This is a genomic window from Paenibacillus sp. FSL F4-0125 (genome assembly GCF_038008565.1).
Classification (GTDB): domain Bacteria; phylum Bacillota; class Bacilli; order Paenibacillales; family Paenibacillaceae; genus Paenibacillus_AQ.
On the sequence record NZ_JBBOZJ010000001.1, the window covers coordinates 5,651,807 to 5,709,477 of the forward strand.

The 57,671-nt window shown below is 43.4% G+C and carries 43 protein-coding genes and 1 riboswitch (2 of these 44 running past the window's edge); of the genes, 7 read left to right on the top strand and 36 right to left on the bottom strand.

Annotated features, from left to right (window positions below):
• Nucleotides 1–4,133, bottom strand: the 5' portion of a protein-coding gene (locus NST74_RS25080) for a carbohydrate binding domain-containing protein (RefSeq protein WP_341115040.1). It extends 757 nt beyond the left edge of the window; only the first 4,133 of its 4,890 coding nucleotides appear in the window; the start codon lies at nucleotides 4,131–4,133; its stop codon lies beyond the left edge, outside the window.
• A 306-nt stretch (nucleotides 4,134–4,439) separates the two neighbouring features.
• Between NST74_RS25080 and NST74_RS25085 the strand changes: the two genes are divergently transcribed.
• A complete protein-coding gene (locus NST74_RS25085; protein ID WP_341115041.1) occupies nucleotides 4,440–5,456 on the top strand; it encodes a LacI family DNA-binding transcriptional regulator in 1,017 nt (338 codons plus the stop codon).
• Between the two features lie 137 nt (nucleotides 5,457–5,593).
• Here the strand turns inward: NST74_RS25085 and NST74_RS30045 are convergent, their stop codons facing one another.
• The 5 genes from NST74_RS30045 to NST74_RS25105 form a co-directional block, all read right to left on the bottom strand.
• Nucleotides 5,594–5,851 (bottom strand): S-layer homology domain-containing protein, encoded by a 258-nt coding sequence (locus NST74_RS30045; protein WP_445668213.1) that lies wholly within the window; start codon nucleotides 5,849–5,851, stop codon nucleotides 5,594–5,596.
• Entirely contained in the window at nucleotides 5,788–6,027 is a 240-nt protein-coding gene (locus NST74_RS25090) for an S-layer homology domain-containing protein (protein WP_341115043.1), read from the bottom strand. Before NST74_RS25090 ends, NST74_RS30045 begins: the two co-directional genes overlap by 64 nt.
• A 183-nt stretch (nucleotides 6,028–6,210) precedes the next feature.
• Nucleotides 6,211–7,221 carry a ketoacyl-ACP synthase III gene (locus tag NST74_RS25095; RefSeq protein ID WP_341115044.1) on the bottom strand — a complete coding sequence of 337 codons (1,011 nt, stop codon included), beginning with the start codon at nucleotides 7,219–7,221 and terminating at the stop codon, nucleotides 6,211–6,213.
• A 132-nt stretch (nucleotides 7,222–7,353) separates the two neighbouring features.
• Nucleotides 7,354–8,067, bottom strand: coding sequence for a hypothetical protein (locus tag NST74_RS25100; RefSeq protein ID WP_341115045.1), 714 nt, complete (start codon nucleotides 8,065–8,067; stop codon nucleotides 7,354–7,356).
• A gap of 214 nt (nucleotides 8,068–8,281) precedes the next feature.
• A complete protein-coding gene (locus NST74_RS25105) occupies nucleotides 8,282–9,679 on the bottom strand; it encodes an MATE family efflux transporter (protein WP_341115048.1) in 1,398 nt (465 codons plus the stop codon).
• A gap of 160 nt (nucleotides 9,680–9,839) precedes the next feature.
• On the opposite strand from NST74_RS25105, the gene NST74_RS25110 reads away from it, so the two are divergent.
• Complete coding sequence (locus tag NST74_RS25110) at nucleotides 9,840–10,721, top strand: helix-turn-helix transcriptional regulator (RefSeq protein WP_341115049.1); 882 nt, start codon at nucleotides 9,840–9,842, stop codon at nucleotides 10,719–10,721.
• Between the two features lie 70 nt (nucleotides 10,722–10,791).
• Here the strand turns inward: NST74_RS25110 and NST74_RS25115 are convergent, their stop codons facing one another.
• The 3 genes from NST74_RS25115 to NST74_RS25125 form a co-directional block, all read right to left on the bottom strand.
• Nucleotides 10,792–12,399, bottom strand: coding sequence for an extracellular solute-binding protein (locus NST74_RS25115; RefSeq protein WP_445668214.1), 1,608 nt, complete (start codon nucleotides 12,397–12,399; stop codon nucleotides 10,792–10,794).
• Between the two features lie 69 nt (nucleotides 12,400–12,468).
• Nucleotides 12,469–13,362: a carbohydrate ABC transporter permease gene (locus NST74_RS25120; protein WP_076121232.1), complete on the bottom strand. Its 894-nt coding sequence runs from the start codon at nucleotides 13,360–13,362 to the stop codon at nucleotides 12,469–12,471.
• Between the two features lie 11 nt (nucleotides 13,363–13,373).
• A complete protein-coding gene (locus tag NST74_RS25125) occupies nucleotides 13,374–14,249 on the bottom strand; it encodes an ABC transporter permease (protein WP_139328631.1) in 876 nt (291 codons plus the stop codon).
• Between the two features lie 504 nt (nucleotides 14,250–14,753).
• On the opposite strand from NST74_RS25125, the gene NST74_RS25130 reads away from it, so the two are divergent.
• Together NST74_RS25130 and NST74_RS25135 are read left to right on the top strand one after the other, a co-directional pair.
• Nucleotides 14,754–16,988 carry an AraC family transcriptional regulator gene (locus tag NST74_RS25130; RefSeq protein ID WP_341115054.1) on the top strand — a complete coding sequence of 745 codons (2,235 nt, stop codon included), beginning with the start codon at nucleotides 14,754–14,756 and terminating at the stop codon, nucleotides 16,986–16,988.
• A 217-nt stretch (nucleotides 16,989–17,205) separates the two neighbouring features.
• Nucleotides 17,206–19,242, top strand: coding sequence for an exosporium glycoprotein BclB-related protein (locus NST74_RS25135; protein WP_341115055.1), 2,037 nt, complete (start codon nucleotides 17,206–17,208; stop codon nucleotides 19,240–19,242).
• Between the two features lie 239 nt (nucleotides 19,243–19,481).
• On the opposite strand, the gene NST74_RS25140 is transcribed toward NST74_RS25135, so the two are convergent.
• The 27 genes from NST74_RS25140 to NST74_RS25270 form a co-directional block, all read right to left on the bottom strand.
• Entirely contained in the window at nucleotides 19,482–20,594 is a 1,113-nt protein-coding gene (locus tag NST74_RS25140) for a cysteine desulfurase family protein (RefSeq protein WP_341115057.1), read from the bottom strand.
• Nucleotides 20,595–20,643: 49 nt separating this feature from the next.
• Nucleotides 20,644–21,681 (bottom strand): tRNA 2-selenouridine(34) synthase MnmH, encoded by a 1,038-nt coding sequence (gene mnmH, locus NST74_RS25145; RefSeq protein ID WP_341115058.1) that lies wholly within the window; start codon nucleotides 21,679–21,681, stop codon nucleotides 20,644–20,646.
• A 56-nt stretch (nucleotides 21,682–21,737) separates the two neighbouring features.
• Nucleotides 21,738–22,799: a selenide, water dikinase SelD gene (selD, locus tag NST74_RS25150; RefSeq protein ID WP_445668156.1), complete on the bottom strand. Its 1,062-nt coding sequence runs from the start codon at nucleotides 22,797–22,799 to the stop codon at nucleotides 21,738–21,740.
• Nucleotides 22,800–23,167: 368 nt separating this feature from the next.
• Entirely contained in the window at nucleotides 23,168–23,977 is an 810-nt protein-coding gene (locus tag NST74_RS25155; protein WP_341115059.1) for an alpha/beta fold hydrolase, read from the bottom strand.
• Between the two features lie 106 nt (nucleotides 23,978–24,083).
• Nucleotides 24,084–24,270: riboswitch (cyclic di-AMP (ydaO/yuaA leader) on the bottom strand.
• Nucleotides 24,271–24,491: 221 nt separating this feature from the next.
• Nucleotides 24,492–24,665: a hypothetical protein gene (locus NST74_RS25160; protein ID WP_170880375.1), complete on the bottom strand. Its 174-nt coding sequence runs from the start codon at nucleotides 24,663–24,665 to the stop codon at nucleotides 24,492–24,494.
• Between the two features lie 84 nt (nucleotides 24,666–24,749).
• Nucleotides 24,750–25,544 carry a Nif3-like dinuclear metal center hexameric protein gene (locus NST74_RS25165; protein WP_445668215.1) on the bottom strand — a complete coding sequence of 265 codons (795 nt, stop codon included), beginning with the start codon at nucleotides 25,542–25,544 and terminating at the stop codon, nucleotides 24,750–24,752.
• A gap of 104 nt (nucleotides 25,545–25,648) precedes the next feature.
• Nucleotides 25,649–26,668, bottom strand: coding sequence for an endo-1,4-beta-xylanase (locus NST74_RS25170; RefSeq protein ID WP_341115062.1), 1,020 nt, complete (start codon nucleotides 26,666–26,668; stop codon nucleotides 25,649–25,651).
• 42 nt (nucleotides 26,669–26,710) lie between these two features.
• Nucleotides 26,711–28,246, bottom strand: a complete 1,536-nt coding sequence (locus NST74_RS25175; protein WP_341115063.1) for a glycoside hydrolase family 43 protein — start codon at nucleotides 28,244–28,246, stop codon at nucleotides 26,711–26,713.
• A gap of 47 nt (nucleotides 28,247–28,293) precedes the next feature.
• Nucleotides 28,294–29,196 carry a carbohydrate ABC transporter permease gene (locus NST74_RS25180; protein ID WP_076120963.1) on the bottom strand — a complete coding sequence of 301 codons (903 nt, stop codon included), beginning with the start codon at nucleotides 29,194–29,196 and terminating at the stop codon, nucleotides 28,294–28,296.
• Nucleotides 29,197–29,255: 59 nt separating this feature from the next.
• Complete coding sequence (locus NST74_RS25185; protein ID WP_076120957.1) at nucleotides 29,256–30,227, bottom strand: ABC transporter permease; 972 nt, start codon at nucleotides 30,225–30,227, stop codon at nucleotides 29,256–29,258.
• A gap of 84 nt (nucleotides 30,228–30,311) precedes the next feature.
• Nucleotides 30,312–32,015, bottom strand: coding sequence for a sugar ABC transporter substrate-binding protein (locus tag NST74_RS25190; protein WP_341115970.1), 1,704 nt, complete (start codon nucleotides 32,013–32,015; stop codon nucleotides 30,312–30,314).
• Nucleotides 32,016–32,130: 115 nt separating this feature from the next.
• On the bottom strand, nucleotides 32,131–33,669 hold the full coding sequence (locus tag NST74_RS25195; protein WP_341115064.1) for a response regulator transcription factor: 1,539 nt from the start codon (nucleotides 33,667–33,669) through the stop codon (nucleotides 32,131–32,133).
• 15 nt (nucleotides 33,670–33,684) lie between these two features.
• Entirely contained in the window at nucleotides 33,685–35,490 is a 1,806-nt protein-coding gene (locus NST74_RS25200; protein ID WP_341115065.1) for a sensor histidine kinase, read from the bottom strand.
• 25 nt (nucleotides 35,491–35,515) lie between these two features.
• Nucleotides 35,516–37,048 (bottom strand): response regulator transcription factor, encoded by a 1,533-nt coding sequence (locus tag NST74_RS25205; protein ID WP_341115066.1) that lies wholly within the window; start codon nucleotides 37,046–37,048, stop codon nucleotides 35,516–35,518.
• 206 nt (nucleotides 37,049–37,254) lie between these two features.
• On the bottom strand, nucleotides 37,255–38,307 hold the full coding sequence (locus NST74_RS25210) for a bifunctional transcriptional activator/DNA repair enzyme AdaA (RefSeq protein WP_341115067.1): 1,053 nt from the start codon (nucleotides 38,305–38,307) through the stop codon (nucleotides 37,255–37,257).
• A 7-nt stretch (nucleotides 38,308–38,314) separates the two neighbouring features.
• Entirely contained in the window at nucleotides 38,315–39,103 is a 789-nt protein-coding gene (locus NST74_RS25215) for an isocitrate lyase/PEP mutase family protein (protein ID WP_341115068.1), read from the bottom strand.
• 195 nt (nucleotides 39,104–39,298) lie between these two features.
• Nucleotides 39,299–40,225 (bottom strand): EamA family transporter, encoded by a 927-nt coding sequence (locus NST74_RS25220; protein WP_042132474.1) that lies wholly within the window; start codon nucleotides 40,223–40,225, stop codon nucleotides 39,299–39,301.
• Between the two features lie 223 nt (nucleotides 40,226–40,448).
• A complete protein-coding gene (locus NST74_RS25225; RefSeq protein ID WP_341115069.1) occupies nucleotides 40,449–40,562 on the bottom strand; it encodes an S-layer homology domain-containing protein in 114 nt (37 codons plus the stop codon).
• A 14-nt stretch (nucleotides 40,563–40,576) separates the two neighbouring features.
• Nucleotides 40,577–40,927, bottom strand: coding sequence for an S-layer homology domain-containing protein (locus NST74_RS25230; RefSeq protein ID WP_341115971.1), 351 nt, complete (start codon nucleotides 40,925–40,927; stop codon nucleotides 40,577–40,579).
• A 67-nt stretch (nucleotides 40,928–40,994) separates the two neighbouring features.
• Nucleotides 40,995–42,812 (bottom strand): FAD-dependent oxidoreductase, encoded by a 1,818-nt coding sequence (locus tag NST74_RS25235; RefSeq protein WP_341115070.1) that lies wholly within the window; start codon nucleotides 42,810–42,812, stop codon nucleotides 40,995–40,997.
• Between the two features lie 145 nt (nucleotides 42,813–42,957).
• Nucleotides 42,958–44,232, bottom strand: coding sequence for a MerR family transcriptional regulator (locus NST74_RS25240; RefSeq protein ID WP_042130969.1), 1,275 nt, complete (start codon nucleotides 44,230–44,232; stop codon nucleotides 42,958–42,960).
• Between the two features lie 198 nt (nucleotides 44,233–44,430).
• Nucleotides 44,431–47,118, bottom strand: a complete 2,688-nt coding sequence (locus NST74_RS25245; protein WP_341115072.1) for a copper amine oxidase N-terminal domain-containing protein — start codon at nucleotides 47,116–47,118, stop codon at nucleotides 44,431–44,433.
• A gap of 212 nt (nucleotides 47,119–47,330) precedes the next feature.
• Entirely contained in the window at nucleotides 47,331–49,388 is a 2,058-nt protein-coding gene (locus tag NST74_RS25250) for an iron ABC transporter permease (protein ID WP_341115073.1), read from the bottom strand.
• A gap of 8 nt (nucleotides 49,389–49,396) precedes the next feature.
• Nucleotides 49,397–50,419: an ABC transporter substrate-binding protein gene (locus tag NST74_RS25255; protein ID WP_341115075.1), complete on the bottom strand. Its 1,023-nt coding sequence runs from the start codon at nucleotides 50,417–50,419 to the stop codon at nucleotides 49,397–49,399.
• A 206-nt stretch (nucleotides 50,420–50,625) separates the two neighbouring features.
• Nucleotides 50,626–51,465 (bottom strand): BglG family transcription antiterminator LicT, encoded by an 840-nt coding sequence (gene licT / locus NST74_RS25260; RefSeq protein ID WP_339288078.1) that lies wholly within the window; start codon nucleotides 51,463–51,465, stop codon nucleotides 50,626–50,628.
• 280 nt (nucleotides 51,466–51,745) lie between these two features.
• Nucleotides 51,746–53,590 carry a beta-glucoside-specific PTS transporter subunit IIABC gene (locus NST74_RS25265; protein ID WP_341115077.1) on the bottom strand — a complete coding sequence of 615 codons (1,845 nt, stop codon included), beginning with the start codon at nucleotides 53,588–53,590 and terminating at the stop codon, nucleotides 51,746–51,748.
• 208 nt (nucleotides 53,591–53,798) lie between these two features.
• Nucleotides 53,799–55,211, bottom strand: a complete 1,413-nt coding sequence (locus NST74_RS25270; protein ID WP_341115078.1) for a glycoside hydrolase family 1 protein — start codon at nucleotides 55,209–55,211, stop codon at nucleotides 53,799–53,801.
• 113 nt (nucleotides 55,212–55,324) lie between these two features.
• On the opposite strand from NST74_RS25270, the gene NST74_RS25275 reads away from it, so the two are divergent.
• The 3 genes from NST74_RS25275 to NST74_RS25285 form a co-directional block, all read left to right on the top strand.
• Nucleotides 55,325–56,293, top strand: a complete 969-nt coding sequence (locus tag NST74_RS25275; RefSeq protein ID WP_341115972.1) for a LacI family DNA-binding transcriptional regulator — start codon at nucleotides 55,325–55,327, stop codon at nucleotides 56,291–56,293.
• Between the two features lie 98 nt (nucleotides 56,294–56,391).
• The gene (locus tag NST74_RS25280) at nucleotides 56,392–57,063 is read left to right on the top strand and encodes a response regulator transcription factor (protein ID WP_341115080.1); all 672 of its coding nucleotides are present in this window, start codon (nucleotides 56,392–56,394) and stop codon (nucleotides 57,061–57,063) included.
• A protein-coding gene (locus NST74_RS25285; RefSeq protein ID WP_341115082.1) for a sensor histidine kinase crosses the window boundary here: on the top strand, nucleotides 57,060–57,671 show its 5' portion. The gene runs 468 nt beyond the window's last position; 612 of the gene's 1,080 nt are visible here — the first part of the coding sequence; the start codon lies at nucleotides 57,060–57,062; the stop codon falls past the right edge of the window. Before NST74_RS25280 ends, NST74_RS25285 begins: the two co-directional genes overlap by 4 nt.

Genomic DNA, 57,671 nt, shown 5'->3' on the forward strand with positions numbered 1-57,671 from the left:
CCGCCTTCCAGTGGGATAGCCTCTTGGTAAAATTGTGTATGCCACGCCTCCCATCCTGCCGACGTAATCAAGATTTCTGCCACGCCATCCTTCACATCAAACGCAGAAACACCGCCTTCTCCAGACCATGTAGACCAACCCGTCTTCCCACTGCCGAACGAGCCATTTATGACTAGATTGTTATCGTTAGCTAAAATGATCTGCATGACAGTTGCAATTACATAACGTTCAGCCTCCACAGTTATGGTATAGCTTCCCTCGACTGGAAATGCTGCTGCATCGATCGTGATTTTACCTGGTTCAATAGTGTACTGCTCTGCATTAAGTTTTGTACTGTTAACCTTTACTGCCATAATTTGATTCCGCCAAGTTGCATTGTCTATAAAAGTAAGCTCAATCGGCTGCGAAACTCTGTTATTGCTGCTGTCGCTTAGTAATTCCTGCGGTTTTGCGGGAGCATTCTTGATCTCAAATTTAACATTATCAATGATAATATCATGGCTTTGCGGAATACTAATCCCATCAACCTTCCCAAGCAGGAATTTAAGGGACAATGTGTCCTTGCTGCCTTGACGGAATTCGAATGTGTAATGATTCGTCTCCGGTGTTACCTCTACAATATCGCTAAAGGAGGCCTGATACGTACCATTTTCTACGTTCACTCCGATTTTGCGTGATATGGTTGAACTGGCGTCAAATTCAACCACATATTCCATTCCACTAGCGGCTTTTAAGTTATTTTGAAACAGCATCACAGAATAAGCCTGACTGCCGGTATTCGTAATGCTAAATTTCGCTGCTCCATCTGCAACCGTGGCACTGCTCTGGCCGCCTTGCTCTGTCAATAGGCGATCCCAGGCACTAAATCCAAAGTTGAATTCACCATTCAGGAGTGGGTAGTATATTAGCGATGGATCAAAATAAAAGCTAGTGCGCATCATCTCGAAGTTATCTAGAATGACTATATCCTCAGCTCCGTTGAACCGTAATACGAATTGTCCTTCATGATCCGTTGCACCTGCAAGGTTGATAAAGGTAGCTTTAATTTTTTGCTCACCTTCGCTCAGGTTAACCGATTGCTCTGCCTGTATACTGCCGTCCTTTGCCAGAAATTGAATCGTTGCTGTGCGTGTAGAAGATACAGAAGCATTGAAGGTAACCTCATAATCCTGACCTTGAACGAGCTGAATTCCCTTCTGAAGCAGTCGAACTTCGCCACTCTCGCTACCGCCAATCTGCAGCTTTAACTGGCCAGCATCATTAACGCTTGATGCGACCGTTGCACCACCCGCTGCTTCTGTATGCCAATAGCTCATTCGATTTGGTTCGCCAATATCGAAAGTACCATTGTACAGATGATTACCGCTCCCGAGTGGTTCCTTCACACTATCATGTGGGAATTGGATATTCTCAATCTCTTCCAATCTGACATTACCAAACCATACCGGTGAAGTATTGGTACCTACATTGAACTCGACCCGTGCTGCAATATCAGAGTTCTCCTTCATCTGAAACATCGTCTCATAATGCGTCATCGCTGAAGTTAGATCTACCTTAAGCGATGGAGAATAAGCTGAGAATCCGCGAGATTCTCCGCCTGTTAACCGAACGTTCATACTGCGGGACATATCGGTTTTGGCATCGAAACTGAGCTTATAGAACCTGCCTTTAGCTATAGATACGATAGCCTGGGGTTGAATCGAATAAAAATTGCCTCCACCACTACTGATATCCACCTTCACATAATTGTTCTCCCCAATAGGAACGGTAGAAACCGTAGCTTCAGCCCCTTCTTCTTTATAAAGTGCCCAATGTGCGGTATTCGGAATCCCCATTCCGTCATCCCCCGGCACCTGCTCCGAATAATTGTTGTTATAAACTAGGTTTCCGTCTGTAAGTGCAAGCTTGGAGCCTCCCGGGTAGGCTTCCTTCTCCAGTGTAACTGGAATAGGCTCGCGGTACTCACGACCTGTCAGCTCGTAGACTCTAACGTAATCAATCTCCATCGATTTTGGAAATACAGTTTCACTAGTTGGATCACCATCAAAGTTACCGCCTACAGCCAGATTCATCAGCAAGTGGAACTTCTGATTAAAAGGTGCTGGATACACATTATTGGCAGGCTGCCCATTGCTGATGCTGTACCAGTCATTTTTGGTCGAATATAATTCACCATCTACATACCAACGAATTTCGCCCGGCTCCCACTCAATAGAGTACGTATGGAACTGCTCAATCGTAGCGTTGCCCGGAAATACATACTCTTTGCCGGAGTATACATTGTTCGGTGCCATACCACCGTAATGAATCGTCCCCGCTACCGTGTTCGGCCGACTGCCCCAGCCTTCCATAATATCCAGTTCACCGGAAGAAGCCCAAGTGCCATACACATCGTTCTCCGGCAGCATCCAAATCGCCGGCCAGTATCCTTTTCCGGTAGGTGCTTTTGCCCGAATCTCAAATTTACCATATTTCTTGCTGAACAGACCTTTCGTTTTAAGTCGCGAAGAAGTGTACTCCTTGCCACTTACTGCTTCTTTACGCGCGGTAATCACTAGATTACCATCCTGTACCTTTGCGTTCTTCTCATCACTTGTATACCATTGCTTCTCGTTGTTGCCCCAACCTGGATTGTTAAACTGTGAGCCGTCTCCAAGGTCATAGGTCCATTTCGTAGGATCAATGGTCCCTTCATTAAATTCATCTCCCCAAACCAGCGTCCATGGATCGTTGTTTGGTGTTGAACCTGCATTACCAGAACTGCTTGCAGTTGCTGCTGGCAGCGTTGTTTTACCAGTGCTTCCTTTTTTCACTGGCGAACCGCCAATCGTTACTCCATCGGCCTTGTTATCTATTGAGGTTACGCTTCCGCTGCCTTGAATCGCAGTGCCTCCAGCACTCGCAGTCAGGATTAACGCGGCCACCTGTGCATTGTTCTCCAGAGTCAATTGCGTTGAACTGCCCACCGTAAGACTGGCAACAGTTCCTGAGATTCTTAGCAAAGAACCGCTGACTGCTGAGTCTCCCGAGCGAACCGTTGCAAATCCCCCGCGAAGTACGATATTGTGAGGGACAGCGTTTATTACAATATCTCCATAGCCTGCCCCCGTAAGATCGCTGCTCTCTTCCAAGATAGCTCCGGATTGCAGCTGCACAGTACCCACAGTTGTTGACCCGCTGGCATAAATTCGCACCTTGCCATTAGGCTTGGCTACTTGGAGCGGTCCAAGAGAAGTATTGTGTAAACCAATACTCTGCTCGCCGCCACCTCGTACAAACGTAGCTCCTGTTACCTTTACACCTTCAAGCTTCGCATTCCCTTCGGCAATCCCCTCGGTTAAATACAGATTGCCTTGAATGACAGTATCTTTAAGAATCACATCGGCATGATTAATGACTACATTGCCCTTTACTGTTCCAAGCGAAGTCTCTCCAGATTTTAAGATGAGTCCCGAAACCATTCGATCAGCAAGCTGAGCAAGCTCTGCACGTGTAATTCCGCCCTCAGGCTTAAACAAACCTCCAGGATAACCTTTAATAAAGCCGGCACTAGATAGCGCTGCTATAGCTTTTGCAGTTTCATCACTCACTCCGTTCAGATCAGTGAATACCGCTGTACTGCTTTTGTCCGTATTGAAACGAAATACTTTCTCTAAGGATAGCGCGGCTTCAGCGCGCGAAAGCGCACGTGAAGGATAGATCTTGTTATTCTGATCACTGCTTAAATATCCAGCAGCAATCCCTTTGGCAATATCACTTTTATACCAGTCTGTAGCCAAGACATCCGCTGGGAGCTTATCCGTTTGCTCTTGATAATTAAATATACGATTCATAATAACCGCGAATTCTGCCTTCGTGACTTCCTTGCCAGGTCGAAACGACCCATCATCATATCCACTTATAATCCCATTTTCGCTCCATCGCTGTAATGGACCTGCAGCCCAATGGCTTGGAGATACATCCGTAAACGCTTTCAACACATCGATTGCTGTACTTCCCACTTTCGTTGCCGCTGAATCAGGTGAGTTTGCCTTTAATGCCTCTGCCGCTGAAGCAGTCATGCTCCCAACCGGTGATAGCAGCCCGGTGACAAGGAGCATAGCAGCTACTGCTGCTGTGAAATTCCTCTTCATCCTAAACATCACTCCTCGAATTTCGTAATATTCGTAATTCAAGCGAAGAATCGAAATCGGTTTCGACAATGCTATTGTTGCTTAGATTTCCATATTTGTAAAGATATAATTTTGAATTTTTTTACATTATTCTTTCGGAATATATCTTAGTGTTAAAATATCCGTTTGACTTGTTTCGGCAATAAGAATAGACTTAAAATAACTGTTTTACTCTTCACTCCATTCAAAAAAACTCATAAATAACCGCTCTACTACAGTCTTTCCCCCATATTTCAACTATTAAGCGGAGGGTGGCTTATATTACATATGAATATCAAAATGATTGCCGAAATGGCAGGCGTTTCTGTCTCGACCGTTTCGAAAATTATGAATAATTACAGCGATGTTTCGGAAAAGACCAAACAAAGAGTCCTGGAGATCATCGAGCAAACAGGATATTCACCATCCAACTCCGCCAAAACGCTTGCAACCAAGAAATCGAATCTGATCGGTGTGATTTTCGCTGGTGAGCTTAATGTAGAATTTACGCATCCTTTTTTCGTAGAGGTATTAAATGCCTTCAAGAAACAAATGGGTGTACTAGGATACGACCTCATCTTCTTTTCGAACGAAAAATTTATTAGCAGCGGAGATTACTTCGCGCGTGCTGTTCATTTTAATGTGGATGGCTGTGTCATTATATCCGGACAGAAGATGGAACCAACGATCCACGATCTGGATATGAGCAGTATTCCTTGTATCGGGGTAGATCTCGAACTAAAAGGGAAGAAATCAGGCTTTGTTATGTCAGATAACTTCCAAATATCCTCTAAGGTCGTGGAGCATTTTTACCTTCTGGGTTATAGAGAGCTTGGTTTTATAGGAAGTGCCGCGGATTCAGAAATTTCCAATCTACGGGAAGCAGGATATACCAAAGCTATCGAAAGTTTCGGTCTCCCCTTGAACCGGCGTTGGTTTGTACATGGCGACGATTTCTTTGAGCCCAGCGGTTATGATGCTATGCAACAATTAATACAAAGTGGCAGTTTACCAAAGGCCATTTTTGCTGCCTCTGATTTGCTGGCTTTAGGAGCCATCCGTGCATTAAAAGAACATGACCTCCGTGTCCCTGAGGACATCGCCATCATCGGCTGTGATGACATCGAAGCCTGCAATTATACTACACCAAGACTGTCTACCATCCGTCAGAACAAACAACGACTTGGTATCCTCGCTGCCCATATGCTCTATGACTTGATTAACAATCAGTCAGGTGGCGGTTCATTTGTTGTGGAGCCAGTACTTGTTGTGCGCGAGTCCTGCGGAAGTCAATTGAAATCTTAGGATATAACACGAATAAATCCCCTCAAAGTTCACAGTACCTTTGACCTCGATAAGAAGTCTAAGGCATTGTCTAACTTGAGGGGATTTTTCATGCGGAAAGCCCTTGAGCTGTCATTAGTCGCATAGAATTTGCTTGCTTACGGCTTAATGCCCGTACGATATGCATAGGCTCTTACCAGCATAGTAGCCATTTCCTCGCGGGTAATCTGTTGATTCGGGTCAAAACGCTCAGGTACGCCTTGAATAATGCATACTTCAAAGGTTGCATTGAACGCCTCTTCATACCACGATCCAGCGATTACATCTTTGAATGAAGTCGGACGACTCGCAGTTAAGAAAAGCGCTCTGCTGAGGAGAGCTGCATATTCTGCTCTTGTGATGGAATGGAACCCGATGGGTTAAACATAGCTTCAGATTGTCCCTTTACGATTTGTTTAGCAGATAATTCTTGAATAGTCTTGTATGCCCAGTGAATCTCAGGTACATCACGATAGCTGCTTTGGAACGAAAGAACAACGCATTGGCTAAAATGATTCAAATCTACGATAAGACTGGTTTTGGACGGATTCATCGCCCCCCCCTAGATAAGTAAAGCTACCATTTTCCTCAATACGATAAATACCGGCTAACGCTGGATTGGTTCCATTCAGAATCGGTAATGTTATCTTCACGGGTACAGTTTACTCCCGGAAAAGCACCGGGAAACGGTCGCAGCGTTAACAAATCTCATCTTATTTATATTTACTTAAACAACTTACAATAAAGTCGGCTCCCCTACCCGATCATCCAGGTTTAGTTCTACCAGTTGGCCGGCCTGTGTCAGCCCCGCACCAAAGCCATACATCAAAATCTTTTGCCCGTTCTTTACTTTACCTTCACGTATACCCAAATCAAGAGCTAAGGGAATCGTTGCGGCAGAAGTATTGCCAAAATTCACAAGACTGTGCAGCACCTGCTCCATCGGATAGTTCAATCGTTCGCAAATCGGCTCAATCATTCGCATATTGGCGCTGTGCGGAATAAACCAATCAACTTGCTCCAGAGCTACTTCTGCTTTTTCAAGCAACTGCTGTACACCGAGAGGAACGGTTCTGACCGCCCAGCGAAATACCTCGCGTCCGTTCTGTACCAGCATCTGTGTATCTACCAGTTCAATATGGTTCACCGTATGGGCTAGACCCGTGCGATACACATGATGCGCACCACCGCCATCACTGGCTAGCTGAAAGCCCAAAAAACCCGTTGATTGCTTATCACTCTCCACAAGTACTACACCAGCCCCATCACCAAAAAGGATACATGTACTGCGATCAGTATAATCTGTAATCTTGGAGATTGTATCCGCACCAATCACTAGAACCTTACGGTGCATCCCTGAAGCAACATAGCTATGAGCCGTATGAAGTGCATATACAAAACCCGCACACGCTGCGCTCAAATCCATTGCTCCAGCAGTCTGCGGAATATTTAAGCGGTCTTGAATCAAAGAAGCTACTGAGGGGAAGGAAAAATCAGGTGTACTAGTAGCTACAAGGACCATATCCACATCCTCAACGTTTTTTCCATAACGTTTCATTAAATCCTGTACTGCCGATACACATAAATCGCTTGTGTATTCATCCTGCCGACTAATTCTGCGTTCACGGATTCCAGTCCGTCCCACAATCCACTCATTATTAGTATCCACCATCTGCTCAAGATCAGCATTCGTCAGTCTTTTTGCCGGGACATAAGTTCCGATAGCTGTAATTTTTGCACCTGTCATTCCAATCACCTCTTCATTTAGTATCTGATATTAGTACTTGGTACTAATTATAACTCTACACCTGCTCTAAAGTAAAGAAAGCCGGTAAAGCAGCATGGCTTCCCGGCACTTTCAATACATATCTCGAACCACTTAAGCACGATTTACTTTACGGTGTTTTCTTTTTCTGACGAAAAATAGAATTGCAGCAATGATCACCACCACTAGGATGATTAACATGATCACTATATTCCATACATTCGGCACATAAATCTGCATTTTGATCGGCTCCGTATCCCCCAGCGTAACATTCCAGGTAAGTGTTCTGCCTTCATCAACCGTTGCATTATTATCACCAACTAGATCTATTGGCAACGTTAATTTAAAATCAAATGCCAAGTTCTTCAGCACCGCCCGAATAATCGGCTTCGATAAACTCAACGTCCCCATATTATCCATGATGGTATCCATATAGCTATTAAATTGGGGCTGTGCCTCAACATCATACGTGGTATATAACAAATTCTTTTTAGTAACGAGCCGTAGATCCACAATATCCAGCCCCATAGAGGTTGAACCTATATCCTCAAATGAAGGGTAATTTTTCTGAATTTCATAGACTGTAGACTTACCTTCTTGTCGTTTTTCTAACTGAATCCCGTCCTCCTTCAATTTATCTGTCAGACTCTTCTCCATTTTATCGCTGATCAACGCTTCTGTACGGGAATCCAATTTCACGTTCATTGCTAAATCTACGCTTTGATTCTTATTCACCGTAACGTGAACGGTACCATTAGAGCATCCCGATATTAGTATCATCATTAAGAGCAGTGCTAGGATCGTCAAGCCTCTCCATTTTAACGGCATTTTCCTCAAACCCTTCAGTAGTATGTATTTATAAAACAGCTACCCATGCTCTAAAGGCTAACTCATTTATCCGTTCGAATCAAACTTAATATGAATGAACATCTATTTATTCGCGAAAAAAAGAGGTGATCTCAAAGTAATAAGCTCTACTCATGGAATCACCTCTTTCTCCAAAAAAGCACGGACAAATCGCTGCCTGTATTCTATTTACTCCTTAAATGCTAAGAAAGGCTCTTCTTTTACTTCCGCTGTGAATAGAGGCATTCTCTTCGCTCTTTAAAATATCCGCCTGACGGAGAACCTTTCTCCCTTTCCAGCGCATAAGAACAAGCATCCCCCGTACAAATTCATCAGCAATCATACAGCAGTAGATCCCTGTGAGCCCCCAGCCTAAGCTAATGCCAAACCAGTAGGAACACCCCACTCCAATAATGGACATAGAAACGATAGAAGTATACATCGTATATCGGGTATCACCGATGGCGTTCAATGCATTACCCATGGCCATATTCAACATTTTGCAAGGCTGCAGTAAGAGATTTAGAGCCAGCAGGGAAATCCCAATAGCAATAATCCGCGGGTCGGAAGTGAAATAACCTAGCAGATTCCTTCCGAAAAGAAATAGCAATAACATGTTCGCTGTTACAATGGCTAACCCGATATACAGTGTGCGATACGCACTACGGTAAGCCTCTTTCAATTTGCCTGCCCCGAACAAATGCGCGATCTGTATCTGTCCGGCTAGCGCGATTGCATATCCTAACGTGAAGCAAAAGGACTCTAAGGTGTTAAGATAAGTCCGTGCTGCTAACGCTTCAGCTCCAAGTGCGGCTAGAAAGGAATATACAATGAGCTGAGAGAACACCCAGCAGGAAGAATTAATTCCAAGTGGCCAAGCAATCTTTATAATTTCCTTGAATAGCTTGCCGTTGAATATACGGAAATCTCTAAGTCTTATCTTAATCTGGAAGGAACCTCTAAACATGGTATACAGCATGATCACTCCGACCAGTCTACTGATAATACTTGAGATCGCAATTCCCGCAAGCCCTAGCTGTGGCAGACCGAACATCCCGAATATAAAGATATAGTTCAGAATAATATGGATGACATTTATGATGATCCCTGTGTACATTGGCCCTCTGGTATTTCCTGTATTTCGAATCGCTGTACCAAGGGATGCAATCATCCCCACCAAAAATAGTCCGCCGCCGACATACGCGATATAGACATTAGACAGTGATAATAGCTCAGGCGATATATTTAGAATCCCTGCTATTGGAGCCGCATAGAAGAACAAGATGATGCTCACGACAATACCAAGGATGAGACTAACCGATACGCCCATAATTGCGATTGTACGCGCTTCGCTGAAACGTTTTGAACCCATTCTTTGCGCGATCAGGATACCCGCCCCGCCCGCAAAGGTGGTAAAAAGTGTGGTCAACGCACCGAACAATTGATTGGAAATGCCGACTACGGCGACTGCATCATCAGAAATACGGCTGACCATTAGCGTATCCACCGTACCTAGCAGGGTCTGAAGAAACACCTCTATAAATATAGGCCAAGCCAATACCCATAGTCCAAAGCCCTGTCTTTCTTTTTTCACTAAACAAACCTCCCCTTAAACCAAACATGCATACTGGACCTGAGAAACAGCATATCTTTTCTTTAGGTCAGACTAAATTATAGATGATATACTTTTGGTGATGGTACAGATTTCAAACCAAAAATTACATTATTCTAACCTCATAAAAGGAGATTTCTCCATGAACATTTTTAATTTTACCGTCCCGCCAATGCTCTACTATATCGTAAGTGGATTGCACACCTTCTCACCAGGGCATTACCACATGAGCCGCCACAATATCAATGTATTTGACTTGCTTGTAGTCAAGCAGGGCTGCCTATATATGAATGAAGGAGGCCTCACCTTTCAGGTACGCGCAGGTCAGGCACTGCTTCTTCGTCCAGATAGCCATCATTTCAGTACGGACAGCTGTAAGGAGTACACCTCTTATTATTGGCTTCATTTTCAGACCGTCGGTGAATGGAATATTTCCGAGGCTACAGCTGCAACTCCAGACACAGAACACACCAGAGTGGAGCATCCTCTTCATTCTGACGAATTTAATATACGCACTTTCACCTTACAGCTGCCTCAATATACCACGCTGCTGCAACCATCCAAGATGGAAGAACTGCTCTCGCAGCTGAATCAATTAGCGCCTAATTCCCATTTGAGCGATACTCCATTTCAGCAGCAGTTGCTGTTCCAAGAGGTTCTCCAGCAATTATCCGCCTCTCTGAGCCATGAGCGCCCCTCTCCCTCCAAACTGTGTGCAGAGCAAGCTGCCTCCTATCTGCGAAGTCATTTCCGTGAACACATCACTGCACAGCAGTTAGGAGAAAGCTTAAACTTTCATCCGGTATATATCGCTCGCTGCATGAAAAAGGAGTATGGCTGTGCACCCATGGATTATCTGCTGCACTACCGGATTCAGCAGAGTAAGCTACTGCTGATGCAGACCAGTTATACGATTGCCCGGATCGCTGAGGAAGTCGGCTTCAATCAAGCCCCTTACTTCAGCTCCAGCTTCGTCCGCATTGAGGGGACCACTCCGCGGGAGTTCCGCCAGCGCTTCTCGTAGTCTCCTAGAATACAAAAAAAGGATGTTCCCCCGCCTCCATGGCTTAAGGAACATCCTTTACTCTTCTGTTTTACAAACCCTTCTCCTGTGCGTAAGCATCCCATTGCTTGATATATTCCGCCTGGATCTTCTCAAGACCAGCCTGCTTAGCCTTCTCCATGAAGGTAGCTAGACCCGCATCAACATCCTCTACCAATCCGGCTTGCAGCGGATACAGGTATTGCTTCTCTACCTGCTCCAATGCCGCTTTTTCAGCCTGATAAGAGGTGTAATCTTCTGCAAAGCCTGTGAAGATATCCGGTTTCTGAATCTTGTCGAGATCAGCAAAGATTTCCTTCACACCATCATAGGATTTGTCGAATATCATAAATTCCGGGTTCCGCCATGCCCAGCCATTCATCCCTTCACGAGTGAAACCGTTCGTAGAAGCGTCTCCAATAAGCTCATAATAACCGTTTGCATCAACCTTATAGTTTTTCCCCTCAACACCGTATTGTGTCAGCTGATTGTAACGTTTATCCAAAACCATCTTCTCATAGAAGGCTAGTGCGCGTTCCGGGTTCTTGCTGCCCTTCGGAATCGCGAACCCATTATGAATAGGATGCACTGGTGTTGCGTAACCAATAGTTTTACCGTAAGGGTAGTAACCCAGCTCCCAATCTGGATGGGCCGCTTTAACTTTCATCAACGTATCGTTGAAGCGGGTCGGGTTATCTCCGAAAATACTTGCTGCTTTTCCAGCAATAATCGGAGCCTGAATAGTATCCTTCACGTTCAATACATTTTTGGAGATTAAGCCTTTTTCCTGCCAGCGTCTCATGGTCAGCAGTTCTTCTTTATGTTCCTCCGAGCCCCAGTAAAGATAAGCCTTCGCAGGATCGCTGTACTTGATTCCAATACCGTAAGGCAGCGGGCTTCCAACCATCGCGTTAAGTGTGGTGTAGACATCATGCAGATTCCCCCTCACATCACTGTTAAAGGATGCTGGCGACATCTTCGGTTCATTCTTCTTAATACCTTCCATATATGCTTCATAACTGGCCAAGTCTGTCGGCTGAGGCAGGTTGTATTTCTTGCGCAAATCCTCACGCCATACGAAACCATTCGTTACATACTCCTTATAAGTCGCAGGTACAGTGTAGATCTTCCCATCAATCTTAACGGCTTCCCACATGTCCTGCGGTACAAATTGCTGAAGGGCTGGAGCAGCCTTCGGCAGCAGATCATCTATAGCCAAAAAGGCCCCTTTTTTAGCGTAAGCTTGATACTGTGTCCAGTCTGCAGTGAATATCAAATCAATCGATTGACCAGAAGATAGCAGCAATTTGTACTTCTGATCCCAGTCTGTCCAAGTTGTATAATTGAATTTAACGGTCGCATTCAGATCTTCTTCAGCCATCTTGTTAATTTGCGACTCAATACTTGAAAGATCCTTCGGAGCATCACCCAGCATATAAAATTGCAGTTCAACCTTCTTAGATGTATCCAGCCCCGTTTTCTCCTCTGTCCCGGCGTTGGTACTCTGAGCTGTATTTCCCCCGTTGTTGCTCTCTTTTACTGCTGCATTTTCCTTGTTCGCGGAATTAGAGTTTCCCCCACAGCCCGCCAGTAGAGCTAAGCTCAGTACTGACGTTAGCAGAATAGAGCTGCCTTTGCCCCGTAGTTTGTTCATCTGAATCCTCCCTTTTCACTATGATTCTATGTTAGCCGACTATCCCCTAATCCTCATAGGGACCAAGTTGCGGTTCTAACCTTTTACAGCTCCGATGGTCAACCCCTTGACGAAGTAACGCTGAACGAATGGATACAGAAATAGAATAGGCCCAGTCACAACAATCGCCATGGCCATTTTGGTAGATTCCGCAGGGACTTCCGTAGCCAATGACACCCCGGTTCCAGCACCCATCTGCGCAATAAACTGTGCCGAATTGATAACATTGTACAGATAGAACTGTAGCTGATATTTATGGGTATCGTTGATAAACAGGGAAGAGGTGAACCAGTCATTCCAATAATACAAAGCAAGGAACAAGCCGACTGTAGCAATCCCCGGCATGGATAGCTTCAGCACGATCTGCCAGTAAATCCGGAAATCACCGGCCCCGTCCATTTTTCCGGAATCAAACAACTCCTCGGGGACTGCTGATTTCACGAAGTTTTTCATTAAAATAATTAAGAACGGTGTCATCAGGCCTGGTAGCACCAATACAGCATAAGAATCCAACAGACCGAGATATTTAGTAATCATGATGTACCACGGAACAAGTCCTCCACCAAACAAGGTTGTAAAATAAATATAAAAGGAGAATGTATTACGGTATTTAAAATCCTTGCGAGCCAGCACGTAACCCGACATCGTCATGAAGAAGAGTCCTAATGCCGTTCCCACTACAGTGGTGACAATGGTGACCGTGTAAGCACGCAGCACTTCATCCGGGAATATAAAGACCGTCTTGTAGCCTTCAAGAGAGAATTGCCCGGGAATCAGATGATATCCGTCCCGGATAATGGATTCATTGCTGGTTAATGATGCAGATATAATCAGCAGAAAAGGCAGCAGGCACGCAACCGACAGCCCAAGGATGACCACATAGGCGATGGCATGAAGCATCCGAGTATATTTGTCCTTTTGAATTTGCATTTCTTGTCCTCCTAGAACAGGGCGTAGTCATCGTTTATTTTGCGGATAATATAGTTAACCGTCATGATGAGGACAAAGCCGAACAAGGATTGATAGACTCCGGCTGCTGTCGCCATACCCACATCGAAGGTTACTTTAAGCGAACGGTATACGTAAGTATCAAGAATATCTGTCGTATTGTAGAGCAGCCCGTTATTACCTATTAATTGATAGAACAGATCAAACTGCCCCTTCATGATACTTCCGAGCGCAAAGAGCAGCAGCACCACAAAGGTTGATTTCAGCATCGGCACTGTAATATACCAAATCCGCTGAAAAATATTAGCGCCATCAATCTTAGCCGCTTCATAATATTCATCACTGATGCCTGTAATCGCTGCTAGATAGATGACCATGCTATAGCCAAGATTCTTCCATAGATAGAAGATAATAATTAGAAAGATCCAAGCCCAGGGTTTACTGTAGACATCCACCGGATCGAGTCCAAACTGCGTAAGCATTGTATTCAAGAAACCGCTGTCATAATTGAACAGGTTGTAGACAATAACACTTAGAATGACGAAGGATACAAAGTATGGCAGAAACATTATCGATTGACTAATCTTTTTAAACCATTTCCCATTCAGTTCACTTAAGAGGATCGCACAAGCAATCGCCAATACATTACCAAGTACAATAAAAGCAATGTTATAACCTATCGTGTTCATTGTCAGCTTCACCAGCGTACCGGATCGCCAGAGAAACTCGAAATTCTGCAACCCGACAAACTTGGAATTGAACATACTGCTGTTGAAGTCAAATTGAGTGAACGCATAATAAATACCTACCATTGGAAAATAGGAGTTCACCAAGAAAAAGATCAAGGTGGGCAGCAGCATCAGAAACATTACCCGATTGTGCAGCAGTTCATAAATAAATCCCTTCTTCTTCCTTGTCGTTCGTAAGCGTGCTCTTCCATCGGCCTGGATGCCAAGTTCGACGGTTGAGATTCCTTTGGATGAGGTTTGGCTCAAGGTCTCTCACTCCCTTTAATGTAGAAGCTTCATAATTCCACTATAGGGCGATTCTTGTGAACACAGAAGTGAAGCTTCATAGCTTTCCTGCACAAACTGGAGAAGCTGCAATTGAACAATTGGAATGTTTATGGAGAAGCGATGAATCGAGGGATTGCCAGTGTACATAGGGGGACGCAGCAGAATATCCCGAAAAAAATGATGATATGTGCACAAATACTTATTTTATTCACAGTGGTTATAAAGGTAATTTACAGGATTTAAAGGTTACTCCACTGTTCTGTTCACTCTAGGGGAATTATAATAAGAGGACTTCCTATCTAAAGTTCATCCAGAGCATTGTCTAATAAACCGCAGGAATTTCAGGGGAGGGCGACTATGAAGAATAATGATATACGGAGAAAAAGACTGCTGTATGGCAAGCTGCTAACAACGATAACACTGTGTATATCGTTAACGCTTCTGGTCTCTACATTTGTATACTATACATACTACATCGGGGTCGAGAAAACACAGACCTTCCGCTCGGATCTAAGAGATCTGACTCAGACCGGCAAGAAGGTAGTCAACATGGCTGAAGTGGCGCAAACGCTTTCATTCCAGCTATATCGAACTAGCACGATTTCCCACCTGTTGTTCTATAACAAACCCTCCATTTATGAGGTTACGGCTGCGATGTCAGATCTCGGTAACTATCTGAATTCTATGCCGTACATTGAATCCATCTATGTATATAATCCGAATAACGACACGGTATATATCTCCGCTGCGCAAGGGCAGAACGGTGTGTACACCACACGAGAATTAGAGGACACTGAAATCATACAGATGTTAAATCATTATCAGGATTACAAAACATTCACTCCCATCCCGCGCACCTACTCCATCGGTGAACCCAAATCAGAAGCTATCTCCGTCTATACTTATCTCTGCTATGATGCAATCAATTGGGACCGCACCATTAACTCTGCTGTTATTGTTAATATATCAGCAGCTTGGATAAATAAGGAGCTAGCTAACAGTAATACAACCGGTAGTGGCAATACCTACCTCCTAGATGACCAAGATCGTTTTCTTTCGGGGAACAAGCTAACATTGGAAAAACTCTCGGCAGATGAGCGCATCTGGATAGAGCATCAAGTGAAAGACCGCTCTGCAGGCTATTTCACCGCTCCATATAAAAATCAGAAATCACTAGTATCCTATACTTCACCTGATTCCCTTGGCTGGCAGTATGTTCGCATTACTCCTTATGATGTAATCACAGAACAAACCAACCAAATCCGTAATACAACAATATTAATTTCTTTGATTATTCTAATATTAGGACTTATCATCTCTAGAATACTTTCCAAACGCCTCTACCTTCCTATTGATTCCATCGTAAGCCGAATGAATAGTCTGGAAGCTGACAAGCGCAACAGCATGTTTACGATTAGACAGAATTCTTTACGTAATCTTGTTCTCGGTATTAGATCCCCTCATAACAGCCGACCAAGTGATATGGAGCAGTTAAGTATTGCTTTCAGCTTAAACGGGAGTTACCGGCTGGTACTACTCCGTATTGACGAATATACCACCTTGCGACAAGAGAGAGGTTCTTATCTACTTCCGTACAAATTTGCCATCATGAATATTGCCTCGGAAATATGCGGTCAGACTTACCAAGTAGAGAGCGTCGATATGAACGACGATAGTGTAGTTATGCTACTAAGCAGTATGACGTCCGCTGAACCTCTGGATACAGAGTTGATCGAAGTACTGCTGCGACAAATCCGTGTGGCTTGCTGCGATTATCTGAGAATCGGACTGTCGCTCGTGTACAGTCCCGTTAGTGATAATCCGGAGCTACTAAACCGAATCTACAGTCAGGCTAAAGAAGCTTCCAAACATAGACTGTTTTATGGGCATGGATGCCTGATCAACGCCGAGAAGATCAACAAATTGCAGTATAACCTATACTCTTATCCGGCAGATAGCGAGAAGAAGCTAGTTGATGCGCTTACCAGTGGTAGGACGGATGAGGCACGCAGCCATTTCTCCGGCATCTTGCGCGAAATGGAGCAATATCCCTATCATGTGCTAGAACTGACACTCTCTAGGGTGACTCTAACCATTAAGAGAATCTTTGATAATATCAAAAAGCTCAGCGCTACTACAGTGGATGACATGCTCAAGATGCCTTCACTTGAAAATTACGAAACGATGGAGGAGCTTGAAGAAGCTTTTTATAACCTCTTCGATAATATTCAGGAATTACAAGCCGATAAACGTAGCTCTAAGCAAAGTGATCTGATCCGGCAGATTAATCAAAAAATTAATCAATCTTACATGGATCCCGGCCTGAGCTTAAACCAGATTGCTGATGAGCTTAACCTGTCACCTATATATGTCAGCCGCCTTTATAAGCAACAAACAATGACAGCCATTGTGGATGTCATCATGGATGTACGGATGCAGGAAGTCTGCCGCCTTCTGACAGACAGCGATCTATCCGTTTCGGATATTGCTGAAATGACTGGCTTCACCAGCAGTTCTTATCTTCATCGAATGTTCAAGCGCAATTTCAGCATCACGCCAATAGAATACCGTCGCTCTAATACCCGTTTATAGAACTAAATGCTGATTTACAACACTACTTTAGATATAACTCTTATGAAGGGTGAGACTACTTCTACTTAACTACTCTATCAATAAGGCAGGCCACCGGTAATACTGACTTTCAACGCGACGATTGTAACAACTTCCGCTTCTCAGAATATGCTGATTGGGCAGATTCCCAATTTTTAAAGGAATGAAGAGGAGAAGCTCAAGGAGGAGATACAGAAATATGTCGGATCATAGTCATAGACCATTCAAAGGTGACGCTATCCTTAACAAGCAAGGAAGAATAAGCAGTCCTGTGAGAAAAAGGGAGTGTACTGCTCTATTAAAAATAGTCACTGAGCTCGCTACAGTGGTACCGCCCGCACTTATGAATCCCACAATACTTCATATTACTAATCTTCAAAGAGTGTTAAGAGAACTCATGGAATTCTTGCATGAAGCTAAGATATGCAGCCCTTTTAGAACGGAGCTTCTTTCTGTAGTAGAAATAACCATTGTATCTACAGAGGTCAGTCCCTTCTCCGTCGTAAGCGTGGGTACCAATCTTCAACAACTATTAGCTGAGTTATTGTCTTTTGTTCTTGCCACAAAGATTGACCCTCATTGCAAAGATCAGTTGGTTATTCAAATCAGGCATATTCAGGCTTCTATTTCACAAGCACTTGGCCTCCCCGTTAAAGGTGCCACTGGGCCACAGGGTCCGCAGGGGCCTCAAGGACCTCAAGGACCTAAGGGATCCACTGGTGCAGGGCTGCAAGGTATTGTAGTCTTTAATCCCGCGCAAAGCCCGTTATATCCAGCGGGTCAAGTTGTAACCTTTAATGGCAGCACCTATATAGCTACTGTTGCTGGACCCAAAGGAATCCCCGGTAGTTCATCAGATTATTTACTGATTGCTGGTGGAGCGACAGGCGCGACTGGAGCGCAAGGGCCTCAGGGACCGCAAGGACCTCAAGGACCTCAAGGACCGCAAGGACCTCAAGGGCCTCAAGGGGAATATGGTGTTGGTGGGACAGGCGCGACTGGTGCGACTGGTGCGCAAGGTATACAGGGACCTCCAGGACCTGGTGCAGGGGCAACTGGGCCGACAGGCGCTACAGGTACTGCCGGGCTTGCTGGGCCGACAGGCGCTACGGGTACCGCCGGACTTGCTGGACCGACAGGTGCTACAGGTACCGCCGGGATTGCTGGGCCGACAGGCGCTACGGGTACTGCCGGGCTTGCCGGGCCGACAGGCGCTACGGGTACCGCCGGGATTGCTGGGCCGACAGGCGCTACGGGTACCGCCGGGCTTGCTGGGCCGACAGGCGCTACGGGTACCGCCGGACTTGCTGGGCCGACAGGCGCTACGGGTACTGCCGGGATTGCTGGGCCGACAGGCGCTACAGGTACTGCCGGACTTGCTGGGCCGACAGGTGCTACCGGTACCGCCGGGCTTGCTGGGCCGACAGGCGCTACCGGTACCGCCGGGCTTGCTGGGCCGACAGGCGCTACCGGTACTGCCGGGCTTGCTGGGCCGACAGGCGCTACGGGTACCGCTGGGCTTGCTGGGCCGACAGGTGCTACAGGTACTGCCGGACTTGCTGGGCCGACAGGTGCTACCGGTACCGCCGGGCTTGCTGGGCCGACAGGCGCTACGGGTACTGCCGGGCTTGCTGGGCCGACAGGCGCTACGGGTACTGCCGGGCTTGCTGGAGCTACGGGTGTTACCGGAGTTACAGGCGTTACTGGTGCAACCGGTGGGGGTGCAATCATTCCGCTGGCATCCGGTGGGCCTATTATTATGACCACAATTTTAGGCGGTTTAGTTGGAACAACAAGCCTTATAGGCTTCGGGAGTTCAGCCACAGGTATTTCTCTTGTTGGTGGAAATATTGATCTGACAGGTACAGTTCTTGGACCTCTTATCAACTTTGCAATGTCAGTTCCTCGTTCGGGAGTCATAACATCTGTTGCCGCTTACTTTAGTAATACCGTAGCTTTATCACTTATTGGTAGTACGGTAACTGTGACAGCACAATTATTCCAGTCTACCTTGCCAAATAACACATTTACTCCTATTCCAGGGGCTATAGTACCACTGCCATCTATCACAGGCACAGTTAATCTAGGAACTTTTGTCAGTGGAGCAACATTCGGTGTTGATTTCCCTGTAACAGCGCAAACTCGCCTTCTTATGGTCTTTTCGGCCACCGCTTCAGGACTCAGCCTTGTAAATACAGTCACTGGTTATGCAAGTGCAGGCTTCACTATTGTATAATCACTAATACTAATACAAATAAAAGCATCTGCCCTCCCTGCTAAAGGAGTGACAGATGCTTTTATTGTAATATGCGATTGCAATTTCTTAAGCTTTCGGACCGGAGAAACGCTATTGAGCAAAACAGGAGGTCAACTTCGTCTTTTTTGTGCAACTAAGAGCGCCTGAGTCCTATAAAAAGTCTATTCCCCGGGAATCATACTAGGCCGCCATCAGCTACTCCATCTCTGACAATCTACTCACAGCAAATACTCTTTCAACTTATCGATAACCTCATCGATCTCTGTTATAGTCGTATACCGTCCCACACTAAAACGAACCGCTCCCTGCCCAATACTTGCTGAGACATTCATTGCCTTTAGAACAGGCGAGATCAATGTTTCTCCAGAATGACAAGCTGAGCCTGTTGAGGCCGCCACATCTTCTAGCGAAGCAATCACTTCATGACCCACCACTCCAAGAAAACTAACGTTAAGCGTGTTAGGCAATCGCTTATCCCTATGACCGTTCAGGTGAATCTTATCGCCAAAAGCCTCCTGTAATCTGTCATAGAAATAATCTGCAACTTCTTTTACACGCGCTCTGGAGGTGGAGTCTGAAGCAAGCTCACAGGCTTTTCCTAATCCAATAATATATGGTGTGTTCTCCGTACCTGCTCGTCTACCATTTTCATGCCCCGCTCCGTGAATTAAAGGTTCGATATGAATGCCCTCTCGGATGTACAATGCTCCAATCCCTTTTGGTGCATACAATTTATGACCTGCCAGCGTTAGAAAATCCACCCCTAGCTCAGCCACATCGAGCACTACTTTTCCAGCGGACTGCGAAGCATCGGTATGTACAAGAACACCCCGTTCGTGGCAAGCCTCAGCTATTTCTTTGATCGGCTGGATCGTTCCCGTTTCATTGTTAGAATGCATAATGGAGACTAGTACGGTTTGGTCGGTAAGCTGCTTTTTCACATCGTCTACTTGTACCATTCCATACGAGTCAACAGGTACATAAGTAATCGTATAGCCCAACTGCTCCAGATACTGACACGGTTTAATGACAGCAGGATGCTCCACAGCAGACACAATCATATGATTGCCTTTATGTCGATACGTTTGAGCGACGCCCTTGATGACGGTATTATTCGATTCGCTGCCCCCGCTTGTAAAAAGCACCTCACCCGGCACGCAATTCAGGAAATTAGCCACCTGCGTTCTTGCTTGCTCGATTCCGAGTTTAGCTTCTTGCCCCAAAGAATGACTGCTTGAAGGATTGCCAAAATGACCATAAAGATACGGAATCATAGCCTCTGCGACTTCCTTATCTACAGGTGTTGTAGCGTTATAGTCTAAATAGATCATTTGTTACGCTGAGCCTCCTCTAAACCCTCATACATTAAGATACATAAAGCTATACTTCCTGATTATTTAAAAAAGAGCGCACCGCAGCCTCAGCTTCATCCAAGTTGTTCACCTTAAAGGTAACTCTCTCAATCCCTTCATACTGAGTAGAAGTATAATCGTATTTAGGATCATAGTAGTATTCTAACAGCAACGCCACAGCCTCTCCGAACAAATCTGCTTGCAAGCAACGCTCGATTTCTGCCGCAATAGGGATATGTATTCGAGATTTAATACTCCAAAATGCTGAAATGCACTGCTCTTTATATTCTTCTGGTCGATAATCTTCAAGGATTTGCTGAACTCTGGCTTGCAATGGCATTTCAATCCAAATCTGTGTTCCGATCTCTTTCTGCTCGGCCATGAATGGGGGCATTACGACCTTCCCAATCTTTTTGCTCTCCGCTTCAAACAGTACATAAGGAGAATCCCCAAGCTTAATTAATTCCTCCATAAGAAGACTATCGAACGTTTTCTGATTATTTGCACGAAGTCCGATCTCGCCAAAGATAGAACCGCGGTGACCCGCCATTCCTTCCAAATCCAGAACAGGATAGCTTTGTGCCTTCAGGCGGTGCAGCAGGTTTGTTTTACCTGTACCCGTATTTCCGTGAATCACATAAGGCTTCGCCTTGAATTTATAGGACTCCAGTTCGTCGAGTACCCATTTACGGTAAGCTTTATAGCCACCAATCAGTCGGTAAGCGTGAATATCCATTAAAGAAAGTACGGTCGCAGTTGTGCGGCTGCGCATACCTCCCCTCCAGCAGAATACAGCTTTGTCCCCTTGAATCGCTGCGAATTCTTTGACAAAGGTAGGCAGCTTCGCCGCAGCAATCTCCAAACCGCGTTCTTTCGCCGCCTGCACACTAGTCTGTTTATACAAAGTGCCTACTTCAGCCCGTTCCTCATCATCAAAAAAAGGAATGTTCAGACTATCCGGTAATGTCGAATCTTTATATTCAGAAGGAGATCGAACGTCGATCACAGTGATCTGCTTCTTATTTTTTAGCATTCTTAATTCTTCCAGTGTAATATCCTGAAACAATGCACTCTCTCCTCTGGTGGCTAACTTCTTAAGTTGCCTCTAAGCTGACTCTATCATTATTGCGCAGCTATTACCGTAATCTGACCCGGATGTTCTTCTGTTACTTCTCCGATCAATGCCGCTTCTACACCTGCAGCTATCAGCTCTTGTAGCAAGGCTTCACTTTGTTCAGGAGCAACAGAAATCAACAGTCCGCCAGAAGTCACAGCATCACACAGAATATAACGGCTTAATTGGTCCATCTCTTCCGGATAAAGAATGCTGCCCTCCAAATGGGCAAAGTTATTCTTAGTTCCACCTGGAACAAATCCCTGCTCAGCCAGCTCTCTTACTCTTGGCAGCATCGGTACATCGCCTTGACGAATAATCAGTCCGTGGTTACTTCCTTTAGCCATTTCCGAGGCATGTCCCAACAGCCCAAATCCAGTAACATCCGTACAAGCGTGCACATCATACGGCTCCATGATTTCAGCCGCTTTTTTATTCAATGTAGACATCACTGTAGTGAGGCGTGTGGTTTCTTCTTCTGATAGCTGATCCTTCTTAATAGAAGTTGTTAAGATGCCCACACCGATAGGTTTCGTTAGTATCAGCTTATCCCCCACCTGCGCGCCTGCATTCGTTCTTACTTTGTCCGGATGCACCAGCCCCGTAACAGCCAATCCGAATTTAGGCTCTTTATCGTCGATAGAATGTCCACCTACAAGCGTCGCTCCTGCTTCCTGCACCTTGTCCGCTGCACCGCGCAAAATGTCACCGAGAATGCTTTTATCCAGAACAGAGATAGGAAAAGCTACAATATTAAGCACTGTAAGCGGCTTACCACCCATAGCATAAATGTCACTTAACGCATTGGCTGCTGCAATTTGCCCAAAGGAATAAGGGTCGTCCACGATCGGTGTGAAAAAATCAACAGTTTGCACTAATGCGAGTTCATCGCTTAAACGATACACGCCTGCATCATCACTAGTATCCAAACCTACAAGTAGATCCGGGTTAGGAACGGTTGGTGGCAGACTGCGAATAACCTGCATGAGATCGGCGGGACCGATTTTGCAGCCGCAGCCTCCTTTTGAAGATAATGAAGTCAATTTTATAGTTTCGGCTTGAGACATCATGACTCAGCTCCTTTAGATAGTTAATATCGAATATCTTTAATCTTACATCAGTAGACAGCAATGTACAAAATGCATAGGTACCGATTGGATTTCATTATTCTGTTCTTTGAGAAGTGCTATGAGTGGTATTCTTTCGATTAATAGTATGCTAAAGGCTGGCTCATTCGTAGATTTCGCTACTTTGAGCCAGCCTTTAGTTCGATACTCTGTACTTTAGGGAGGTTTTCCCTATACTACTATACAAAAGAACGTCCCACAGCCAGTTCATACTCCCAGCTATAGAAAGCCCTCATATCCTGCTTAAACGTTAGCCGGCCATTAAGACCCTGAAGAGGTTTATGCAATCTAAGGTGCTTTCTCCACTAGGATCAACTGATCTGCTGAGCATCCTGATGTTTCTCCAAAAAACGCTGAAGAATAGCATTAAATTTCTCCGGCTGACACAGATTACTAGGATCTAATGCGTTAGGAATGATTGCTAACTGAGCATGCGGCAGCTGAGACACCATATCCTTCATACAGTTGACACCAAATTCACTAAAGTCACCGACTATACATAACGCGGGACGGTTAAAAGATTTTAAGCATCTAGTGTAATCCACATGACTCGTAGCCAGCCTTTGGCGATACAATTCCCGCGGACGTTTGTCGAGAAGTCCTCTTCTAATCTCGTTATAGGCCAGGTTCCAGCGTTCGCGATACATCATACGAATCGAAGGCAGTACAAGCTCACTAGGAGCGTAATACATTAACCAACTACAATATGCAGCCATAAGCTGAATTTTACCTACTATTGTTGATGCATGACTTCTACAAAAGCTATCCGCGACAACAATCGCCTTTACCCGTTCCGGGTATTGTTTCGCAATATGTTGAACGACGATCCCCCCATAGGCGCTCCCGACAAAAACCGCCTCACGAATGCCCAAATCATTCAATAGCATAATTATATCTAGGCATTGCGTTTCAATAATCTCGTTTGGAGCCTGCAGCAATTCACCTGATTTGCCATTCCCCCGTAAATCGCACAGAATCACTTTATATTTATCAGAAAAATACTCTAATTGTGGTTTAAACATGCTATGTGTTAATCCATGTCCATGGATAAACACAACCGGAGTCCCTGTTCCAATGATTTCGTAATAGAGCGAAGTTCCATTCAGTTTAGCAATAGGCAAAATTAACACCTCTTTCACAGGTAGGTTCTATATCTATATGTGCTTATAAACGCAGCAAAAAACCACAGAGGGATTCTCTGTGGCTATTCATCATCAAATACGCCATTCATCCTCTCTCCATACGCTTACGAGGTTAGCTGTCGGATTCGGGCAGTGAGAGTTGCCCTACCTGTATGGATGCACTATTAAGCATCTGTAACAGGATTCACCCCATAACTAGTACCGACTGTCATATCGATTTCCAGTTGTTGGTTCCCCCGCTTTCCTTAACGGAAATTAAGCGGACTTCTTATGTAATTGTCAGTTATGTGATGAATCATACTCCGTGTAAGGTTTCTTGTAAAGTTGAGCCCTGGGCAAAATAATGATGAAAGCCATGCTTTTCATTTCATATTGAGCATACTCTTCGTTTTCTCTTTCTATTGCTCTTGTTTACTCGGTTTATTAAGAAAAAGCCGAGCGGTCATCAGAGATCAATCCCTGAACCACTCGGCTTCTATATACAATCATTCGGCTACAACAGATCGGCGTTTTTCAATGCATGCTCCCAGCTCGGAAAAAAGAACAGCGCACTTCTCATAAGATCAGGATCGCTTTGCTTCACTTGTTTTTTGCTGATCGAGCTTCCGTCAGTTTGAAGCTTTTTGATACGACTTAACACTTCATCAGCCTCCAAAGGAATTTCCATTGAAACACTCCTTTCTCAGTGACCTGGTTTCCAATCATTTTCTCCATAATATGCAAATTTATTCTTCATTTCGATTTATAAGGATTAAACCAGCTGATAGATCGGTTGTTCTGCAATAAAATAAGTAGGAATCGTTGGGTATTTCTCTGCCAAAACTTCAGCTAAATATTTCATTCCCGGGGCTTCACTCTCCGCATGACCTAACATAATCAGCGCATTCGATCTACCTTGATGTACTGCATCCCTCACATATTCCGGAGTTTCCCACTCTGGCCCTTCGCCAGCAATCAGTAAATCAAGATTGTGCTGATTAAAAAGAGGGATAGCCATTGTCCCGCCTCCTCTGTAACCCACTGATATCCCCACATGTCTGCATACCTGGGATAGGTCACCAGCAACACGTACATAGGGGATTCCTAGTTTTCTTTTTATGTACTGAGCCGCTTCACTTACTGTCATGGCAGGAATCGTAAGGATTGTAGCAGCGGGTTGCTGCTCATCCACATAAGCTGACCATTCAAGCTCTCGCAGCAAGCCCACCATGATCCCATCCGGTTTATGACAATGCCAATAATCATGATAACGAAAAATAGCCATTTCAGAACGTTTGATCAAACTCAGTTTCGTGCGATAAACAGCGTCATCCTCTAACCACTCACTTGTCTCATGGTGACTGTAATACACACCTTCATGTGTGATCAGCAAATTGGCGTTCATAGCCATCGCTCGTTCCACAACATATTGCGTAGCGCAAAATGCTGTAACTATCCCTGTAACCACCATTTCTGGATTTCCTGGCTGAAGTGTATCCACAGTCCCCTCTATCTGTTCCTCAGTTCCCATTAAATCTTCCAGTATTGTTCTTATCGTAATGTTCACCGTAACCATCCCTTTGAGTTTCATTCTTCTGATCTACAAACAAATAACCCACCCTTATTTAATATAAGGACGGGTTATTTTACTACTTGAGCAGCTTACCCGCTCTATAATTTTGGGGCAGAGCCGATAATACGGTGAAAGGCTGGCTTCGGATGATGCCCTTCATCGAATAAGAAGGGCCAGTTCTTCCGACCACGAACAGGGAAATCATCCAGCCAGGTATAGTCATCCGCCGCTCCCCAGAACGTGACTGAACTAATTACGTCACGGTATTCTCTCAGCAGTGCGAACATCGTTTCATATCGATCTGCTTGAAGTTCGAGCAGATCAGCAGGTACTGTCTTTAAGTCCATTCGTTTGTCTTCAAAACGGAACATGGATACATCCAGCTCAGTCAATTGAAGCTGAAGTCCTAACGAGGCATATTTCTCAATCGCAGCACGAATATCATCAAGATTCGGATCGTATAGATTCCAGTGTGCCTGCAATCCGACGCCATGGATCGGCACCTCTTGATCCAATAGCGACTTCACCAGTTCATAGATTTTATCGCGCTTTAAGGGATTGGATTCATTATAGTCATTGTAGAATAATAATGCCTTAGGATCAGCTTCATGGGCGAATTCAAATGCTTTAGCTATAAAATCCGGGCCAACAATGTCGAGCCACTTCGAATGGCGAAGAAGCTCTTCTCCTTCATCGGCAATAACTTCATTCACAACATCCCAAGCATAAATATCTTCCTTATAACGTCCTACAACGGTCTGAATATGTGATTTGACTCGTGCAAGCAAAATCTCTCTGCTTACAGGTCCTCCGTTCTTATCCTTAAACAACCAATCCGTAGTCTGATTGTGCCAGACCAAGGTATGTCCGCGCATCGCCATCTTATGTTTCCGGGCGAAGGCAACTAGCTGGTCTGCTGCCCTAAAGTTATAAATATCCTCAAGTGGATGTAGACTTTCAAATTTCATCTCATTCTCAGCAGTTATACTGTTGAAATGATAAGCAAGCAAGTGCTCCTGTGATTGTATCGTAAATGGGTTGACCGCTGCGCCAATCTTGAAATTCTCCGAGAACACTGTCTTTAGTGCAGGCTCTGAGTAATCGCTAGCTTGTCTCATCAAGTTCCCTCCCTACAAAAGCGTACATATTTAGCATTCTACTCATGATGATCGATAGTCGAACCAATCAAAGTAAGCAGGAACCCCCGCCACTTTGCCATGTCCTGTCGCATATAAGCCAACAAGAACACCGGTAAATCCGTTTCCTTTGACAGCTTGAGGGGATAATGGATAGGCTAGAGCCCTAGATAGCTCGATCCATTCCTGACCATCCAAAGAATAAAGTAAAGTGTATTCCGTTAGCTCCGCCTGAATTTTCAGATATAAACACCCAGCAATCGTTGGAATCTCTGCAGCCACATGTGTTGTTCCATCAACAGTTAAATAAGCTGTAATCACTCTATGTCCATTTCTTTGCGATAGTGCAATTTCATAATGTGCATTCTCGTCCAATCTAGCACAGAGTCCAGCCTCTTCACCGTCCACGGTAGGGTTAAAATCCAGTAATGTACTCCATTCAGCTGAAGTATGCTGCTGTCTTCTGCCTATAAAGGCTACCTGACCCACTTCATTAAGGTCTTTCGATTGCCCTCGAAGAGCTAGAAAACCCGGACGTTGGCTTAGTGACCAGCTTCCCTCTGCCGGATTCCGCAGAAAGGCTAATTGCAACGGTAATACATGGTCATCAAAATCATATCTTCCGCTTGTCTCAGGTTTTGGCGAATGACCCGGTACACGTGGAACCTTCATCTCCAGTCCAACGGTATCTTCGTTATTATCAATCATAGGCCATCCATCTTCATTCCAAATTACAGGGGCAAGAAAGGTCTCTCTTCCTAGCACTGTATACTTGGAATCTACTAGACGTACTCCAAGGAATACGGCCCACCAATCCCCGTTACGATCTTCGATCAGATCAGCATGTCCTAGATACTGAATGGGACTATCAGTCCCGCGATGGGTCAATATCGGTTGCTCTAATCTTTCAAAAGGACCGTAAGGGGAGGAAGAACGACCGATAATTTCTCGGTGTTCCTTTGCCGTGCCGCCTGAAGCAGACATGATATAATACATTCCGTTAATTTTGTACAAATGTGGTCCTTCCGTCCAAGGTCCACCATCCCCAGTCCAGATGACAACAGGTTCTGTTAATGCTGCTCCTGTAGCAATGTCTATCTCATATTGAATAGCGTGGGAATCATAATCTGCTCCCTGCTGGGTGGTTACATATACCTTTCCATCCTCATCAAACATTAGGGAAGGGTCAATTCCTCCATAAGGAATACTAATCGGGTCTGACCACGGACCCGCTGGGTCCGTAGCCGTAACATAGAAATTCCCCTTCCCGTGTATTTCGGTCGTTATCATGTAAAACGTTCCTTCATGATACCGGATGGTTGGAGCAAATATACCTCCAGAGCTTTTGCTCTTACGTGTATCTAGCTGACTTACACGATCTAATACATGACCAATTTGTGTCCAGTGAATCAAGTCCTGGCTGTGAAAGATAGGCACCCCAGGAAAATATTCAAAGGAGCTACACACCAAGTAGAAATCATCCCCTGCTCGAGTGATGCTAGGATCTGGATAAAAACCTGGAAGTATTGGGTTCGTGTATGTGATTGGAGATGGAGTCATAATTCAACAAACAACCTTCCTATTATTTAATAGTGGGTGCAAGCTACTTATTCCTTCACGCTTCCTACGTTCATTCCAACTACAAAGTACTTTTGCATGAATGGATAGACTAGCAGAATCGGAACCGAAGCAACAATAGTAACGGCTGCACGAATGGACTTTGGAGTTACCAATGACCCCGCTGACTCCGCAGTTACCCCTGCCCCGTTAGCTACACTTGCGCTACTGTTCGCATTCATACTAGATTGTATTAGTTTCATTAATTCATACTGCAATGTACTCAAGTGCTGGCGGGAAGAGGTGTAGATAAAAGCATCAAACCATGCGTTCCATGCACCTACTGCGACAAAAAGGGCAATGGTAGCAAGGACAGGTTTACATAAAGGGAAGACTACTTTCATGAAAATCTTGAAATCCCCGGCACCGTCGATTCTCGCGGATTCCATAAGACTTTCATGTATGCTACCAATATAAGTACGAATAACGATCATATTAAATGCACTTATCATAGTCGGTATTACATATACCCAAAACGAGTTTAGCAGATGAAGCTCCTTAATAAGGAAATAGTTTGGTATCAGACCCGCATTAAAATACATGGTAAGGACGAAAATAATGGTAATCGGTTTGCGGAAAACATATTCTTTCCGGCTTAAAGTATAAGCAAGCATTGTGGTTAGAAATAGATTCAGGATCGTAGATATCACTGTTCGTGCAACCGAAATCCAAAAAGCAGGAATAATGGTACCTGAGGCAAAAACGGCTTTGTAGTTCTGTATAGTCCACTCCCTAGGCAATAGATAAATGCCGCCACGGATCGTATCGTTCCCCGCATTCAATGAAACTGCTATAGTATTTAGAAATGGATATAAGGTAACTATAACTATACATACCATAAATACAGCATTAAAGGTACCGAACAATACTGGTTCAAGACCTATATTTCTCATGCGTCTTCCACCATTACTTTTTGGAGATTTATGAGGTAATAATTGAGTTTTCTCCATGATTATAACAGCCTCTCTTCCCCTAGCCGCTTCGAGGTCCAGTTAGCTAATAGCAGCAACGTTACACTTACGACTGTTTTAAATATACCACCCGCAGTGGCTAAGGAATAATTCCCTTGGCCAATCCCGTATTTCAATACAAATATATCTATCGTATCCGACCAGTCTGCAGTAAGACCGTTCCCTAACAAGAACGGAACCTCAAATCCGACATCCAGCACATGTCCTATGGACATGATCATCAGGATTACAATGGTTGGTTTAATTCCAGGTAATGTTACATTGAACATTTTTCTGTACCGGTTTGCCCCATCGATCTCAGCAGCCTCATATAAAGCTGGATCTATAGAAGCAATAGCAGCCAAGTAGATGATTGTACCCCATCCCACCTCTTTCCAGACGGTTGAAGCACCCACAATACCCCAGAAATATTTCCCTTCACTGAGCCAAAGGATTGGTGAGTCAATAAGATTTAATTTCATGAGTAAGATGTTGATAATCCCGTCATTACCAACCGAAAGGGAGACACCTACAATCCCTGTTACAATGATCCAAGAGAGAAAGTGCGGCAAGTAGGATATGGTCTGCACGGTTCTTTTCCAAAATACATTTTTGATTTCATTAAGAAGTAAGGCTAATCCTATCGCAGTAATAAATCCTAGAATGAAATTAATTAAACCCATTGCCAATGTATTTCTAAATACCCTTAGAAAGGTATCGTCCGTAAATATTGCCTTGAAGTGCTTCAAGCCAACCCACGTTTGTTCGCCAAATGCCTTAGCTGGTTTATAATCCTGAAAAGCCATGGTCCATCCCCAAACAGGTACGTACGCAAATAGTACAATATACAGCAGCAATGGAACTGACATCCAAATCAACTGTTTCTGATTCTTAATCAAGGTCATAGTAATCGGTTGCTTCTTTTTTCTTTTAGGATGCCGGTTAACTTTTTTTCCCGTTAAAATCTCATCCATATATTTTCTCCCCACATCATCCATATATTTCAGAAAGTGGTTGGCTAATAAGCCACCACTTTCTGATTTTTAAGCAAGCTCTAACTATTTAACACTCCAAGTATCAAATCTCCATTTAAGCTGTTCATTGATTCTATCTTCGTAAGCTTTAATATCCGCTTTATGAAGTTCTCCAACAAATTCAGTCCAAACTTTATCGAAATCGGAAGGGCTAGCCAAGATTGCTTTTGGCAGGTACTTGGTTTTAACTTCTCCCATCTTCGTATCAGCAATTTTTGCTGGAGAATTTTCAACAAGATCTATCGACCAAGCTGGATAAGCCACTGGGTTCGGTCCAGGCTTACTGAAGAAATCTACATAACTGTTGAATCCATATGCGTCAAGGACTTCCTTGTCATACGCTTCCAACCCTGCTTTATATTCTTCCGGTTGGGCTGCCGCATCCGTTGAGTTACCGTCTGCAAAGTATCCTTGCATTTTAGGAGCAGTAGCATACCAAGCTTCTGCTTTGTTACTTAGCTTCCATGTTGCATCAACTGCGTTGTCCCGTTGTTCTTGGGTTCTTATAAAGCGACCGTCTTCCACTTGATAATCTTCGCCTTCAATACCCCAAGTGAGGGTTTTTTGCCAATCTTCTTGAATTAATGTGTCCATAAGTTTAAGGATTCTCACTGGATCCTTAGCATTGACAGTGATCCCGAATCCATTATTCAAGTTAAGAGCAGGGCGATCCAGATAATAATCTTTGGTGTTAGTATCATATACAAGAGGCAAACCTACATAAGTGCTCATATCTTTCCCTTGTGTTTTGAGTGAATCTTCTGCTTTCTGGAAGTTCCAGTGCTGATCAAACATTCCTAGTACGGCTCCGCTGGACAATTTAGCTAAATATTGGTCATAATCCATTACAAATGCTTCTTTGTCAATAATACCCAACGCATTCATATCATTAAGCTTTTTATAGTACTGCTTAGCATAATCTTTATCCGCAAAGATTTCTGCTACGTTATCCTTAACTACTACTCCGCCATCATTTGGATGCCCGATCAGATGCTGAGGAGCGTTGAACAATCCCCAGTTTCTCCAGTCTTTGTTATGAATCTCAAACCCAATTGTTGGTTGACCATCAATGGTTGGATTTTTCTCTTTATATTTCACGATAAGATCGAAATACTCGTCCAAAGTTTTAACGGTTGGATAACCGGCATCTTTAAGTACGGCTTTCTGAATCCAGAAAGCTGGGCCCGAGTAATAAGTTGTATTCATCTCACCGTTATACGCACCATAGTTTGGAAGTGTATAAATGTGTCCATCATTTGGATCCTTCATCATGTTCCAGTAAGCTGCGTAATGCGCTTTCAAATTCGGAGCGTGTTCTTCAATCAAGTCCTCAAGAGGAATAAATGCGCCTGCTGCCGTCAGTTGGGTATTAGAACTCATCAGATCCGGATAATCCGAACCGGCAATCATAACACCAAGCTTCTGTTTAAGATCTCCTGCCAAGAATTCGAAACTGAATGATGCACCTGTTTTTTCTTTGATCATCTTGTAAATTTTGTTATCTGGTGTGGGTTGCTGACCTGCTTCTCCAAGAAAGATACTAACTTCAAAAGGCTCTACCTTCTTGTCATCGGTTCCAGCTGCAGTTGCAGCTGTTGTTTCTGCTGGTTTGTTTTCCCCCTTAGCAGTATTACCGCTGTTATTTCCACCGCACCCTGCTAGAGCAAAACTTAGGGATAACACAGCAATCAGACTAAGTTTGAACTTTGATATTGACTTGCCCCCCATAAAGCACCTCCATATTTTGTTGGTGAAACCATATTGTAAGCCCTTACAAGTTAAATTATAGAGGTGATGATGCCATTGATAATACGCCAGAACTAAAGGTATACCCCCAAAAAGTTTAGGTATTCGCATGTTTAAATTCATTAGGGCTCATCTTCATCTTCTTTTCAAATTGTTTGAGGAACTGGCTATAATTGGAATACCCTACTTTCTCGGCGATCTCACTATTTTTGAGCTTATTGTGTTGAAGTAAACGTGCAGATTCCTTAATCCGGAGGTCATGCAGCTGCTCATTAAAATGAATGCCATTCTTCTTGATCAATAATTGTCCCAGATACACTGGATGCAGGAAGAAAACCTCCGACAGCTTTTTGATTGTAAGATTTTCGTGATAATGCGCTTCAATATAGTTGTTGATTTCCTGTACAATCCCCTGTGATTTTTGGCTTTGTTCTTTTAGAAGAATATCAATACTTGCCTCACCACATGATAAAAGATTACGCATTAAATCGTTCAACTTCATCATCGAGTCCCGCATTTCAGGGATTGTTATTTGGGTTAACAGGGAGGATACTTGAACTTCACTAGCTTTCGAAGTAAACTCAACGATCTTATACATAATATGAATAACGATCTTCTTCACAACTTCAGGAGCAATGCGCATCTCACGAAAACTGCGAGAGGCCAAGCCCACAGCTTGTTTAAAGCCTTTTATGTCTAGTGTGTTAATCGGTCTCATTAAATCATCCATCAGTTGAATTTGATCATAGTGATAGCTGAACTGACTATCTTTGGTTCCCTGATAGGTCAAGAATCCTGAATGATCCGAATTATAAAAATAATACATTAGCGCTTCTTTCGCCGTTCGGTAGCTATTCGCAATTTGAAGCAAAGAGCCCTCGCTATCCCCTACTGCAATATACATGGCTTGCTTAGGATGTTCATTCAGCAAGGGAGCTACTGCATGATATATTGCAGCACCCTCATCAGACTCCGAAGGATAGCCGTATACGATTCCAAAGCAATAAGCCTCCAGATCGATCAGAAACATCGATTCCGTATTCGTTAGGAGAGCAACTGCTTTCTCTCTGATTTCCGTATACATCGTCGGGTCTGTCTGTAGTAAACAAATATTCCAAAGGCTTTTGCCTTCCGATAGACGTGTAAGTACTGTAAAATCCGACTTATCTTCTGCCTTCTCATTCAGAATGCTCTTAAGAAGAGAGACAACCTCCTCTGAGTTTGCCATTTGATTTAAGCTTCGCTTCTGAGTTTCCTGTTCTAATTCCTGATATATCTCCTTCAATTCTTCTGACGCCTCTTCTTCGAATAGCGGCTTCATCAGATAATGGTTAATGCCATAACGTATAGCTGTCTTAGCATATTCAAACTCACTATAACCGCTTAGTATGGCAAACTTAATCGGTTTAGTCTCCTCTTCCTGCCAGGCGGAAACCATTTCCAGACCATTCATTAGCGGCATATTTACATCGGTAATGACAAGATCCGGCAGTAGCTGCCTTATTAACTGTAAGCCCTCTTTGCCATTACTGGAGGTTCCACATACTTCAAAGCCAAGCGCCTGCCAGTCTATCCATAGCTGCATCCCCTCAAGAGCACTAGGCTCATCATCGATCAACAATACTTTGTATTTCATAGGCTCCCTCACCTTCTAGCTATTTTTTCGTTCCAGGAGCTTTAGCGGAATGCCAAACGTGACAACGGTCCCTTCATTTGGGACACTGCTGATTTCAAAGCGAACCTGATCTTCATAATATAGCTCCAGTCTGCGATACACGTTGCGGATTCCGATATTCGTTCCTGAGGAGGCTTCTTCATTTTGAATATTAAATAAAATCTCTTTAAGCTGGCTTGGTTCGATCCCTTTACCGTTATCTGAAATCGTAACTTGCAAACGACTATCCTCGATTTCCGTCTTTACTTTAATGATACCGAGTCCTTCTATGGCCTGCAGACCATGCTTACAGGAATTTTCTACTAAAGGCTGCATGCTTAGCTTTGGAATTTTATATTGCAGCGACTGCTCATCGATCTCAAATTGATAATCAAATTTATCTCTGAACCGGAATTTTTCTATTTTCAGATACATCTCAATGAACGTCATTTCTTCTTCCAATGTAACGAGATCTTCTTTCCAGCTAAGTAGTCTTCTGAGCAACTTGGATAAACTCTTAATGATGTCTGTAACGTCCGAATAATTATTTTTGGTACAGACCACTAAAATGGCATTTAAAGTATTGAAGAGAAAATGGGGATTCATCTGACTTTGCAAAAAATTCAGTTCAGCCCTTACTCTTTCCATCTCCAGGTTATTCTTTTGAATCTCTAGTTTGTATACATCGTTAATTAGAGAATTAATTTTAGTGGTCATTCTATTAAAGTTGTGAATCAAGTCACCAATCTCATCTTGTCCTTCATCGATTTGAATAAGATCGAATTTCTCATTCGTTACTTTCTGCATATGCCTAGACAACCGTTTCACCCGATAATTGTAGGATCTTAACATCACATATAAAAAGGCGGTTGTGAGCAAGGTGACAATGGACGCCAAAATACCCGCATAAATTCGAATCTCCAGAATCGCCTGAGCAATACGTTCCCCCTGCGTAACCCCTATAATTCGCCAGCTTTTTATATAACTAGCCCCGCCAACGGGTACAATATGTATGTCTTCCTTGCGCTCATCATCCTGAAGCTCGAATACAGGATAAGGATCCTTCGTACCTCTCTGATACCCGCTCTGAGCAGACATAATGATTTCATCCTGCCCGTTAACCAGGTAAAGACTCAAATAATCCTTTTCTCTAATTATAATGTCATATATTTTACTGAGATCCAGGTCAATTCTAAGCAGCTTCTCATAGGTATTCAGTGAGCTGTATACATCCATTCGTTCAATTACACTTAAATACGGGGCATTAGAAGCCACATTAGGCGCTGCGCTCATTTGATAAGCAGCAAGAAACATATGTTTATTCGCAGCACTGAACTGCTTATACCACTCACTCTCCCTTACCTTGTCCGTGATGACCTGATAGTTACTCCCGGAAACAATGGAGTCATTATTCGTAAATACAGTAATTCGTTCAAGCTGATTGTTAACTGGCATATAACTGTTCATCCGATCTCGAAGCTGTTCGTCGAAGGTGTCATAAAATTCAATCATGTTCCCATACCTCCGCTCTAGCAATTCATACAGATTCTTATCGGAGGACAGCGTATAGCTAACTGCTACTCCACCCTCAATGAAATCTTGAATATCCTTTCTGGCCCTCTCTAAAGAGATTTCTAAGTTTTGCTGTTCTCTGGATTTGATCAAATCAGAAATCCGATCCAAAAAAACAAGGTTGATAATAATGATAGGGAGAAGTACACCTATAATATAAATGAGGGAAAATTTATAGTTCAGTGGAATGTCATTGACTACTTTTCTAAATCTGAATTTTTTTCTCTCCATACGAAACACCTTGCTTCCCCTAGAGCTATTGGTTTTTATTTTCATTTTTATAGACGGATGGGACTACCCCTACAATCAGCTTGAACTTGTCTATAAAATAGTCTGTATTTGAAAATCCCACCTGCACCGCAATATCCGATATTTTCAGCTGCGTTCGCTTAAGCAGACTTTTGGCTTCCTCAATCCTTTTGGCATTTAAATATTCACTAAAGCCCTGACCCGTTTGTTTCCTGAAAAGCTGTCCCAAATAGGTAGAATTGATATGAAATTGCCGTGCTAAATCCTGAAGCTTCAATTTATTCCGAAATTCACGATCCACATACTGAATCACCTTGTAAATCGTATTTTGTTCATTCTGCTGCTCTAATTCAGATAAATATACCGTCGCCAGCATAGATAGACTTTGAACATAGCGGCTTAATGCAAAATAATCATTTAACTCCCCTAAATTTCCATATTCTTGCTGAATCTTTATCATCATCGTATCTGGACTACCATTCATTTGGGCTATAAGTGTACAAATTGTAAGCTCCAAATGAGCCACTTGGGCTTGCACGATTTCAATCGTCAATAGATTCTCTACGAAAAAAGCAAACGTTTCTTTTACACATGGCTGTATCTGTTCTATATCGTTTGCCAGAACCTTATCCAGCAGCAGTTTGAAGTGATCCTCATGGTGTTCATTCTTCTTTAGAGCCCTAAGCTCACAATAATAAAAAACCCCCTTCTTCTGCTGATGTGTCTTGCGTTTCCATACATCAAGCGCCTGCATATAGATTTCTCGAATCGAACACACGCCTACCCCCCTAGTGCTAATCGCCAGGAGTACCGGCTCATGTGATTGTTCAGCAAAATCCGAACGAATCTGGTTGATGATAGCGTCCAGACTCTCATTCCCAATAGAAGCAGACTCAAGAATGATCCCTGTTCTTCCCGATCGATCTTGAAAGAAATGTATACTTTCCTGAGGAAAGTAGTCGACGGTTCGTGGAAGAAATGGATTCAAAGATGTGGCTGGTTCGATAAGAATACACATTAATTCTGCATTCGCTTGAAGCTTCAACGTGCTCTGGGTTAGAAGCTCTAAATTTTCGTTGCACTCACCTTGAATTAGACGGTTGATAATATTGTTTACGATAAAAAATTGCTTCTTATCAAGCTCTTCATTGGAAGCGATTTCATTTCGAATCATAGGCGTAATCCTGCTTAATAATGACTCTATTTCTTCATCATCAATAGGCTTTAATAAATAGTCGTTCACTCGTTGTTGCAATGCCGTACGTGCATATTTAAAATCATTATACCCGGTCAATACCACAAATTTCGGAGGCTTAGGCATCAATTCATTCAGCTTTGTGATAAGCTCGAGACCATTAATAACCGGCATATTAATGTCCGTTAGGACCAATTCCGGTTTATATTCTTGTATAAGTCTCATCGCTTCTGAACCATTACGGGCTTCCCCGCACACTTCAAAGCCGTATTTTTCCCAATCAATCATCGTTCTCAGCCCTTCAAGTACCCAGGGCTCATCATCCACGATCATAACCTTCAGCATGATGTTCGCTCCAATCTCCTTAAGATAAGACTGCGCTTTCTTATGAAAATATATATTATGCTATCACAATTGGATATTGTTGTGATAGCATAAAATTTCCTTCTTTTGCTTGAACTAGTGCTTTTCTCACTTAAAAAACAATAAAAAACGATGTATCCAGACTTTCAGACACATCGAATTCAATCCATTTTCAGTTGATATACGCCCTACAAACTAATGGTTTTCTCATGATTGATTAACCATTCTTTTCTTGCAATACCGCCGCCATAGCCTCCTATTTCACCGTTACTATTGATCACTCGATGACATGGAACCAAGATCGATAATTGATTTGCTCCATTAGCCCTTGCTACAGCGCGGCAAGCCGAAGGGTGATTTATATTCTCTGCAAGCTCCTTGTACGAAACAGTTTGGCCTACAGGAATTCTTCGTAGTTCATTCCATACATTTTGCTGAAAATCAGATCCAAGATAACGAATCGGCGTTCTGAATTCTATAAGTTCTCCTTCGAAATAAAGATTTAATTCCTCTTCAATTTGCTCTAGCACAGGAACCTTTTCAGGCAAAATCGTTGCATTTAAGCGGGTGCGTAATTTCTTGATTTCATTCTCAAGTCCCTTTCGGTCTACAAACTCCAGCAGTAAAAGGTACTCTTCCTCTGCGATCGCAAGCATAGACCCTAATATCGTTTCTATCCAGGTACAGTGCAGCACTTTAATCTGCTTGGAGTGATTCGGGACGGTGCCCATCGTTCGTGAAAAAGCATCCCTAAATCCATTACTCGAATCGTACCCGCTATCCAGTTGCGCGTTAATGATAGAATCCCCATTCCTGATATGTTTGAATGCCAGCCCTAAACGTCTAGAACGTGCATATTCAATAAAGGTCATTCCGAATTGCTTCTTAAATTGTCTGCGTGCAGTATTTGCACTAATCGACAGCTCATCAAAATCTTTATCTGTCCATTTCCTTTCCGGATTACGCTCTATAGCTTCAACAAGAAGCTTTACTTCTGAGGACATTTTTGTGGGATTGGACAAAGGCTGGCATCTTTTACACGGTCGATATGAAGCTAACAAGGCTTCTTTGGCTGTTGCGAAAAACTCACAGTTTTCTTTATATGGCTTTTTAGCCGGACAAGTTGGCCTGCACATGATGCCTGTTGTTTTTACGCCGACAAAAAATACACCTTCATAATTGGAGTTTTTTTCGACTAACATCTCATAATATTTATCGATTTGCTGTTTATTCGTGATCATAGTGTTGTTAGCTCATTTCTAAATAATGTGCGGGTGGCTGCAGAATGGACCGGGCATCGTCTTGAAGATGATGCAGTGCTTGAAAGTAACTATATGGACCATAGCTAATTCTTTTTACGCCAAGCTCCTGCAATTCAGCATTAGAAATCATACCATCCATCACCATAACATTTACAGGCAGTGGCGACTTTTGCGCAAATTGTTCTATCAAACTTTGCTCAGTCAACCCCGGAATAAAAATCCCGTCTGCCCCAGCCTCAGCATAAGCATAGGTACGTTCTATAGCTTCATTTACTAGACCCAGCGAATGCTTCGTTTTTTTGAAAAAGAGATCGGTTCTGGCATTAATAAACACCTTCTTCTGAAGCTTGGCTGCTGCTTGCTGTATCGTTCGAATTCGCTGACTCTGCTCCTTGATTGCCCATAATTCATCGTCCGGATGATTCACCTTTTGATCCTCGAAATTGATCCCGCAGATGCCTAATTGGAATAATTGTTCCATGTTATTGGCTAAGGACTCTTCATCTACAGCATACCCACCCTCAATATCTACCGTCAATGGTACAGATACATGTTCTGCTATTCTCGAAACAGACCACAGTAGCTGCTCAAATGAGAGCTGTTCGCCATCCGAATACCCCCATGCATCCGCCATTGCGAAGCTGCTTGTGGCTATAGCCTTTGAACCTGCTTTTTCTATCGCTTTGGCCGAAGCTACATCCCAACAGTTATATAGCATTAGCGGTTTCTGTTGATTGTGCAGAGATTTAAAATAGTCATAGTCAATTCTGTTCATCAGTGGTCAACTCCATTAAATAGAATAGCACCACTATATAATAGGCATTGATCCGTCATACCAGAAAAATTAACACCAATCTTTTTTTGTACAAGCGTAAAACGCTTTCGGCGATATAAATTTATATTTAAAAAAAGCACCGAGGAATGATCTTATCCTATAAGGACCTGATCAAACCTCAATGCCAGTTTGCACTTAAAGCTCTATTTTACGTAGTGGTTGTTTAGGGGATGGTTTGGGTGACTTTTTCCCTGTTCGCATCGGGATGATTTGTGGTGCTGCAATTCCAATTAGAACGACGAAAATTCCAACCCAGCGAAGCAAAGATACATCTTCTTGCAGAACTAACACGGAGGCGACTACAGCCGCTGGCAACTCCGCCGCACCAAGAATCGTTCCCAGGCCTGAACCCAGTTTCGGAACACCAATGGAAAAGAAGAGTACAGGAATAACTATACCAAGCAGCCCTAAAGGAAGACCATACTTCCAAAGTCCATCTGTAAGTGCTCCGTCATAAATAAAGGAAGGCGAAAAAACAACCATAATAATAATCATTGCACTTGTAGTCATATACAAGCTTTTATTCACTGCAGGTACCTGCGTAGCCACTCTACCACTAACAAAAATATAGAAAGCAAACGACACCGCAGACATCAGACCGAAAACAATACCACTCGTAGTCATTTCGCCTACACTAGGTTCTAGAATCCCCCCAGCTAATATGGTTCCTATCAGAAGGATAACCATCGAAATTATTTTCTCTCGACTAGGCCATTTTCTATCTACAATCGCCTCCAGAATCACACCAATCCAAGTAAATTGGAATAAGAGAACGATCGCAATCGAAGCAGGTAATTGTTCAACGGCAAACCCATAGAAAATACCCGTCATACTAATGGTAATCCCCGCGCCTAATAACGAAGCACCTACCTTTAACCCGAGTTTTTTTCGGGAAAATAACACAACTAACAAGAGCAGCATGCACCATCCAAAAAAGTATTGCGACCCAACCAGTTGCTGCATTCTAAAGCCATCATTCATTCCAAGCTTAACGATCGTGGAGAGCGATCCATAACTACATGCACCTACAAATACTAGTAAAGCATATTTGAGTAACTTCATATTCATCGTAATCTTCTTTCCTTTCTGTTGAACCTTCCTATTGGACCGTCCAAATCACATAATAAAGCCCCTTGTCATCGAAATGACAAGGGGCGACTGAAACCAAAGAATACATCTTTGACAAAATTCCGCCACTCCATCCACTGGATAGAGTTTGGTTTATTTACTTATAACAACACGAATCATAATATGATAAATCACACAGGGTGTCAACTTGAAATGTTTACATTAACTGAAACAACCCATACACAATCACTGCTGCCTGAGCCCGAGTAGCATGTGCTTTAGGTGCAAAGCTGTCCTTGCCAACCCCTTGAATGATGTTTGCACCACTCAAAGCTTGAACAGCCTCTAGCGCATAGCCCGAAATACCAGATGCATCTGTGAAATGAGCTGGCTCTCCCCATCCGGTCTGCCTTGAACAATACCAAGCTTCGCGGCGGCAGCAACGGAGCTATAGTACCAGTCATTCTGCCCAACATCCTGGAATGTACTTACTGCGTTGACATCATCCAGTTCTAGAGCAAGCATCAACATCTTCAGGAACTGTGCCCGAGTTACATCCAACTGTGGCCCGAAGGTATGATCTCCTATGCCCAGCAGGATTTCTCTGGCGGCAAGAGCTTGAATACTATGTTGTGCCCAGCCTAGTCCAGCGATATCATTAAAGGTGTAACAATAAAAAGGCAAAAAACACTTCATCAAGCCCTTTGCTCCATGAAGGTTTTTTGCCTTATTGTTTATTGAATTCTATTTATCTGCACAAGATTCATTTTCCATCGACAACTGCTTTGGCAGCATGTTCTCCGCTCAGTCGACCGCTAGTTAGGGCATATTGCACAGCACTACCGGTCATGTACACTTGATTGTACAAATAGCGATTCGCTGCTTCTCCGCCTGCGTAAAGATTGTTAATGATGGATCCATCTTCTTTTACAACCCTATAGTTCTCGTCAATTTTCAAGCCGCCAAAAGTCCCCATCGTTCTAGGGTAATTCTTAATCGCATAGAAAGGTCCTTTGTTCACTGCAACAAGCGTTGCCGCTTCTTTTCCAAAAGCATCTTTGCCTGAAGTTACGCCTGCATTGAAAGTATCCATTGTTGTTACTAGTGCATCTCCAGGTAGCTGCATGGCAGAAGATAATTCTGCAATAGTATTTCCAGTAGCAATCTCATCACTTGGAAGCTTAGCTTCCAGTGTTTTAATCACTTCCGCATTAGCAACACTAGAATCGAGAACCACCCACACTTGTTCATTCTTAGCTGCCTTATTTGTTACAAGGGCGTAATGGCTATTTTCATTCATGTAACGCTCGCCCTTTTCATTCACATATACCTTCGTTGTATCCCACTCTAGGGCACTCAAGCCAGGAATACGAGCAGTCATCCCTAAACCGATGATCCATGGGTCTTCATAAAGAGCAGCTCCTAATTTCTCAGCCATAAGAATTCCATCCCCTGTACTACCTGCACCTGCTGCACTGATATCCATGTTCTCAACAAATTCTGGCAAGAACTCCTTCATTAATTCCTCACTCTTAGCAAAACCACCCGAAGCAATGATCACCTTTTTAGCATGAACGATCAGCTTGCCTTCAGCATTCTCAGCCGTAACTCCGATCACATCGCCTTTATCATTCGTGATTAACTCGGTAGCTTTGGTCTCCGTAAGGATATCGATTCCTTTATCCCTAAGTGTCTTTTCCATATTTGCGATTAAGCTTGCTCCACCTGCTTCAGGAAAATGCAGGCGAGCTACAGGATCAACGCCATAACCTTGTACACTTGCATATTTATGATTCATGGTATCTACTAACCATTCTGTCGTATCTACAGCAGCATCCATAAAAGTACGCACCCGATCGTAATCTGGATAGTTACTCTCCGGATTACTTGTGCTTTGACGTTCCTTCCACAGCTCTAACCATGACTCTGGTGAGTCTTCAATGCCTTGCTCTTTTTGAAAACGAGTGCCCGTTGCCCCGATTGCTCCACCAGATAAAGCTGTTGAACCACCTAGCGTTGCTAATTTTTCTAATACGATAACTTTGGCACCATTCTCAAAAGCGGATCCAGCCGCAGCAAGCCCTGTACCGCCTCCACCAATAATGACAACATCAGTGGTTAACTCCGTTGCCTTTTGCTCCTTAGCATCCGTTACAGCTGCCACCTTAAGCGCCTCTACATCTCCACCCGCTTGTTTGACGCAATCCTCCACTGCAGTAAGAATTGCCTTTGAGGAGTTCGTTGCACCAGATACAGCATCAACAGCCAATGTCTGTCTCTCAACAATTTGCTGCGGAATACGTTCGAACGGCGTATCACTAAGACCTTTGGTTTCACTTTGTTCCTTCACTACAACTGAGACGATCGATTGCTCGTCGAACACTACTTCAACCGTCACATCGCCATTGTTACCAGCGGCTGTCGCCGTATATGTCCCTGCTTTATACATAGCAGAAGCTGAGGCGGTATCTGACTTGGCACTATTGGTAGTCTCTGAAGCAGATGGTGAACACGCCGCTAAACTTAGCAGCAATACAAGACCTAATAACAACAAGCTTACCCTTTTCAAATTCCTTTTCATTCTTGTTCCCCCTTGATATATAAGCACGTAATGATTACTAACCTGAGTGTAAATTCTGGGGTCATCACCACGTCAAGGGAACTTTGTGAAAAAAAGCACATTAAAAATCACGAAAAAAAGAAAAGTATGGGGTTAACCCAATATTTTAGGAAATCAAATTTTGTCTTCTTTTCCGCTCAAATTCGTTCGCAGGTGAAATGTTATCGATCTGACTTTTTTTCCTGCCCGCATACAGCATTAGATATTGTTCTTTATCATTCATATCAATATAGGGGTTGTTCTCAAGAACCGGACCGATTTCTGCAACCTCTAGCTGTGAAAAATACAAAGCATCCAATCTTTCCAATATTCTATTTTTATTAAAGTAATCTCTTAATTCAAGCGGAATGTTTATGAAGTCCTTGCTTTTCGTTCCGATATGAGGATAGGCACCCGTGAGAAGACCCTCTTCTTTTAAAAACGGCGATACAATATCTAATAAGGATTTATTCGTTGATTTAGCGTATATTCTGCTCATCCAATGATCGATGATGATATCCATAGAGGATTCTGCAATCGGTAATTGATCCATGGCACAGCAGAAAAAGATGAAGTTACTATGCTCATGCTGTTGCACTAAATTATCCTTCACACTCGTTATTCTGTCCTTGTCATGACAAATAAGCACATAAGTGCAGCCTTTAGGCAGGTAATCAATATACTGCATTAGAAATCTACCCACACAATTATCTAACTCCATGATATATTTAGGGCTATTTCCGTGGTTTAAAATATAGTCGATGATCGTATGAGTTCCGTTGTACATAAAATTCACAAACTTCGGCGAAGTCACCTCGAGGAATTTTTTCTTCGAAGGGATCTCAATCTTTTTCCTTACCGCCTTCTTATCGATGTAGATTCCATCTTCTATCACAGCAATGTAACCGCATTCACAATGAACAGTAGCTTCGATCAGCATACTTTTTTCTACAATCCCGTCACTGATCTCCAAAGCTTGCTTGCAACAAGGGCAATATAATAAACCTGTAGAGGACAGAGGAAATCCCAGTCTTTTCTTTTCACTGATTCCATACCTTTTCAACTCATTGATTCGATCTTTCAGGAGGAAGTCAATCTCCTTACATCTTTGCTGTTCTTTCAGATTTTGCTCTTTTTTTCGCTCCAGTAAGGATAAATAGAAATCTCTGAACTCATCTGTCTTTTCACCGCCAATGCGATTGAAGCATAAAATCTCCTGAATTTCAGTCAACGAAAAATCCAACTGCTTCAGCATCGTAATTTTTTCGATATCACAGCTATCTTCTTCACTAAATTTATACTGCCAGCCCTGTTTTTCAGCAACTAGAAGGCCCATATCTATATAATGACGAATGGTATCTTGCGTCACGTTATTCTTTTTGGAGAATTCACCAATTTTCATTTTTCTTTGCTCCTTTTTAGTCATATGAGGTACAAGATTTCAGGATCGTAACATAATCAATTGTGAAAAATAGCACAAACTTCTCGGTTACTACTATATCATGAAACTCAAGGAAATTATGTACATAAAACAAAAGCCTGACCATTAGTGGCCAGGCTAAAAGAGCTAAAAGTCTCATTCCAATTCCATATCGTACGTTTAATCTCTTCCGTCACGCCCTGAGCTTAATTCAAACTCCTCCGTTGAATTTGAAAGACCGCCATTCTGCATACCGCTATTGTTGGCTACAGCAAGAACATACACCTTATACTTAATACCTTTAACAATTGAGTTACCGTTAACATCCCTTGTCGCAGTGAATGTTGAAGGATTCGTCCCGTTAGGGGTTACCGACGAATAATAAGAGGAATTCACCGCAAGAGCATCCGCCGTACCAAACCCTTGTTTAGACGGAACCACCAATACTCGGTATTCCGAAATATTGCTCTCATTGGCGGATTTGTCGAAACTAATCAGGATTCTACCATTGTCCTCTCTATACGTTACATTTGTTACAGAGATCACCGGACTTTTATTCGCAGATAACGTAATGGCCGATGATTCCCCGGAAATTGCATTTGGACCCGCATAATTTCCGTTGCCGGCAGATAATACATACACTTTATAACTAATTCCAGCCTTTATTAATTTACCACGTACGTCTCTGGCGGAAGAATCTAATACTTGGCTGGTACTGCTGCCTGATGTACTTACCGAGGTGTAATTAGCACTGGATACATTATTTGCATCAGACAGGCTAAAGCTGCTGTAATCAGACGTAGGTACCACCATAATCCGGTATTGGTTGATGTAAGTTTCATCTGTGGCGTGGTTAAACGATACCTGCAAATCCCGGCCGTCGCCGTAGTCATTAACATCGCTAACATTCAAGTTTGTAACAGCCTTTAGGCTGGAATTATTAAACAATGTAACTATCGGTGAAGCGGAAGAGAGCTCATTAGAATCCGAATAGCCTCCACTTCCAACAGATAACACATACACTCTATAGCTACTCCCACTCTTAATCAGATCACCGAGAACATCTCTAGTTGACGAATACAAGACCTGATTGGTAGAAGAACCACTTGTACTAACAGCTGTATAGTTGCCACTTACTACATTATTAGCTGCGTATAAATCAAAACTGCCATAATATGACGTCGGAACTACCAAAATTCGGTACTGACTGATATAGGTTTCGTCCGTTGCATGAGTAAATGACACTCTCAAATCTCGGCCATCTCCATAATCATAAACATCGCTGACACTCAAGTTAAAGACTGTGCTCACACTGGAATCATAAATTAATGTAATTACTGATGAAGCATTCGAAAGAACATTCCCTCCTGAATTACTTCCGCTTCCAATAGATAAGATATATACTTTGTAGCTGACTCCATTCTTTATCAAAGCTCCACGTACATCTCTGGCTGACGAGCTCAATGTTAGGCTGGTTGAAGTACCATTTGTACTAGCCGCTGTATAGTTGGCATTTGTTACATTATTGGCTTCGGCTAAACTAAAGCTACTGTAATATGACGTTGGAACCACCATGATCCGGTACTGGCTAATATAGGTTTCGTCCGTCGCATGAGTAAATGACACCCTTAAATCTCGGCCATCATTATAGTTGCTAACATCGCTGACAGTTATGTTAGAGACACCTATATTGGTCAGCGTTATTGCAGAGGAAACAGAAGACAAAACATTATTAGCTGCATTACTGTTATCCATCGCCATAACAAACACTCTATAGTTTACGCCTGTTTTAAGAAGTGCTCCGTCTGTATCTTTGGATCCTGAAGATAAAATTTGAGTGATATTATTCCCTGTCTTACTGACTAGCGTGCTGTTCGCACTAGATACATTATTGGCTGTGGTTAAATTAAAATTCGAATAATTATTAGCTTTGACAACGAATATCCGATAAGAACTTATCTTCGACTCATCTGACAGCTTATTGAAGCTGACCGATAAATCTCTTCCATCCCCATAATCACTTATATCATTTACTTGTACATTATTTATTGCTGTTACAGTCTTATTCACTAGTGTTATAGAGGAGGACCCAATAGAAAGTACACTAGTATTACTTCCCTTGCCAACCGTCAAGATATACGCCACATACGCTTGATTATTCTTAATTGAATCACCATCAACAGTCCTCGAAATGGATGTCAATTTAATCGAAGGATTTGTGCCTGTCGGTAATACCGTAGAATAATTGTAAGAGGCTACCGCTTGTGCGGATGACAGGTTGAGAATATTCCCTGACTTCACAATCAGAACACGGTAATGATCTACTAGAGATTCATTTACTGCTCGTGTGAAGCTAACCTGAAGATCCCGGCCGTCACCAAAATCACTCACATCCTGCGCTACTATGTTAGATACTGGTCCAGCGTTTCCAACATTCGAGGCAGAAGTCGTTATAGTTACAACTTGCGTCTTAGGGTTCCATCCCACTTCATGGCCCAGCGCTTCACTGACGAACCTTGTTGGGACCATCGTTCTCCCCTTCAGATTTAAACCAGGCACGTCTAGAGTTACAGCCTTATTGTTAATGGTGGCTGTCTTTGAGCCAATCTTTAACATAATCGTTGTATTATCTTTAGTTGCAGTTACAGTTTGTGCTTTTTGATCCCACTTGATGGAGGCATTAAAGGCCTCAAAAATAGCCCGCAGCGGTACCATCGTCCGCCCGTTCACCATTACCGGTGCTTGATCTGTAGACAATCGAACACCGTCAATAATAATACTGATCGGAGTAGCAGCCTTCACTGAAGATTGAAATATCATCGGAAAGGCTACTAAAACCACTAAAATTGAAATCCATAACTTTTTCACAAATCCACCCTCCTGGAATGACGAATACATTTTTTACCTACTTATTTGACGCCTCTAAGTATATAAAAGTTTCATGATTTATAGGTTACAAAAAAATAATCTTCCCCATCAGTCCATGATGGAAGACGGGTTATGCACTCAGAGAAAAAAGAGAGAGCGGTATTACCACGCTCTCTCCTTCCAGTACTCAAATTATTTAGCTTGGCGAAGATTTACACTTTTTTAACCTGTGATCTATACATTAGAAATAGGAAATACGGAGCTCCGATCAACATAATAATAAGGCCTGATGGGATTTCTTTTGGTGCCATTATGGTTCTTCCCAGCGTATCCGCAATCACGAGCATCAATCCGCCAAGTAATCCTGACAAAACAATAGATCGTCTTGTGTGATGCCCAATCATCATCCGTACCGCATGCGGCGCCATAAGTCCGAGGAACCCAATGGTTCCTACACTTGCAACGGCTCCCGCTGCAAGCATCACACCGATAATCATCGCCCAAAGTCGAGTTCCGCGAACGGGCAGACCCAAACCTGTTGAACTCTCATCGCCAAATGCTAATAAATCGAATCTGCGTCCAAAATAATAAGCCAATGGAACAAGTACAATCAAAAAGATAAACAAGCTATTAAATTGATTCCAGCTTCGTCCGTAAGTCGAACCCGTTAACCAAATTAAGGAGCTGCTGCTCCATAAACTTCCCTTAACGATCATAACCTGTATTCCCGCAGAGGCAATGGCTGATACAGCGATTCCAAGCAGAATAAGGACAGATGGATTCAAGGCTCTACGCCATGCCAAAACAAACACAAAGGCTGCAGCTAAAGCACCACCCGCAATTGCTGCAATGGGGACCGCTATTACCGTCAGTGCCGGAAAAGCGATCATCACAGTTAGCGCCCCCAATCCAGCACCCGAGGTCACACCTATAATGGAGGCATCAGCCAGCGGATTTCGGACAGCGCTTTGAATCAAGACCCCGCTAATGGCAAGCGCTATACCGCCGCCAGCCGCAACAAGTGTACGCGGAAGTCGTAAATTCAACAGGACGGAATACGATCCATCTCCGCTGTGGACAAGACTGCTCAACAAATCCCTGATCGGTATTCTCGTTCCCCCAAGTGACAAACTCACAAGGATAACAACAATGAGCAGGACGGTCATAAATATGACCGTCGGAACAAAGCGCATCCGAAGCGCTGTTCCGCCTATATTCATAGATGACTGACCAGAGCCTGAACCTGAGATATTTTTCATCTTGGTGAGCACTAGCCAAATGAGCCAAGGCGCTCCAATGATCGCCATAACTGCCCCAACTGGCATCTCCCCTACACTGCTACGAACCACGCGCGCAAGCGTATCCGCTGCCGTAATGAGCAGGGCTCCCCACAACGCACTTGCAGGAATGAGCAGGTGGTGCTTTCGAATACCACTAAGCCGAACCAGATGAGGAGCCACTAGACCAACAAATCCGATCGGCCCGACCACGCTGACCACGACCGCAGCCAATAATACAGATAAACCTAAACCTAAGCCCCGTGCCAATCCAACACGTTGCCCAAGCGAGCGGGCAGTGGATTCATCAAGCTCCAGCGCATCAAATTGTCTACCTGCGAGCATAGCTGCTACAAGCAATGGAATTACAAACGGCCAGGCATACTTAACACCGTCCCAATCTAGCTGAATCAATGAGCCTGAGCCCCATAAGAATAGGTTTTGTGTTTCGTTCTTGTTAAAAATATGTAGGGCGGATGTAAAAGCTCCGAGAACCATAGACACGATCATACCTGATAATGCCAATCGGACAGGCGTAGCCCCTTTGCCACCGCTCAACAAATAGGCGGCTAATGCGGCAAGCAGTCCCCCTGCTACTGCAAGCAAGAATGGGAACTGATGCTGCAAAGCTGGAAAAGTAACCATTCCAAGGACAACCATAAAATAAGCTCCGGCATTAATCCCTAATGTATCTGAGGAAGCGAGCGGATTCTTCGTTATCGTTTGCAGTAATGCTCCAGCCGCAGCCAGGGCGGCCCCAGCCAATAGGCCTATCACCGTACGCGGCATCCGGATATCCCAGAGCAGATTATGTTCCATCACATCCTGGCGATTCAGCAATCCCTCCAGCACCGTAGCTGCAGGGATTTTGGCTTCACCGAAGCCTAGGCTTAGAATGGACAGAACAAAGAGGGCGGCAAGGCCGCCCCCAAATATTACAATGATACTCCAGATCATTCCACTTGAGGCTTCTTTTCTGCTCTTCCCGTTCATAAAAGCACTCATTTCGTTAATGTATTTATAACTTCATCCACGATAACCTTGGAGGAGATCGGACCGCCGAAAACCCAAGTAGTACTGCTCAATCCGAAGGTACGATTCTCTTTCACAAAGTTAAGGCCGTTCCACACGGAATTATCCTTCAGCTCTTTCGTGAAAATATTATCATCCTTCTGGACGATATACATCAGGTTAGTATCCTGAACAGCCGGCAATGCTTCAACCGTTGATGTAGTGAAGCCGTAAGCTTCGAATTTTTCGGGTTTCCAGTCGTTCTTCAAACCAATCCGCTCCAATGTTTGTACAGCAAGTGAGTTATCTGTAAAAAGACGCAATGTTGCTGCATTCTGGTAGCTATAGGCTTGCGTCAGCACGTAATTCAAGCCTTCTTTACCTGCTTCAGCCAGCTTTGCCTTCGCTTCCGCATAATGTGCATCCAGGTCAGCAAGAACCTTGTCGCCTTTCGCGGTTTTACCTACAGCCGCTGCAATCGTTTTGAAAGTATCTTCCATCAACGTATACTGATTACCTTGTCCTTCTTCCGGGTATAGACCGAAAATCAGTGTTGGAGCGATGCCTTTTAATTGATCATAAATTCCTTCGTGTCCACCCGTATTCGCAATAATCAAATCTGGTTTTAATGAAGCAATGGTCTCTAGATCCGGCTCGTCGCGTGAACCAACATCCGTTACGCTTGCATCGAGTGGTACCTCAGAAGTTACATATAACTTGTAGTTTTCGTTATCGGCGTTCCCCACCGGCTGCATTCCGAGCGCAATAATATCTTCCGTAAATGTCCACTCCAGAACTACAACCTTTTGCGCTGGTTTATCCAACTTAACCTCGCCTTTAGAATCTTTTAATACGATCGGACCGCTTGTAGATTCACTACTTGCATTTTCAGAAGCTGGTTTGTCATTTGCTCCCGCGTTGGATGTTGAATTATTCTTTTCGTTAGTACCACAGCCTGATACTACCAATACGATAGCAATAACCATAAATAAACTAATCAACCTTTTGTGCATTCTCTTTATCCCCCTGTATGTACCGCTCGAAGTTATATTCTATGATAATTGTTATCATTCTATTGATAATGATTATCATAGAGAACATAATAGATATCTTATACGTGATTCCGCTGAAAGTCAAAGTTAAAATTTTATATAGAAGGACCTTCCCATACAAAAAATCCTAATAAATCAAGGGTTGCCTTGATCATTAGGACGTTCTATTACTCCATTTTTTGGTTGGTAATTCTTTCAATGTGTATGGTGAGATACAACATTTCATCATTTGTTAATTCACGATTGTATGTTTTATCAATATAGATTTTTATTTTCTCAACACTGGCGAAAGCTTCTTTGTATTGCTCCTTCACTAAATTAAATAAGCCATTCTCATTATCCGGCGGCGGTGTACCGTTGATGAGACGTTGTGCAAAAAATTTCAAGTGAGTGATAAACCGGTAATAAGAGAGGGACTCCTCATCGTATTCTAGTCTGAAATGATGCTTCACAATATTTAATATATCATTCATTATCTTCGTAATATTCACCATATTGGGCATCTCTTCATTTAATTCAGCATTCACCAGATGGAGAGCAATATGTCCGGCCTCATCCTCGGGAAGCATAATGCCGAACTTTGAGTGAATAATTTGAAGTGCAGCTTTCCCAACCTCGTATTCTTCCTTATAGAACTTTTTAATTTCCCAAAGCATAGCGTTTTTAATCTTCATTCCTTTTGAGAATCGCTCCAACGCAAAGCTGATATGATCGGTCAGACTAACATAGATGCTATCGTCCAACATTTTACCGAGTTGCAGTTTGGCAAAGTTGATAATCTCTTCTGAAAGCTCCATATGCTCTATTGGAATCTCGGAAAGAAGCGTTTTTAGCTTATCTGAAAGTTTTTGATTGTTTAACGTGAATATTTTTTCAATTTTGTCTTCTTCTAAGATGTCTCCTCGTTTTTTCTTAAAAGCAAGGCCTCTCCCCATGATTACCAATTCAATATTTTGATCATCTATAACGGTAACTACATTATTGTTTAATATTTTTTCAATCTGCATGCTACAACTCCTTGTACCAAAAATTAAAAAAGGCAAAACCAAAAGTAACCATTAAACAAATGGCTTAACTTCGGGTTTTGCCTGCACGACCAGTAACAATCCACAATTATTAATTTATAAAAATCATACCATGGACTTATTTAATCGACAAGCATCTAGCAATCCTTTCCATTATGCGCAGCTAGCTATATTTTTATTATGTTTTTCATAAAAAAATCGACCTCTCAGCATCCATACTAAGAGATCGATTTCGTTTTAATTCTTATGACCTGCCACTAAATCAAACTACTACCGTCAACAAATCTTCGCCCGGTGTGATCGCTGCTTTTTTGGTGCCAATGACGTCACTATAGTTAGCTGTATTGGTAATAATGATCGGTGTTGTACTTTGATAGCCTTCATTTTTAATTTGTTCGAGATCGAATTCAATCAGTAAGTCACCCTGTTTAACCGTTGCTCCTTCTTCCACCTTCACATCAAAGTATTTACCCTTTAACTTCACAGTTTCTATACCGATATGAATCAGAACTTCAACGCCATCATCCGATACGACTGCAATACAATGCCCTGTTCTAAAAATGGTGGATACAACCCCGCTTACTGGGGAGTACAGCTTACCTTCTGAAGGTTCAATTGCCATCCCCTTGCCCATTGCTTCAGAAGCAAATGCAGCATCATCTACGGAGGATAAAGGGATTACGTTACCGGCGAGAGGGCTCACAACCGTTGTACTTTTCACAGCGTGAGGCAGAATAACCTCATTGTTCTCAGAACTCGTCGTTTCTTCCTCAGCGATCACTTTCTTTTTGTCTTCAAAACCAAAGAACATTGTAATCACCATAGCCAATATAATCGTCCCAAGAGCTATGATCGCTTGAATTGCCAAAGGAGTGAATGCCGGAAGACTTAATATGCTCACAAATGCGAATACTTCCATTTTCACACCAGCAAGACCCGACATTGCACCACCTAGACCCCCGGCAATGGATACATAAATAAAAGTCCGTTTGTAACGTGTCAACAATCCGTAAATAATAGGTTCAGTTACGCCTGAGAGCGCTCCTGGTAAAAAGGTACTTCCGGCTAATGTTTTCAGCTTTTTGTCTTTTGTTTTCAAGAAAATACCTAAGGCAACACCAAGTTGAGCGAAAATAGCCATACCTGCCATTGCATAGATTGGATCTCCGCCTTTAGCAATGTTTTCAAGAATAATCGGAACGAGTCCCCAATGCAAACCGAGTACAGTCAGGTACGTCCAGGAAATCCCCACGATTGCACCCGTAATAATGCCACTCTTACTACTTAAGAACACAATAGCGTCCCCGATTAAGTTCCCTACATTTACTCCAAATGGTCCGAATACCAAAATCGTCAAAGGAACAATCACCATCAAACAAAGCATAGGTACCAAGAACAATTGTAAATCCTTGTGTATAAACTTTCTTAGTTGCTTATCTAGTAAAGCATATATACAGATGGCGATGAAAATCGGAAAAACGCTTGATGAATAATCCGACATTACTAAAGGAATACCTAGAAAATGTGGAGATTCAACACTGGCTAATCCCGTAATATTTGGTTCGAGTAAAGCCGCACCGATAGCGCCCCCTACGTAAGCATTTACACCAAGTCTAATCGATAATGTAATGCCTAGGAAAATTGGCAGAAAGTAAAAAACGGCATTACTAGCGCCGGCTAGTACTTTGTAAGTCTCACCATCCGCCGCTAAAACATTTAACGAAGTCAGTACGGTTAATAGCGCTTTCAACATACCCGCACCCGCTAAGGCACCAATTAAAGGTGAGAAGCTTCTAGAAATCACATCAAAAATTAAAGCTCCTATAGGTTTCTTAACCGCATTATCACCAGAATTACTATTAGGGGATATGGATTTGCTTATCTCTTTATAAACATCAGCAACATGGGTACCCACAATGACTTGGAATTGTCCCCCTTTGCTAACTGCACCAATAATCCCCTCCATTTTATCCAGCTTTTCTTTATTAACTTTCTGCTCATCATTAAGTGTGAATCTTAGTCGAGTAGCACAGTGAATTACGTTGTTAATATTTTTCTCTCCACCGACAGATTGAATGATGTCTTTACCCAGCTGTTCATAACTCATTATCCTACACCCCTTTGGTAACCGATAAATTAATCAATCGAGAATAAGTGAACGCAAAAAAACCTAAATCGCATCTATGTACTAGAGAGAAATTCCCCGTAATCATAAATGAAACTTAGGTTTTGCCTGCTATGCAGTAGCAATCCTGATATCCGATTAATTGTTACTTACAAATTAACATGTTCAATTCATGATGTCAACCGACCTACTAGAACAAGCTCTGTCCGTTGGATTCAATCACTTCTTTGTACCAGTGGAAAGACTTCTTCCGGTATCGATCAAGAGTACCTGAACCATCATCATGACGGTCCACATAAATGAAGCCATAACGTTTCTTTAGTTCGGCGCTCGTTGCGCTAACCAAGTCGATGCAGCCCCAGCTTGTATAGCCCATGACTTCCACACCGTCGGCAATAGCTTCTGCGACCTGGACCAGATGATCTCGTAAATAATTGATCCGATAATCATCGTTTACTACCTTTTCGCCGTTGCCATCTACTACCAGCTGATCGACAGCGCCAAGACCATTTTCCACGATAAACAGCGGTTTCTGATATCGGTCGTAGAACATATTCATAACATAACGCAAGCCCTGCGGATCGATTTGCCAGCCCCATTCGCTCGCTTCCAGATACGGATTCGCAACCCCGCCTAGCAGGTTACCTTCACCTCTGATTTGTTTTTCAGGATCAGCCGTCTCACAGGTGCTCATATAATAACTGAACGATATGAAGTCCACGGTATGCTTCAGAGCCTCTTCGTCCCCTGGCTCAAAGTGAATATGAATCCCATTTTCTTTGAAGAAACGCTTCATATAGCCTGGGTAATACCCTCTAGCATGCACATCCGCAAAGAACATATTTTTGTGATCGCTTTGCATCGCCTTAATCACATCGTCCGGATGCGGAGTGAGCGGATAAATCGGCATGCTAAGCACCATACACCCTATTTGGAAGTCTGGATTAATCTCATGTCCGATCTTCACAGCCAGAGCACTTGCTACGAACTCATGATGAATAGCTTGATACAGATCCTGCTTACTCAATTTCTCTAACGGCGTATTGATCCCGCCACTCATAAATGGAAACTCAAGAATGGAGTTAATCTCGTTAAAGGTCAGCCAATATTTAACCTTGTTCTTGTAACGGTTATATATCGTTCTTACATAGCGCTCGTAAAAATCCACCATCTTACGGTTAACCCATCCATCATATTCTCTTGCCAGATGTAGCGGAGTTTCATAATGGGAGATAGTCACCAGTGGCTCGATGCCGTATTTATGACACTCATCGAATAGGTCGTCGTAAAACTGCAGACCTTTTTCATTGGGCTCCAGCTCGTCCCCTTTCGGAAAAATCCGGGACCAGGCAATAGACGTCCGGAACACTTTAAAGCCCATTTCCGCGAACAGCTTAATATCTTCTTTATATCGGTGATAGAAATCGATTCCCACCAGCTTCATATTATCGTCAGTAGGAACCTCTGTAGGCGCAGACTTAATCCCCTTCGGCATAACATCTTGGGTGGACCATCCTTTACCATCCTCCTGATACGCCCCTTCAAGCTGATTGGCTGCTACAGCACCGCCCCATAAGAATCCTTTTGGAAATTGCAATTCCATATTTTTTCCCGCCTTTGCTATTGTGATAGTATAGGATTACTGCTCTAATTCGAATCCTAAACCTTGGAACGCGTTACATGTCAAGTATTATTCATGTGAAGGAGAACAAACCGATGTCCACTCTTGACGAAATTGCTAAGCTATCGGGCTTTTCCAAAGCCACGGTGTCCCGCGTCCTGAACCAATCGCCTCATGTTAGCAAGGAGACTCGTGAGAAAATTCTCGCCATTATGAAGGAAACGGATTATGTTCCTAACCGAAATGCCATTTCTTTATCCAAAGGTCAGACGCAGCAAATCGGCATGATCACCATGGACTTAAACGAGCTTATTCTGAGCTTTATGAACAGCTTCGTCGAAATCTCCGGTCGTTACGGATACCAGACGATTATTTATACTACCGGTGGGGATAAGCAAAAGGAGCTTCAGGCTTTTGAGGATCTCAAAATGAAACGAGTCGACGCCCTGCTCATCCTGACATCCGTTAACGAACAGAATGTCATCTCTTCCTACTGCAAATACGGACCCATCGTATCCTGGCAGCGCATGGACCATCCTGATATACCGTCCGTTGCCATGAACCAATATGATGGATACGCACTCGCTTTGGAGCATTTGATAGCGCGGGGTTATAAGCGTATCGCTAATGCCTTCGGCCGTCCCAGCAGCATTAATACCCAAAGCAGACGCCTGGCCTATGAGCACATCATGACCAAATATAATCTTCCCGTTGTCGAGAATTGGTATTACTCTACGATTTACAGCATCCACGACGGAGAGCAGTTACTGCGCACCCTTATGGATGAAACAGACCGGCCGGACGCGATTTTGTGCTCTAATGATTTGGTCGCGGCGGGCATTCTCAGCGAAGCACGCAGGCAGAAATTGGACGTGCCCGGGGATCTCGCCATCGTTGGTTTTGATCATTCAGAGCTGTCGCGAACCCTTGGAATCACCACCATTCTGAATCCGATTGCGGGACAGGCAGAGAACGCTTTTCTTCTGCTGGCTCCAGTGCTACTTGGGCGGGAGATGGAACTGCAGCCACTGTCGTTTCAACTAATTCAACGGGAGACAACCTAGTTTGCCCATTGTTATAGTATTACCCGGCCAAAAAGGAGCATTCCAAAACTTTGTAATGCAATTAATCGGTTAAATCTTGAACCTATTGGAGTGAAACCATGATTAAGATCCTCGTTGTGGAAGATGATAAGCATGTCAGAAAGCTGATGAACGCTGTCCTGAAACGGGAAGGTTATGAAGTGTTAACGGCTGAAAATGGCATCCAGGCACTGGAAGTTCTTGAAGTCCAGCATATCGATCTAATTATTCTCGATATCATGATGCCAGGGATGGATGGTTACGAATTTGCCGAAGAGCTAAGGAATGCGAACAACACAATCCCGATCCTCATGGCCACGGCCAAGCAGCTTCCAGAAGATAAGAAAAAAGGATTCCGCCTCGGAACGGACGATTACATGACCAAACCTGTGGATACAGAAGAAATGCTCTTGAGAATTCAAGCCCTTTTGCGCCGCTCACAGATTGTAAGCGCCCGTAAGCTTGTTGTTGGTAAAGTCATTCTTGATTTCGATGCGTTAACAGTAACTCGAGACAATGAAAAACAGACGCTTCCCCAAAAGGAATTCCATCTCCTCTATAAGCTTTTATCCTATCCGGAGCGCATTTTCACTCGCATCCAGCTGATGGACGAAATCTGGGGGATGGACAGCGAAACGACGGACACTACGGTTAATGTGCACATCAATCGCTTGCGAAAACGGTTTGAAAACTATCCGGAGTTCGAACTTGTGTCCGTCCGCGGTCTCGGTTATAAGGCGGTGAGAACATGATCAAAAAGCTAAGTAGCAAAATCAGTCTGCCGATCTACTTCTCGATTGGTGTATTCATCATTTTCCTCATTACAATGCTGATCACCGGAATCCTGACCTATCTATCTCTAGTCTTCGGTCTGCTCGATGAGCGGATTCTACAGGACAAAAAAATTCTCACCTTGATTATATTAATTGCCTGCACCATTATCGGCACCGTCATATCGATCATTACCAGTCGTAGAATGCTGAAATCAATCCATACCTTTATTGATGCCATTGACAAGTTAGCCGGAGGGGACTTCTCCATGCGGCTACAGCTCAAACACCCTCCGGAATTCAAGATTCTCTCCGAGAATATTAACCGGATGGCTGAGGAGCTGGGTGGCATTGAAATTCTGCGCACAGACTTTGTAAACAATTTCTCCCATGAATTCCGTACTCCGATTGTATCGATTAAAGGGTTCGCTGAAATCCTGAAGGATGATGAGCTGAGCAAGGACGAACGGAATGAATATCTGGATATTGTTATCGAAGAATCTACCCGCCTGGTCGCTCTGGCCTCAAATGTCCTGAACCTCTCCAAAGTGGAAGCACAAGCGATATTAAGCGATCGACAACCCTTCAAT

What these genes read in the sequence shown, in the direction of transcription:
- NST74_RS25085 (WP_341115041.1), top strand. Translation starts at nt 4,440, where the DNA reads ATGAATATCAAAATGATTGCCGAAATGGCAGGCGTTTCTGTCTCGACC.
- NST74_RS25090 (WP_341115043.1), bottom strand. Translation starts at nt 6,027, where the DNA reads ATGAATCCGTCCAAAACCAGTCTTATCGTAGATTTGAATCATTTTAGC.
- NST74_RS25095 (WP_341115044.1), bottom strand. Translation starts at nt 7,221, where the DNA reads ATGACAGGTGCAAAAATTACAGCTATCGGAACTTATGTCCCGGCAAAA.
- NST74_RS25100 (WP_341115045.1), bottom strand. Translation starts at nt 8,067, where the DNA reads ATGCCGTTAAAATGGAGAGGCTTGACGATCCTAGCACTGCTCTTAATG.
- NST74_RS25110 (WP_341115049.1), top strand. Translation starts at nt 9,840, where the DNA reads ATGAACATTTTTAATTTTACCGTCCCGCCAATGCTCTACTATATCGTA.
- NST74_RS25120 (WP_076121232.1), bottom strand. Translation starts at nt 13,362, where the DNA reads ATGCAAATTCAAAAGGACAAATATACTCGGATGCTTCATGCCATCGCC.
- NST74_RS25125 (WP_139328631.1), bottom strand. Translation starts at nt 14,249, where the DNA reads ATGTTTCTGATGCTGCTGCCCACCTTGATCTTTTTCTTGGTGAACTCC.
- NST74_RS25130 (WP_341115054.1), top strand. Translation starts at nt 14,754, where the DNA reads ATGAAGAATAATGATATACGGAGAAAAAGACTGCTGTATGGCAAGCTG.
- NST74_RS25135 (WP_341115055.1), top strand. Translation starts at nt 17,206, where the DNA reads ATGTCGGATCATAGTCATAGACCATTCAAAGGTGACGCTATCCTTAAC.
- NST74_RS25140 (WP_341115057.1), bottom strand. Translation starts at nt 20,594, where the DNA reads ATGATCTATTTAGACTATAACGCTACAACACCTGTAGATAAGGAAGTC.
- selD (WP_445668156.1), bottom strand. Translation starts at nt 22,799, where the DNA reads ATGATGTCTCAAGCCGAAACTATAAAATTGACTTCATTATCTTCAAAA.
- NST74_RS25160 (WP_170880375.1), bottom strand. Translation starts at nt 24,665, where the DNA reads ATGGAAATTCCTTTGGAGGCTGATGAAGTGTTAAGTCGTATCAAAAAG.
- NST74_RS25170 (WP_341115062.1), bottom strand. Translation starts at nt 26,668, where the DNA reads ATGAGACAAGCTAGCGATTACTCAGAGCCTGCACTAAAGACAGTGTTC.
- NST74_RS25175 (WP_341115063.1), bottom strand. Translation starts at nt 28,246, where the DNA reads ATGACTCCATCTCCAATCACATACACGAACCCAATACTTCCAGGTTTT.
- NST74_RS25180 (WP_076120963.1), bottom strand. Translation starts at nt 29,196, where the DNA reads ATGAGAAATATAGGTCTTGAACCAGTATTGTTCGGTACCTTTAATGCT.
- NST74_RS25185 (WP_076120957.1), bottom strand. Translation starts at nt 30,227, where the DNA reads ATGGATGAGATTTTAACGGGAAAAAAAGTTAACCGGCATCCTAAAAGA.
- NST74_RS25190 (WP_341115970.1), bottom strand. Translation starts at nt 32,015, where the DNA reads ATGGGGGGCAAGTCAATATCAAAGTTCAAACTTAGTCTGATTGCTGTG.
- NST74_RS25195 (WP_341115064.1), bottom strand. Translation starts at nt 33,669, where the DNA reads ATGAAATACAAAGTATTGTTGATCGATGATGAGCCTAGTGCTCTTGAG.
- NST74_RS25200 (WP_341115065.1), bottom strand. Translation starts at nt 35,490, where the DNA reads ATGGAGAGAAAAAAATTCAGATTTAGAAAAGTAGTCAATGACATTCCA.
- NST74_RS25205 (WP_341115066.1), bottom strand. Translation starts at nt 37,048, where the DNA reads ATGCTGAAGGTTATGATCGTGGATGATGAGCCCTGGGTACTTGAAGGG.
- NST74_RS25210 (WP_341115067.1), bottom strand. Translation starts at nt 38,307, where the DNA reads ATGATCACGAATAAACAGCAAATCGATAAATATTATGAGATGTTAGTC.
- NST74_RS25215 (WP_341115068.1), bottom strand. Translation starts at nt 39,103, where the DNA reads ATGAACAGAATTGACTATGACTATTTTAAATCTCTGCACAATCAACAG.
- NST74_RS25220 (WP_042132474.1), bottom strand. Translation starts at nt 40,225, where the DNA reads ATGAAGTTACTCAAATATGCTTTACTAGTATTTGTAGGTGCATGTAGT.
- NST74_RS25230 (WP_341115971.1), bottom strand. Translation starts at nt 40,927, where the DNA reads ATGAAGTGTTTTTTGCCTTTTTATTGTTACACCTTTAATGATATCGCT.
- NST74_RS25235 (WP_341115070.1), bottom strand. Translation starts at nt 42,812, where the DNA reads ATGAAAAGGAATTTGAAAAGGGTAAGCTTGTTGTTATTAGGTCTTGTA.
- NST74_RS25240 (WP_042130969.1), bottom strand. Translation starts at nt 44,232, where the DNA reads ATGAAAATTGGTGAATTCTCCAAAAAGAATAACGTGACGCAAGATACC.
- NST74_RS25250 (WP_341115073.1), bottom strand. Translation starts at nt 49,388, where the DNA reads ATGAACGGGAAGAGCAGAAAAGAAGCCTCAAGTGGAATGATCTGGAGT.
- NST74_RS25255 (WP_341115075.1), bottom strand. Translation starts at nt 50,419, where the DNA reads ATGCACAAAAGGTTGATTAGTTTATTTATGGTTATTGCTATCGTATTG.
- licT (WP_339288078.1), bottom strand. Translation starts at nt 51,465, where the DNA reads ATGCAGATTGAAAAAATATTAAACAATAATGTAGTTACCGTTATAGAT.
- NST74_RS25265 (WP_341115077.1), bottom strand. Translation starts at nt 53,590, where the DNA reads ATGAGTTATGAACAGCTGGGTAAAGACATCATTCAATCTGTCGGTGGA.
- NST74_RS25270 (WP_341115078.1), bottom strand. Translation starts at nt 55,211, where the DNA reads ATGGAATTGCAATTTCCAAAAGGATTCTTATGGGGCGGTGCTGTAGCA.
- NST74_RS25275 (WP_341115972.1), top strand. Translation starts at nt 55,325, where the DNA reads ATGTCCACTCTTGACGAAATTGCTAAGCTATCGGGCTTTTCCAAAGCC.
- NST74_RS25280 (WP_341115080.1), top strand. Translation starts at nt 56,392, where the DNA reads ATGATTAAGATCCTCGTTGTGGAAGATGATAAGCATGTCAGAAAGCTG.